Consider the following 57,591-nt stretch of genomic DNA (forward strand, 5'->3'; position numbering starts at 1 on the left):
TGCAATGGATGTTATTAGTGATGATATCAAGCGCGCAATGCAAAAAGCAGGTTATAAAGCTGAAGTAGATTTGATTTTACATCCAGCTTGGACAACCGATTGGATTACACCAAGAGGTCGAAAAGCACTCGAAGATTACGGTATCGCAGCACCATTAGATGAAGAAGCCGACAAGTCCGTGTTGCTGGAAGGAAAACAATTAGTAAAATGTCCGCAATGCGGAAGCACAAATACAAAAATGATAAGTCAATTTGGTTCAACAGCTTGTAAAGCACAATTTCAGTGCAACGACTGCCAAGAACCATTTGATTATTTTAAATGTTTGAAGTGACAACTTGTTGTCATCCTGAACTCGTTTCAGGATCTCATTAAGATTAATAATTATAAAAAATATGAGTTCAATAGAACTAAAAATAGAAAACAACATAGCCTACATCACACTAAACCGACCAGAAGTTTTTAACAGCTTCAACCGTGAAATGGCATTAAACCTACAGCAAGTTTTTGACGATTGCGAAAGTAATTCTGAAGTAAGAGCAATCGTGCTAACCGGAAACGGAAAAGCATTTTGCGCAGGTCAAGATTTAAAAGAAGTAACAAGTCCGGAACTAAATCCAGGATTCAAGAAAATTCTAGAAGAGCATTATAACCCAATTATCACCAGAATTAGAAATATTAAAAAACCAATCATTGGTGCGATAAATGGTGTGGCGGCTGGTGCAGGAGCTAACATTGCATTGGCTTGTGATATCGTTGTGGCTCACGAAAAAGTAAGTTTTATTCAAGCATTTAGTTTAATAGGGTTAATTCCTGATAGCGCAGGAACGTTCTTTTTGCCACGCTTAATAGGTTTTCAAAAAGCATCAGCATTAGCGATGTTAGGTGATAAAGTGTCTGCCGATGAAGCCGAAACAATGGGAATGATTTACAAAGTGTTGCCATTAGAAAGTTTTGAAGAAGAAGTGAATAAATTAGCATTGAAACTCGCTAATATGCCAACATTAGCTTTAGGGAAAATCAAGGAAGCGTTTAATCAATCTTTAACCAATAATTTAGAGGAGCAATTAGCATTAGAATCAAAATTACAAATCGAAGCAGCTCAAACTAAAGATTACGAAGAAGGCGTTTCAGCTTTTGTAGAAAAACGTAAACCAATTTTTAAAGGAAAATAATGAACGTAGGAATAATAGGTTCAGGAACAATGGGAAGCGGTATCGCTCAAGTAGCGGCAACTGCTGGTTGTTCTGTGAAATTATACGATACAAATCAAGCGGCTTTAGACAAAGCTAAAGCAAGCCTTGAAAAAATATTAAATAGACTCATTGAAAAAGGTCGAATAGATGCTGAAGAAAAAAACAGAATTCAGTCAAATATCAGGTATGTCGATAGTCTAAAAGCATTAGCAGATTCAAATCTTACGATTGAAGCTATCGTAGAAAATATCGATATCAAGAAGAAAGTCTTTTCAGAATTGGAAAGCTATGTGGCGGAAGATTGTATTATCGCTTCAAACACGTCGAGTTTATCCATAGCATCCATAGCATCATCATTGCAAAAACCAGAACGCTGCATCGGAATTCACTTTTTCAACCCAGCACCATTAATGAAATTGGTTGAGGTCATTCCAGCAGTGCAAACCTCAAAAGCGGTTTTAGACAAATCTGTTGAAACTATAAAAAGTTGGAAAAAAACAGTAGCTGTTGCCAAGGATACACCTGGTTTTATCGTAAACCGTGTAGCGCGACCATTTTACGGAGAAGCCTTAAGAATTTACGAAGAAGGTATTGCTGATTTTGAAACCATTGACCATAGCTTGAAAACATTGGGTGGTTTCAGAATGGGACCATTCGAATTAATGGATTTCATTGGTAACGACGTTAATTACACAGTCACAGAAACCGTATTTACAGCCTTTTATTTCGATCCAAGATACAAGCCAAGTTTCACACAAAAACGTTTAAGTGAAGCAGGTTATTTTGGAAGAAAATCTGGAAAAGGATATTATGATTATTCTGAAGGAGCTGTAAAGCAAGAGCCAAAACAAGATAGCGAATTATCACAAACCATTTTCGACCGTGTTTTAGTAATGTTAATCAACGAAGCAGCAGACGCCTTGTTTTTAAACATCGCATCAGCAGAAGATATAGACAACGCTATGACCAAAGGGGTTAATTACCCAAAAGGATTATTAGCTTGGGCAGATGAAAAAGGCATTGATTGGTGTGTAACCAAACTAGATGAATTATACAACGAGTACCACGAAGACCGTTACCGTTGCAGTCCGTTGTTGCGTAAAATGAATAAAGAAAATAAAACATTCTTTTAATGCAAGGAGAACAAATTCCACATAAAATGTTAAGTCAAGATGCATTTAGCAGTTGGCTAGGCATCGAAATTTTAGAATGCGAAATCGGTCGTTGTCGCGTGGCAATGACGGTTCGCAAGGAAATGCTTAATAGTATGGGAAAAGCACATGGAGGAATCAGTTATGCATTAGCAGATACAGCTTTTGGTTTTGCGGCAAATACACACGGAAAATTTGCTGTGTCCATAGAAACTAGTATCAATCATATTGAAGCATTAAATGAAGGAGATTATTTAGTCGCTGAATCTGTGATAGAAAACGTAAAAAACAGACTCGGGTTTAATATCGTAGAAGTAAAACGAGGAGATGAACTGGTAGCACTCTTTAAAGGTGTTGTTTATCGCACTCAAAAAGATTGGGAGTAAAATTCCTGCGAAGGCAGTAATCTCACAACAAAAAATATTTAAAAAAGATAATTCAATTTATTGAGCGATGAATAGCTCAAAATATTAAAATTAATAACTAAAACAAGTTCCCTTTCCTTTGGAAAGGGCTAGGGAAAGGCTTATGGAAGCATACATAATAGACGGCATAAGAACACCAATAGGAAATTACAAAGGCACATTATCGGCTGTACGTACAGACGATTTAGCAGCTTTAGTAATTAAAGAAATCGTAAAACGAAACCCAAGCATTCCAAAAGAAGCATACGACGATGTTATTCTGGGTTGTGCTAATCAAGCTGGAGAAGACAATCGTAATGTCGCTAGAATGGCGTCACTTTTAGCAGGATTGCCATTTACAGTTCCAGGAGAAACCGTGAATAGACTATGTAGTTCAGGTTTGTCAGCAATTATTCACGCAAACAGAGCGATAAAAGCAGGAGATGGCGATGTATTCATTTCCGGTGGTGTTGAGAATATGACACGCGGACCATACGTTATGGCAAAACCATCAAGCGCTTTTGGAGGCGATTCAAAACTGTACGATTCTACATTTGGATGGCGGTTTGTAAACCCAAAAATGCACGAAATGTATGGCACAGACGGAATGGGAATTACAGCCGAAAATCTAGTAGAGAAATATAATATCTCTCGAGAAGACCAAGATACATTCGCATACTGGAGTCAGATGAAAGCATCACAAGCACAAGAAAACGGACGATTAGAAAAAGAAATTCTACCTGTTGAAATTCCACAACGCAAAAAAGATCCAATCGTTTTTGCAAAAGATGAGTTTGTAAAACCAACAACGTCAAAAGAGATTTTAGCCAAATTACGACCAGCCTTTAAAAAAGAAGGCGGAAGCGTAACCGCAGGAAACGCATCAGGTTTAAACGACGGAGCTGCTGCAACTATTATCGCTAGTGAAGAGGCAGTAAAAAAATACAATCTAAAACCTTTAGCGCGCATCGTGAGTTCCGCTGTCGTAGGTGTAGAACCGCGAATTATGGGCATTGGTCCAGTCGAGGCGTCCAACAAAGCTTTGGCAAAAGCCGGATTGACAATGGACGATATCGACATCATAGAGCTCAACGAAGCCTTTGCTGCACAAGCATTGGCGTGTACCAGAGCTTGGGGATTGGAAGACAATGACCCAAGAATCAACCCAAATGGAGGCTCTATCGCAATAGGCCATCCGCTTGGTGTTACAGGCACCAGAATCGCCTATTCAGCGGCTTTAGAGCTCAAAGAGCAAAACAAACGTTACGCATTGGTAACGATGTGTATTGGCGTGGGTCAAGGCTATGCCGCTGTGATTGAACGAATTCCTGCGTAGGCAGGAATCTCTTAGCAAAAAGAAAACAAACTTTGGTTAAGAAAAAACATAGCAAGTAAGTGCGTTAGGGATTGAAGTGACATCCTTTTTTACCTCAGGTCGAGTGTCCCGACAATAAAGATCGGGATGTATCGAGAACAAGTAAAAAAGATATAACGGAAAGCCCGACCTTTAGGTAGCGCCAACACGAAAAGAAGTTTAATTTAAATAGATACCCACTTTCGTGGGCATTAAGATGAACAAAATTCAACACTACGTCCAAGGACAATGGACCACTGGAAAAGAAGAAGGAGCACCAATTTACGATGCCATAACAGGCGAACACTTCATAAATTGGGCTGTTGAAGGATTAGATATTCCTGAAGTTCTTAACTACGGACGCACAAAAGGAGGCGAAGTACTTCGTAAAATGACCTTTCAAGAACGAGGTAATATGCTTAAAAAGTTGGCACTTTACCTTACAAAACGCAAAGAACAATTTTACGATTTAAGTTATAGAACAGGCGCAACTCGTGTAGATAGTTGGATAGATATAGAAGGTGGTTTTGGTAATCTGTTTGCCAATGCATCATTACGAAAATTGTTTCCAAATAAACCGTTTCACGTAGAAGGCGATCCAATCGATTTGTCTCGTGGTGGGCGTTTTATGGCGCATCATATAATGGTACCAAAAAAAGGTGTTGCAGTACATATCAACGCATTTAACTTCCCAGTTTGGGGAATGTTAGAAAAGTGTGCTGTCAACTGGATGGCTGGTGTGCCAGCAGTGGTTTTACCAGCACCATCATCGGCTTATTTGGCAGAAGCTGTAGCGAGAGAAATTATCAATTCGGGTATTTTACCAGAAGGCGCACTTCAAATCATAAACGGAACCGTAAAAACTGTTTTAGATACCGTTGAATCTCAAGATGTCGTAACCTTTACAGGTTCGGCAGCAACAGGTCGTTTGTTAAAAGCACACCCGAGATTAATTGAAGAATCTGTGCCTTTTACTATGGAAGCCGATTCACTTAACGCATCTATTTTGGGCGAAGATGCAGTTCCGGGAACACCAGAGTTCAACTTATTTGTTAAGGAAGTTCGAAAGGAAATGACCGTAAAAGCCGGACAAAAATGTACAGCCATCCGACGCATTATTGTACCAGAAAATTTAGTTGAAGATGTTCAAATTGCATTAGCAAAAGAACTCGATAAAGTTACCATTGGAGACCCAAGACTTAAGGAAGTGAGAATGGGCTCATTGGTGAGTAAACAACAAGTTGAAGCCGTAAAAAGTTCTATTGCAGATATCAGCAAAGAAGCTGAAATGGTTTATGGCAATCTCGATAATATCGAAACCATTGGTGCGAATGCTAATAAAGGTGCGTTCATAAGTCCAGTGGTATTTAGAACAGATAATCCTTTCCAGAATAATGTTGTTCACGAGCGCGAAGCATTTGGACCAGTAAGTACCATTATGCCATACAAGTCAATGGACGAAGCTGTGCAATTAGCGCAAATGGGTAAAGGATCGTTAGTGTCTTCTATTGCAACTTACGATGATACCATCGCGACTGATTATGTTGTAAATGCAGCAAGTCATCACGGAAGAATTTTAGTGATTAATCGCGAAATGGCAAAACAAAGTACAGGTCACGGTTCGCCGTTACCGTACTTGGTTCACGGAGGTCCAGGACGTGCTGGTGGTGGAGAAGAAATGGGTGGAATGCGTGGTATTAAACACTATTTGCAACGAACAGCCATTCAAGGAACACCATCAACAATTACCGAAATCACTGGCATATATCAGCAAAATGCAAAATACAAGGAAGCCGAAGATCATCCGTTTAAGTACCATTGGGAAGATATTCAACCAGGAATGTCTTTAAAAACACACAAGCGTACACTTACGGATACTGATATTCAGAATTTTGCCAATTTAACTTGGGACCATTTTTACGCACACACAGATATTACCTCTTTAGATGGAAGTATTTTTGAAAAACGAACAGCTCACGGTTATTTTATAATTTCGGCTGCGGCTGGATTGTTTGTGTATCCTAATAAAGGTCCTGTAGCTGCAAATTACGGTTTGGATTCTATCCGATTTTTAAGACCATTATACCACAATGATACCATTTATGTGCGTTTAACCTGTAAGGAAAAAGTGGATAGAGATGTCTCATCAACCGAGCATCCAAGTGGTATTGTAAAATGGCACGTTGAGGTTTTTGATGCTAATTTTGAAAACCGACCAGAAAGTCAAAAAACAGACAAAGATAGTCCGTTGGTTGCCGTGGCTACCATCTTAACAATGGTTCAGAAAAAACAAGAAACATTTGTTGAAATGACCGAAGGGAAAATCAACGAGTGCTTATCAAAATTAAAAGCAAACGCTAAACCAAAATGGGGAATTATGACGCCTCAACATATGATAGAGCATTTAGAATACACTTATAAAATTGCATCAGGCGAAATTCAAAATTTTGAAATAGCTACACCAGAAAAGATTTTAGACAAGGTGCACGCAAGTTTGTATAACTATAGAAAGTTTCCACAAAACTCTCAATTTCCACAGTTAGAAAAAGATACGCTAGACGATTTAAAACATCAAGATTTAGAAACAGCGATTGAGAAGTTTAAAGAACAACGTAAAAAATACATCGAGTTTTTCAAGGAAAATCCAGATGCTAGATTGAAGAATTTAGTGTTTGGCGAGTTGAATCGTTATGAGTCATACTTACTCGAAAGAAAACATTTAAACCATCATTTTGAACAATTTGGATTAATATAATTATGTCAGAACAACAACCATACGTAAAACAAACCATAGAAAACCAAGTAGGATATATTGAATTTTTTCATCCTGCGCATAATTCATTACCAGGAAATATTCTAGCAGAATTAGCACAAACCATTACTGATGCTGGCAATAATGACGACATTAAAGTCATCGTTCTTAAAAGTGGAGGAGATAGAACGTTTTGTGCTGGCGCAAGTTTTAACGAACTAATCAATATCAATGATGAAGCCACAGGAAAAGTCTTCTTTTCAGGATTTGCCAACGTGATTAATGCAATGCGTAAATGTCCAAAATTTATCATTGGTCGCGTGCAAGGAAAAACCGTTGGTGGTGGAGTAGGAGTGGCATCGGCAACCGATTATTGTATGGCAACAAAATTTGCAGCCATAAAGTTAAGCGAGCTAAACGTTGGTATCGGTCCGTTTGTGGTTGGTCCTGCTGTAGAACGTAAGTTAGGATTAAGCGGAATGTCACAAATCGCCATTGATGCCAATACATTTTATCCAGCAGAATGGGCAAAACAAAAAGGCTTATTTACACAAGTGTTTGATACTACAGAAGCATTAGACGAAGCCGTTAAAACTTTTGCCGAAAATCTTTGCAATTACAATCCAGAAGCAATGAAAGAAATGAAGAAAATCTTTTGGCAAGGTACCGAAGATTGGGACACGCTTCTAGCCGAAAGAGCAGCTATTAGTGGTCGCTTGGTATTAAGTGATTTTACAAAAGAAACATTAAAACGATTTAAATAGTGATTTACGCATTCCAAGGATACACACCAGTCGTACACGAAAGTAGTTTCGTGCATCCGTTGGCAGCAGTCACAGGTAATGTCATCATTGGCAAAAACTGTTACATCGGTCCAGGTGCAGCCATTCGAGGAGATTGGGGACAAATCATTTTAGAGGATGGCGTTAACGTGCAAGAAAACTGTACAGTGCATATGTTTCCGGGTAAATCTATTACCCTAAAAGAAAGTGCGCACGTTGGTCACGGAGCCATCATTCACGGAGCCAATTTAGGTCGTAACTGTCTCATTGGTATGAATACCGTAATTATGGATGATGCCGAAATTGGAGATGAAAGTATCGTTGGCGCAATGACATTTGTTAAGGCCGAAACTAAAATTCCACCACGTAGTTTGGTGGTTGGTAATCCAGCAAAAGTCATCAAGCAGGTAAGCGACGAGATGATTGCTTGGAAAACTAAAGGAACGCAGTTATATCAGCAGTTGCCGCAAGATTGTCACAACAGTCTAGAAGCCGTTGAGCCATTACGTGAAGTTCCCGAAAATATGAAAATCCAAGAAGGTGCTTATGACACTTTGAGGGATTTTATGAAAAAGTAAAATAATTTGGGCGTTACCACAAGGGTCGCGCTTTACACTATATCTTTTTTGCTTTTAATAGCAAAAAAGGATGCCGTTTCAATCGCTAACGCGTAAGAAATAAAAACTAACAAACGCTAGTTAATGCGTTTAGTCATTCCGCACTTGATGTGGAATCTAAATTGAAGATAAAGACTATGTCTAAATTTGAACTAAAAATGCCCAAAATGGGCGAGAGCATCACAGAAGGAACCATAATTAATTGGTTAATCAATGAAGGCGATTCTTTTGATGAAGGCGATATCATATTAGAAGTAGCCACAGATAAGGTGGATAACGAAGTGCCTGCACCAGCAGCAGGAACGTTGCTAGAAACCAAATACCAAGCAAAAGATGTGGTAAAAGTTGGTGAGGTTATCGCTATTTTAGAAGTTTCTGAAGAAGTAAAATCAACAAAGAAAAATGATGTCATTCAGAACGATAGCGAAGCATCTAAAAAAGATAAAAAGCAACAAAAAAAGAAGCGTTCTATCACATCGAGCACAGTTGAGGTATCCACTTCAAATTCATTTTCAGTAAATAATACAAATACATTCTTCTCACCACTAATTATTTCCATAGCCAAAGAGCATCACATTAGTTTTGAAGAATTAGCAAGAATCCCAGCAACCGGAAACGAAGGACGATTAAGAAAAAGCGATGTATTCAATTATATCGAAGATGGCAGACCTTATAAGTTTGCACAATCAGTGGTTCAAGATCCAACAGCTTATCGCATTCCTCAATTAACGTTTGATAAAGGCAAAGGAAAGATTGTAGAAATGGATCGTATGCGTCAAATGATTGCCGATCATATGGTGTATTCCAAACACACGTCACCGCACGTAACAGCTTATGTTGAAGCCGACTTAACCAATATGGTAAATTGGCGAAATGAAAATAAAGTTGCTTTTCAGGAAAAATATGGCGAAAAACTAACCTTTACACCATTGTTTGTAGAAGCAGTAGCTAAAGCGGTCAAGGATTTTCCAAATATCAATGCGTCTGTTGATGGCAGTAATATCATCGTAAAAGAAGATATTAATATTGGTATGGCAACAGCATTACCAAGTGGAAACTTAATTGTGCCAGTAGTTAGAAATGCCGATATCAAAGACTTAAAAACGTTAGCCGAAAACGTAAACGAGCTCGCTGGAAAAGCAAGAGAAAACAAGTTGAGTGGCGACGATATTAAAGGTAGTACGTTCACTATTTCTAACGTTGGGACGTTTGGAAGCGTTATGGGAACACCAATAATCAATCAACCAGAAGTTGCCATTTTAGCATTAGGAATTATTAAAAAGCGCGCCGAAGTCATCGAAACTGAAAAAGGCGATGAAATCGCTATCAGAAGTATGATGTACTTATCGCTGTCTTTCGACCATCGTGTTGTGGATGGTTTCCTGGGTGGAAGCTTTGTGCGAAGAGTTGCTGATTATTTAGAGCAATTTGACACGAATAGAACAATTTAAAAAAGACGTCACTTCGAGTGATTTGTGAGGAACGAGCAAATTGTATCGAGAAGCAGTTAAATCATTATCGATACAAAATTGCTAAAGTCAATTTCACTCGAACTGACGAAAAAACATAAATATGAATATTTCAATCAAAAAAATAGAAAAATCAAAAGTCGATACTATCGACTTCAACAACATACCATTAGGAACCTCTTTCACAGATCATATGTTTATCTGCGATTATAAAGATGGCGAATGGCAAAACCCAAGAATTGAACCTTTAGCTTTAATTCCAACGCATCCAGCAGCAATGGCGTTGCATTACGGACAAGCCATTTTTGAAGGCATGAAAGCTAATGTAGATGAAGACGGAACACCAATGCTATTCCGTGCCGATAAAAATGCAGCGCGTTTAAACTTTAGTGCTGACCGAATGGGAATGCCAAATGTTCCAGAAGAATTATTCGTAGAAGGTTTAAAACAGCTCGTGGCTATGGACAAAGCGTGGATTCCACCACAAGATGGTAGTGCATTGTACTTACGTCCATTTATGTATGCCGATGAAGCCTTTATCGGTATGCGTGCAGCCACAAGTTACAAGTTTATCATTATGGCATCGCCAGCAGGACCATTTTTCAGCAAGCGTATAAAATTGTGGGCCGAAAAGAAATTCGTTCGTGCCGTAGATGGTGGTACAGGCGAAGCAAAAGCAGCTGGAAATTATGCAGCAGCAATTCGTCCAACGGAATTGGCAAAAGCAAAAGGCTACGACCAAGTATTGTGGTTAGATGCTGTTGAGCACGAGTACATTCAAGAGGTGGGAACAATGAATATTTTCTTTAAAATCGATGGAAAATTCATCACACCACGTCGCGATGGCGCCATTCTCGATGGCATTACCAGAATGAGCGTTATCGATATTCTAAAAGATAAAGGTTTTGAAGTTATTGAGCGTCCAATCACGCTTACCGAAATCCGAGAAGCATCAGAAAAAGGCCTTTTAGAGGAAGCTTTCGGAACAGGAACAGCCGTTGGTATTGCTTACATTCAGAGTATTGGCACAGAAAATGGCGACATTCACGTCTCTGACGAAAGTCCGGTAGGATTAGAGGTTAACGACATGCTAAATGCCATAAAAACAGGAAAAATTGAAGATAAATTCAACTGGATGATAAAGGTTGAAAAGGAATTAGTGTAAAGATTACGTTACTTCGAGTGATTTGTGAGGAACGAGCAAATTGTATCGAGAAGTAAGTATAAAGTTCTCGATACAAAATTGCTTAAGGCAATTCCACTCGAACTGACGAATAGATATAATGATGAATAAAGACATATTAAAAAAAGGGTTTACCAATTTAGTAACCGCCAAAACAATGGCAGAATTGTATGAAGCCAACTTCAAAGTAGTTTCAAAATACGTGCACGCCACATCACGTGGTCACGAAGCCATTCAGACGGCTTTAGGAATGCAATTGTTACCTCAAGATTATGCATTTCCGTATTACAGAGACGATGCAATGTTGTTAGCTTTTGGTATGACACCTTACGATTTAATGCTTCAGGTATTAGCTAAAAAAGATGATCCATTTTCTGGTGGAAGAACCTATTATTCGCATCCAAGTTTAAAAGATGCTGATAAGCCTAAAATTCCACATCAATCATCAGCAACAGGTATGCAAGCGATTCCTGCAACTGGTGTTGCAATGGGAATGCAATATTTGGAAAAGCAAGGACTTCAAAATTCAAATGTTGTTCAGAATGATAGCAAAGAATCGCAATTAAATCCAATTACGGTTTGTAGTTTAGGCGACGCATCAGTAACCGAAGGTGAAATTGCAGAAGCCTTTCAAATGGCTGCTTTAAAGCAAATGCCAATTCTATATTTGGTGCAAGACAATGGTTGGGATATTTCAGCCAATGAAGCCGAAACCAGAGCGCAAAATGCTGCAGAATATGCAAAAGGTTTCCACGGATTAGAGGCTATTTCTATAGATGGTGCTAACTTTATTGAAAGCTACGAAGCATTGGAAAAAGTTATAAAAACCATACGAGAAGAGCGTCGACCATTTTTGGTGCACGCTAAAGTACCGTTATTAAATCATCATACGTCTGGTGTTCGTATGGAATGGTATCGTGATGACTTGGAGGAAGCAAAATCTCGTGATCCATATCCTGTTTTAAAACAGCAAATGTTAGATAATGGTTTCAACCAAAAGGATATTGATACCATTGAAGCGGAAATAAAAACGTTGGTTGAAAATGATTTTCAAAACGCCTTAAAAGCAGAAGATCCAACACCAGAAGATTTATTTACGCACGATTTTGCGCCAACACCAATTACCGAGGAAAAAGGCGAGCGTTCGCCAGAAGGTGCAGAAAAAGTAGTGATGGTAGATTGTGCCTTATTCGCTGTAGAAGAATTGATGCGAAAGCATCCTGAATGCCTGCTTTATGGACAAGATGTTGGTGGACGACTTGGTGGTGTATTTAGAGAAGCGGCTACATTAGCACAGAAATTTGGTGACGACCGTGTTTTTAATACACCAATTCAAGAAGCTTTTATCGTGGGTTCTACGGTTGGTATGAGTGCGGTTGGTTTAAGGCCCATTGTTGAGGTTCAGTTTGCTGATTATATTTGGCCAGGACTCAATCAATTATTTACCGAAGTGAGTCGTAGCTGTTATTTAAGTAACGGTAAATGGCCTGTGAGTATGATTTTGCGTGTGCCAATAGGTGCTTATGGTAGTGGTGGACCTTACCATTCATCTTCTGTGGAAAGTGTGGTCACAAACATTAGAGGTGTAAAAATTGCATACCCAAGTAATGGTGCTGATTTAAAAGGTTTAATGAAAGCCGCATATCACGATCCAAATCCTGTGGTTATTTTTGAGCATAAAGGTTTGTACTGGTCTAAAGTGCCAGGAACACAAGGTGCAACCTCTGTAGAACCTGCTGAAGACTATGTGTTACCTTTTGGAAAAGCTTGGGTGTTACAAGAAATTTGGAAGCAAGACGATGTAGAAACCTGCACGATTGTAACCTACGGAATGGGTGTGCATTGGGCAATGAATGCTTCAGAAGAATTGGGTTTAAAAGACCAAGTAGAAGTTATCGATTTAAGAACATTATATCCTCTAGATGAAGAAACGATAATGAAATCGGTTAAGAAAACAGGTAAGTGTTTAGTGGTGACTGAAGAGCCAAGTAATAACAGTTTTGCAAGAGCATTATCTGGGAAAATTCAAGAAGAATGCTTCAAATATTTAGATGCACCAGTAATGACTATTGGTAGTGAAAATATGCCTGCAATTCCACTGAATTCAACATTAGAGCAAACAATGATTCCTTCAACTGAAAAGGTGAAAGCTAAGATTGAGGTTTTACTGAATTATTAAAATAAAAAAGCGACTCAATAGAGTCGCTTTTCTTTTATAAATCGTATTCCGAAAGTGGTTTTGTAAATTCTTCAGGATTAGCAGCCAAATAATAACGAGGATCATTAATGTCTTCGACAATAACCTCTTTAAATTTAGGACTTGCTTTATACATTAAAGATTTACAATCTTCACTAAGGTGTTTCAATTTTAAACTTTTACCTGCTGTCTCGTACTTTTTAATTAAATTGAATATCGCTTCCATAGCAGAATGGTCACTGACGCGAGATTCAACAAAATCTATTTCAACGTTTTCAGGGTCATTTTTTACATCAAACTTAGAGTTAAAACTCTGAATAGATCCGAAGAATAAAGGTCCCCAAATTTCATAAGTTTTAGTGCCATTTGGTTGTATACGTTTACGTGCTCTAATCATTGTTGCGTTTTTCCAAGCAAATACTAATGCAGAAATTATTACACCAGCGATAACAGCTACTGCTAAATCTTTCCAAACTGTAATTGCTGAAACAGCAATAAGCACAACAGCATCAGCAATAGGTATTTTACGAATGATTCTAAAACTAGACCAGGCAAAAGTTCCGATAACCACCATAAACATAACACCTACCAATGCAGCGATAGGAATTTGCTCAATTAATGGTGCAGCAAAAAGAATAAATCCTAACAAGGCTAATGCAGCAAAAGCTCCAGATAAACGACCACGACCACCAGAGTCTACGTTTATGATGGATTGACCAATCATAGCGCAACCACCCATTCCACCGAAAAGACCATTTAGCATATTAGCACTTCCTTGAGCAATACATTCGCGATTTCCGTTACCTCTAGTTTCTGTGATTTCATCAACAAGGTTTAAGGTCATTAAAGATTCAATCAGTCCAACAGCGGCTAAAATAAATGCAGTTGAAATAATGATATCCCAATGTCCTGCAAGTGTTCCGAATAATCCAAAAATTTGATCTTGAAATGTTGGTAATCCACCTTCTAAACCTTTTCCGCCACCTTCAGCAATAAAGGAACCAACAGTACTCATTTCAATACCTCCAAAAATAGTGATACAAGCTACAACAATAATAGCCACTAAAGCCGCTGGAATTTTCTTGGTAAGTTTAGGAAGTCCAAACATAATTCCCATAGTCAATCCGATAAAGCCCATCATTTTCCAGAAGGCAGCATTAGAAAATAGAGCCGAAAACCATTTAGAAGTGTTATCAAAAAATGAAATATCCTGCGGCACAGCATTAGGAAATAATTTTAATTGTGATAAGAAAATGACGATGGCCAAACCGTTTACAAATCCCATCATTACTGGATGTGGAATAAGTCTAACGAACTTTCCGAGTTTAAAAACACCTGCCAAAATTTGAATGCCACCAACAAATAGTAAGGTAATAAAAAGCCATTGAAGCCCAAGGTTTTCAATAGGTGTATCTAAATTAATACCAACTTCATTTCCTTTTTGAATAAGGTGTACCATAACCACAGCCATTGCACCAGTAGCACCAGAAATCATTCCTGGTCGACCACCAAACAAAGCGGTAACGATTCCCATCATAAAAGCACCATATAATCCAACTAAAGGATCTACGCCAGCAACAAAGGCAAAAGCAACAGCTTCAGGCACTAATGCTAATGCAACTGTAAGGCCTGATAAAATATCGTCTTTAGGGTTTTGGGTAAAATTCTTTCTTGTAGTTTGACCTAAAATCATAATTTACTTTTTGAAGCCGCAAATATAAGTTTTTATAGGTTAAGCCTAAAATGGGTATTATTGAAGAATTAATAAAAAAGCATCAAACGTTAGTTTGATGCTTTATAAAATTATATAAAAAGATTTTACTGATTTAGCTCAGGAGGATATTTTTCCATGATTTTAGCAACAAACTCATTGATTCGTTCTTCTTTTTTATCAATATTTTTAGTCAAATATCCAGTTCCCATACCTTGCCAAACTAATTCTTTTTTGTTGGCATCAATTAAATCGATGTATAGTGTTCCTTCTGTTGAAGTTGAAACAGAAGTGTTGTTGTAAGGTCCCCAATACCATGGGTTCCAACCCCAACCATATCCGTATGGTCCCCAACCATTGTTGTAAACATTTACTTTTTCTCTTGATTTGGTAAAGATACTTACTAGGATATCAGGGTTTTCAGATTTTGTGTATCCTTTGGCCAAAAGTTCACTTTCAATAGCTCGTAGAATACGTTTTTTGTCAATGTCATTAATCTCTGCTTTATCAATACCTGTTTTAAAAAAGGCAAACGTTTTATAGTTGTCAAAACTTGCTCTTTTATCATAGTCGGATGCAACTCTCACTGAGCTACATGATGTGAAGATTGTAGTAATAACTACAAAGCTTAATAGTTTTAATGTGTTTTTCATATTCTTCTTTATTTGAGTTTATAACGAGTCCATTAGTTTGTCGTCAACTATATTAGGAACCGTAACTTTTAAATTAGGTTCTTGTTCCATAGCGCGTTTTATAGCAAAAACAGCACCTTCGTTTCTTGCCCAACTTCTTCTGGAGATACCATTGTTTACATCCCAGAAAAGCATTGATTTTAAGCGTGTTTCGGCTTCATTAGTACCATCAAGAACCATACCAAATCCACCATTAATAACTTCTCCCCAGCCAACGCCACCACCATTGTGGATACTTACCCAAGTCGCGCCTCTAAAACTATCACCTATAACATTGTGTATAGCCATATCTGAAGTGAAACGAGAACCATCGTAAATATTGCTGGTTTCACGATAAGGTGAATCTGTACCTGATACATCATGGTGATCACGACCTAGAACAACGTAGCCTATTTCGTCTTTAGCAATGGCATCGTTGAATGCTTTAGCGATTTTCATTCGACCTTCGGCATCTGCATAAAGAATTCTGGCTTGTGAGCCTACAACTAATTTGTTTTCTTGAGCACCTTTAATCCACTGAATATTATCAGCCATTTGCTGTTGGATTTCTTCAGGTGAGTTTTTCATGATTTCTTCTAAAACTTCACAAGCAATAGCGTCTGTTTTTGCAAGGTCTTCAGGTTTTCCAGAGGTACATACCCAACGGAATGGCCCAAATCCGTAATCAAAACACATTGGTCCCATAATATCTTGCACGTAGCTTGGATACTTAAATTCGCGACCTATAGTTGGATTTTCAGACATAACATCCGCACCAGCACGAGAAGCTTCGAGCAAGAAGGCATTTCCGTAATCAAAGAAATAAGTACCTTTCTTTGTGTGTTTGTTAATAGCAGTTGCATGACGACGTAAACTTTCCTGAACTTTAGTCTTGAAAAGGTCTGGATTATTTGCCATCATATTGTTAGCATCTTCAAAAGATATTCCAACAGGGTAATAACCACCAGCCCAAGGGTTATGCAATGAGGTTTGGTCACTTCCTAAATCGATATGAATATTAGATTCATCAAATTTTTCCCATACTTCAACAACATTTCCTAGGTATGCAATTGATATTGTTTCTTTATTAGTCTGTGCTTTTTGTACTCGTGCTACTAATTCATCTAAATCTGAAATTTTTTCATCAATCCAACCTTGATCTAATCGAATTTGGGTGATTTTAGGATTCACTTCTGCACAAATCGTAATACAGCCTGCAATGTTACCTGCTTTTGGTTGCGCACCAGACATTCCGCCTAAACCAGAGGTGACAAAAATATGTCCTTTAGGTGATTTGTTTATTTTTCTAAATCCGTTTAAAACGGTAATTGTTGTGCCATGTACAATACCTTGAGGTCCAATATACATATAGCTTCCGGCTGTCATTTGTCCGTATTGTGTAACGCCAAGAGCGTTGAATTTTTCCCAATCATCTGGTTTGGAGTAATTAGGAATCATCATGCCGTTTGTAACAACTACACGAGGCGCGTTTTTATGTGATGGAAATAAACCCATAGGATGACCAGAATACATAACAAGCGTTTGCTCATCTGTCATGGTTGCTAAATATTGCATGGTTAATAAATACTGCGCCCAGTTAGAAAACACAGCGCCATTGCCGCCATACGTAATTAATTCATGTGGATGTTGTGCAACAGCATAATCCAAATTGTTTTGAATCATTAACATGATAGCTGCAGCTTGCTTTGATTTGGCAGGATATTCATCAATTGGACGTGCATACATTTTATAATCAGGTCTAAAACGATACATGTAAATGCGTCCATAAGTCTCTAATTCTTCTTTGAATTCAGGAAGAAGTGTTGCGTGGTGTTGCGGATCAAAGTAGCGCAACGCATTTTGAAGCGCTAATTTTTTTTCTTCATCAGAAAGAATCTCCTTACGTTTAGGTGCATGATTAATAGAAGCTTCATAAGGTTTAGGATTAGGTAATGTGTTTGGTATTCCTTGTAGTATTTGTTCTTTAAAAGATATGTTAGTTGTTGTTGACATTAGTTTCTTTTTAATTGCTTTTTATTGAATCCGTATGGGCAGTGTCTGCATCCGCTTTCGCAGCAATAGCCGCGTTTTAGGTGGTATTGCTCTGTGAAACAGCGATAGCCTTCAGGAGTTAAGTAATAATCTCCTTCTTCAATAGGAATGATTTTTTTCATAATCTAACAAAGATAATGTAATTTGGATTGATTTTTGAAGTTTCAAGACTATGATATTGGTTTCGAAATATATAGTGCCTAAAGGTTATGTTGGGGTTACAATTTTCCCTTTTGTATTCTTAAAGTATAAAGCTTTGAAAGAAGATGTTGTGCTTTTAAATCATGAAAAAATTCATTTAAAGCAGCAGTTGGAGCTGTTGATTATTCCGTTTTATTTATTGTATCTAATTGAGTTTTTTATAAGATTAGTTCAATATAAGAATATGTATGCTGCGTATAAAAATATCTCTTTTGAGCGTGAGGCTTACTTTCAGGAAGCTCAGCTTGATTATTTAAAGTATCGTAGGTTGTATAGTTTTTTAAAGTATTTATAGTTTTATTCAAGTTAGATACAAAAAAAGACCTAACGTAATTGGATAGGCCTTTTTGTAGTGAAGTGCTATATATTAATTTTTTACTGTTTTAAAATGATTCTTTGGATTTTTTGTTTTTTAGATTGAGTAAGAGTAGCTTTTACAATATATGTGGCATCCGAAAGATTACTGTCTTGTATGATAAATTCTAATTGGTTAATATTCTTTTGCTCAAATAATTTTCTGCCTAATAGGTCGTAGATAATTACAGAATCTATAGTGTTTGTTTCGGATTTTACTTTAATATAATCACCGTTAGGAGCAGAGATACTTAATTGACCTCTAACGTCATCTTTGTCGATGTCAAGTGTTTCATTGGTGTATCTTAAGATAAAACGGTCGTCAAATGTTGTTGGTTGACTAACGCTAAAGATATAAGGCGAAATTTTTAAATCATGTATTGTATTGGTGTAAGTGTCTTCTAGATATATGTTTTGGTCTTCATTAGTGAATAGGCCATCTACATTGCTAATAGCTATAGTGTGAATCCCTGGTTCAGTTAAAACTGTACCTAGATGTACTTGGTCATTTTGGTCGAAAGGTAAAGCTCTTCCTTGTATGATCATTCCTTTGTCATCAATTTTAGAATACAAGTTTAATGCATTGGACTCTTTATTGTATGCGTCATAAAGGCGGTCTTTTTGATTTGTAGCTCCTTCAATGTAACCTACTAATATGCTAGAGGATAATTGACTTGGAGATACTAAGTTTAACCAAATACGATGCTTTTCTAGGCTAGATTGTGAGTTGTGGTTTACATTATCACTTGATGGTGTTCGATAAAACTGACTGTTGTCATAGCTTGCTGACAGTTGCCTCATGCTATTGTTGAATGTAACGCTACCAGTTTCACTATCATTAAGTGCTAAAACAAAAAATCCTTGACCAGAGGCTATTTGTCCACTAAATGATTCGTCTTGATAGGGGTTGGTTCCAGAGAAATTGTATGTTACATAATCTGAGATATTATAGTTTAATACATAGTCTTCATAAAATGAATCGGTATAAGTTCCTAGAATGCTGCCATGAGTCCATATATGAACTGCTCCTTCAATAATGGTATTATTAGGATGGGTTAAAAATGCTTGAGCATCAAGGGCTGAAGGGTAAGGGTTTCCTAGTAAATTCCAATTGTCATCAAATGGAGTTACGGTTAATAAATCATTGCCATACGGATTGTATGTGAAATTACTATTTGTGTTTGTGTTGGTTCCGCTATTAATGGTTTTGGTAATGATGCCATTATTAGCTACACCATTGAATGTTGCAGTAAAAGTTGTAGGAGTGTTGGTAAAAGCATCTGGACCTCTTACAATATATCCTTTCCCATTTTGCATTAAGGATCCTGCTGAGTTTGACCAGTTTCCAAAACAAATAGGAATAACAGGAGGAGGTGTAAAACCATTAGGTATAGTTGTAATCCATTCGTAAATATAATTTGTTGAGGTGCCTGGGGAAACATTATTTACATTAAAATTATTGACTGGAGATGACCAATATACGTAATCAGTACCTCTTATATTAGCATCCCTGTTCATTGTGATGTTGCCTGTATTTGGAATAGTTGGAGCATCATTAACTTGAATTAAACTACCACTACTATTGATTTGAATTGTTCCTACACCTTGTATGTCTACAAAGTCAACAATTGTGACAGAGGCGTCAGATTGTACTGTTAAAGTTGCTCCATCGTGTACTGTAAGATTTAATCCATCTCCATCGTCATTGGTGTAAAGTACTGGGTCATTTCCTGTGATAGGAATTACTACACAGTCTGCTGAAGTAGGAATAGTGTCATCAGACCAATTGAGAGGTTCCATCCAATCGTTAGTAGCTTCAGAGCCATCCCATATTTTTACACCATTAACAGTAACGATGAAATTATCTGTTTCAACAATTGTAGAGCTGTTGCAAAGATTATAGGTTACTTCGGCTATGTAAGTTGTTGTAGATGTAGGTGAAACGGTAATGATACCATCATCATCTGGGTCAATAATTTCATTAGCAGGTGAAATTGAATTAGCATACCATTTTAAATCAGTGATAGAGCTTCCAGATGGAACAAAACGCCATGCCTCGTTAGTTGCAGTCCAGTTAGTATTGATGTCATTTCTTCCAGGAGCAGCTGAGGCTAAAGTACCTGTATTGTTTTGGAGACCTACTTGAGCGCGACCATTATTCCAAATAGGAGGAACAAAAGGGCTATCGTCTAATTGTTTTTCTTCAATATAAATTTCAATGACATTAGTGTTTTCGTAAAAAACAATCATTCCTGAGTAAAGCACACTACCATCTCCCCAATTGGCGCTATCATACATTGGTACATCACTCCAAGCTGCAACAAGAGCTCTGCAGCCAGTGTTAAGAGTTATAAGTTCCCAAGCTATTTCTCCGCCAGCGCTAGGGTCAATATCGTGATGTACTCCGAAAATTGATGGGCCGTAAAAGTAATCGGTAGTGCCATTTGAGGCATTAGCTACATTGTTTGGTAAGTTGTTGTCGATTCTCCATCCAGTAGGGCCTCCAGCAAGTGAACTGTCGAAAGAGATCACTCCATTTGAACCAATTACACACGAATTATATGTTTGTCCGTAGAAGCAGAAATCAAAAGGAAGATTAACTGTAGGAGACCATACGTCGTCAGTATTTACACTTACAGGGTTTGCTAAACAATCAAATTGATAAGGTGGGTTGTAAGCTATGCTTTCAACGTTATAGCTTGTGGTTTCTCCTAGTTCTAGATAGTTAGCTTCTAAGTCTACGGAGGAAGGTGAAGTACAATTAATAGTTACAGTGTCATTTCCTCCACTATCCATAACATCAACACTTGGGCAAGCTAAAGCTGTGGTGCCTGTGCCATTACCAGGAAGGCAAGGGTGTGTAATGCATATATCAAAAGTTCCAGGGTTGTTACCATAACTATGTACTCTTATATAGTAAGTGTTTCCTGGTGTGAAGCCAGTTATTTCTGCTGATTCATTAGTGTAATAATCATCTACACAGAGTTCACTAGTCAAAGAGCCGCAAGTGCCGGAAAATATTTCAAAAACAGCATCGTCTAGAGTTCCTTCGGTTACAGTGATGGTATGAGTGTCAGTCAAAGCAGTAAAATTATACCATACATCATCATTTGCATTGCTAAAATAACATGATGTTAAACCAGATGGAGTTGCATCTACTGTGGTGCCGCTTGTGTTGTTGCAGGTGAGTAAATTTGATGTGAGATTGATACCTCCACAATTGTCGTTTGATGGAGGGGTTGAAGAATATACGCAAATGGTGCCATTCATATTAGAATTACTATTCCAGTCTTGAATTCTTACTCTGTATGTTACTCCTGGTGTTGTTGCGTAATTAATAGTTTCAGAATCGCCATCTAATCCATCATCCGCACATGCTATACTTGTCATATTTGTATTGCATCCACCTGTAAAAAGAGTTAAAATAGGGTCTCGGTTATTGTCGCTAGTGTTATATATTATTGTTGTTGAGTTGCTGGTGGCAACAAACCAGCCCCATGCATCATCAAAGTCACCTGCATTACAGCCTGTTGCGCCATCCCAATAATTAGTATTGTTGTTGCTATTGAATGATACTGGGTTGCAACTTGTGCTTACAGTAATTTCTCCTGAAGCTAAATTATTGCAATTATTAGTTTGACTAAAACTATATATGCAAAAAGAAAATATTAACAGAGATGAGAGGGGTAATTTTCTTATCATAAACCTAAACATTAAATTAGCCATAACATTACTTGTTGTAAATGTTAGATTAGCTATTTAAATGATAGATTTGGAGTGAGTTATAATGTTAAATTTATGAAAAATAATTATAGTTTTAACGTTTGTTTTTGAAATTTTACTGAAAAACTGTTTAAATGCAAAAAAAACCTATTAAAAATACTTTAAATATTGATAATCGTTTGTTTGTGAGAGCTGAGTATCTCAATCATAAATTTGTATCTGGAAATAAACTAAGAAAGCTAAAATACAATCTAGAGTTTGCAAAACACCAAAATATTGATACACTACTGACTTTTGGTGGTGCTTTTTCAAATCATATTTCAGCAACTGCAGCAGCAGGTAAAGAATTTGGGTTTAAAACTATAGGGATTATAAGAGGAGAGGAGCTTAAAACTAATTTTAAGGCTAACCCTACTTTGTCTTTTGCTTACGCTTGTGGCATGCAGTTTAAGTTTGTTACAAGACAGCAGTATAGAGAGAAGACCAATGAGGATTTCATAAAAAACTTAAAAGAAGAGTTTGGGGAGTTTTATCTTCTTCCTGAAGGAGGTACTAATGAACTTGCTGTAAAAGGTTGTGAAGAAATTTTGACTGAAGCAGACAGCGTTTTTGACTATGTCTGTTGTCCTGTTGGAACAGGAGGTACTATTTCTGGGGTTATTAATTCTAGCAATTCACATCAAAAGATTCTAGGATTTCCTGCGTTAAAAGGTGATTTTTTACAAGAAGAAATTGCTAAATTTGCAACACAAAATAATTGGGAGTTAATAACCGATTACCATTTTGGAGGTTACGCAAAGACTAATGATGATTTAATAAAATTCATCAATAACTTTAAGAGTAAACATAATGTACCTTTAGATCCTATTTATACAGGTAAAATGGTGTTTGGTATTTACGATTTAATTGAAAAAGGCTATTTTCCTAAAGGTTCCAAAATATTAGCAATTCATACTGGAGGTTTACAAGGAATTGAAGGAATGAACCAAAAGTTAAAGCAACAAAATAGGCCTTTAATCGTTTAAGAATTTATGAGAAAACTACTTGCTGTACTATTATTATGTTCCATTGCTTTAAGCTGTGGTTCAAAAAAGAAAATTGTTACAAAAAAGAAGCGAAATACTACAAGAACAGAACAAGTTTCAAGACCAACGGAAAAAGAGCCTGCTGTAGTTAATCCGTCTGAAAATGAAGACATTTCTCCAAAAACTTATGCTAGTCCTACTGATGCATATATTGCAACTTATAGTGGAATAGCAATGGAGGAGATGCGAAAATATAAAATACCAGCAAGTATTACTTTAGCTCAGGGAATACTGGAGTCAGCATCAGGAAAAGGACGTTTGGCAGTTGAAGCAAATAATCATTTTGGTATTAAATGTCACGGATGGACAGGTGCTAAAATTTACCATGATGACGATGCTTCCCAGGAATGTTTTAGAAAATACAATCATGCAAATTCTTCGTTTGAAGATCATTCTACATTTTTAACTTCTAGAAGTCGTTATTCAAAATTATTTCAGTTAAAGATTGATGATTACAAAGGTTGGGCTAAAGGGTTAAGAGCTGCTGGATATGCAACCGATAGAAAATACCCTGAAAAACTGATAAGTTTAATTGAGCGCTATCAGCTTTATCGTTATGACGAAGAAGTGCTTGGTAGGCCTTCAAATAAATATGATGATGTTGTTGAAGAAGGACATCTTACACATCAAGTTGTAAAAGGAGATACGCTTTATTCGCTTTCTAGAAAATACAATACAACTGTTGAAACTCTTAAGCGGTTGAATAATATGAGTAATAATGACCTTGCGATAGGTCAGGTGCTTATTATAAAATCTGAATAATTTATGTTATATAAAAGAAGTAGTGCTTTATTTAAAGAAGCTCAAGACGTAATTCCTGGAGGAGTAAACTCACCTGTTAGAGCATTTAAAGCTGTTGGAGGAACTCCAATTTTTGCAAAATCAGCAAAAGGCGCTTATGTTTTTGATGAAGATGACAATCAATATATAGATTACATTAATTCTTGGGGACCGATGATTTTAGGTCATGCACATAAACCAGTTGTAGATGCTGTGGTTGAAAAAGCGAAACTAGGAACGTCGTTTGGTATGCCTACTGAGATTGAAACTAAAATTGCTGAATTGGCAATTAGTATGGTCCCAAATATTGATAAAATTAGATTTGTAAACTCAGGTACCGAAGCTTGTATGAGTGCGGTAAGACTTGCAAGAGGGTTTACAGGAAAAGAAAAAATAATAAAGTTTGCAGGATGCTATCATGGACATAGCGATGCGTTTTTAATACAGGCAGGAAGTGGAGCAGTAACTTTTGGTAGTCCTAATAGTCCTGGAGTAACTGAAGGCACAGCAAAAGATACCTTGTTGGCTAGGTATAATGATATTGATAATGTTGAAGCGCTTATAAAAGCAAATGCAGATGAAATAGCGTGTATTATATTAGAGCCTGTTGCAGGGAATATGGGTTGTATTCCACCAAAAGATAACTTCTTACAGAAACTAAGAACATTATGTGATGCTCATAATATTCTATTGATTTTTGATGAAGTTATGACAGGTTTTAGACTTGCTAAAGGTGGTGCTCAAGAGTTGTTTAATGTGGATGCAGATATTGTTTGCTTTGGAAAAGTTATTGGAGGCGGATTACCAGTGGGCGCTTTTGCTGCGCGTAATGAGATTATGAATCACCTTGCACCTTTAGGAGCTGTTTATCAAGCAGGAACATTGAGTGGAAATCCACTAGCTATGGCTGCTGGTTTAGCAATGTTAACCGAAATTAATTTAGATGATGAGCTGTTTACACGTTTAGCTGAAAAAACAGAATACCTTCATAAAGGTATGACAAAAATACTCCAAGAGCATAACATAGATCATGTAATCAATAGAGTGGGTTCAATGATTTCGGTTCATTTTTGTGAAGATGAGGTTTATGATTTTGAAACTTCGGCTAAAGGAAATAACGCTAGTTTTAAAGCCTTTTTTCATGGTATGTTAAACGAAGGTGTTTATATTGCCCCAAGTGCTTTTGAAACTTGGTTTTTATGCGATGCTTTATCGTATGAAGATTTAGATAAAACTATTCAGGCTGTTAGTAGAGTAGCTAAAACATTATAAAATAAAAAAAGCGGTTTAAAAACCGCTTTTTTTTATTCTTCGTCTTCTACGTTGTAGAGTTCTTTGTATCTCGTGTATTGTTCTTCGTTTAGTATTTTTTTCATTTTTTGAGCCAATACTAAGTCAATCTTTTGCTTAAGCTCTTTATTGTTTTCCATGTCAGAGCTTATTCTTTGATATACTTTTTCGTACTCTTGAAATGCTTGATACACTTCTTCTTGTTGAATGTTATCAAATTTGAGGGTTTTTTTCAGTTCCTTTGCTTTTTCAGAAGCTGCTTGATTTATTTGAAGTTTGTTTTGTGCACTTAGTTGAGGTGCTCCAAGTAACATTGCAAAAGCAAATAAGCAAAGCGTAATTATTTTTTTCATTATAGATAAGATTAAAGTATTTAAAAAAATAGATTGACTAAATTAATGATTTTTGTGATATAATCACAAACAAAAAGCACCGAGTTTTATCTCGATGCTTCAATTAACAAAAAAACTATACTCAACCAATCAAAAATGTTAATCTCTATTGTGTTCTTTTTTCATCATTTTACGCTTTCCTCTTTTGTCTTTATGCTTAGCTTTTGACTCCTCCCATTTCTCAAACTGTTCAGCGTTTAAAATGTTTTTTACTTTTTGTTTTACTTCTATTTGATGATCTAATCTGTCGTTCATTCGTTTTACCATTTCATCTTTAGAAGGCTTTTCGGCATCATCACTATCTTTTAGTTTTTGACGTTCTTCCATTTGTGCTTTTCTAAGTTGTGCTTCTTCTAGATGAATAGCTTGCATTTGCTCTTGCTGTTTTTCGGTTAAATCCAACTCAAGTGTCATGCGTTTAGTTTGTAATGTTGCAAATTCTTCAGGAGTCAAATCCTTCATCATTTCCATTCGTTCTTTTCTTTCTCCTTTTTTAAAATCTTTTTTTCTTTCCTGTGCATTGGCTTGAAAAGCTACTAGTGCCAACGCAATGATTATTGCTTTTTTCATCGTGTCTATTTTTAAAGTTATTTGTTCTTTTGACTTCTGTTGTTTTAAAAGGTTTAATATTGAGATGAAATTTAACTACTAATTAACAGTTTGAGCCTTAGCGATTAAGTTAAGTGTTGTGGTGTATAGTGGCTGGTTTTCCATCTTGCTTTTTAACCAAGAATAGAAGCTCATAACAAAGATGTCTTCCTGCTTTGCATCTAGCCAAACAAATGAGTTTTCTACTTTGTTTTTAAACGTTGTTGTGGTGACTTGCTCTGGGTTTTTATAGTAATACTCCACAAGATTTAAGTATGTGATTACACGTTCTTGGTTGATGTTTTTTAGGTAATTACGATACGTTCTTTTAAAACTTAATAAACGCGATTCTACTAGGTCGATATTTTTGAGTTCAATATGTAAAATAATTTCAATTAAATTCTTTTTAATAACCCATTCCTTTCCTGCTTTTTGCATATACCAATTGTCAGTATGGTAGAATTTTGAAAAGATATTTAAAGCGTTTTTTAACTCATTTTTTTGAATGTAAAACATCACTAAACTTAAATAGATGTCTAATAAAGATTCTATATCAGGATGTTTTGGTACTCTAAAACCTTCTAGTAATGCTATGGCTTTGTCTTGTTGGTTGGTGTAATTATAGTTTAAAGCAGTAAGCAAATTGTATTTCAGTTTAAAATTATTGTAGTGTTTCTTTTTATGCTGTAACATTTGTTCATGCATCAGGTTTAAATACTCTAATGAGCTATTAAATTTTTTGTTTCTGAACAGTGTGTTGGCTATTAAATAAAGTACTTCAATATGATAAAACGGTTGTTTGTTTTTGGTTTTGTGCGATTTAATGCTTTGGTAAGTATTGATGATAAACGGTTCAATTTTTAGATAGTCGTTAGTGACAAAAGCTGAAATACTTACAATGGTCATGAGCTGATATAACGATTTAAACGACATAGATTCTGAAACGCTTATGTTGTGTTCGTTTAGCGTTGAATTTAATAAGGTTTGAAAATCGACAATCTCACCTTTGTAGGTCATGTTGTGTAGTGTTTGTCTAATTTTTGCATACACAATATTGAGTTCTTCTTCTAAAAAGTGATTTTTCTGGTTGATTTTAAACTTGGTTATGAGTGTATTGATATCTACCGTAGGGTTGGTGTAAGCATACTGTATTTTGGTATGGTAAATTTCATTAAGAATAGGGAATAGATAATGCTCTTGCGCTAATAGTTCGGCTTTGTCTAATAGTTTGTAAGCAACTTTAGGGTTGTTGTGTAGTAGGAATGTTCTAGAAGCTAAAATGTATTTTATAATTTGCATATCTACAGAGTTTTCTTCTTCTAGATTTGCATTTGCAATAAAATCGATTAAAGATTGAAACAAACGCTTGCGCAACGCATGATAGGCATCTGCTTTGTTGCTCTTATAAAGTTTTGTGCAGATGTCTTTAGATGTTAAATCGTCTTTAGTTAATAGCTTAAATAACTGAATGTTTTTAGTGTCGTTGCGTTTGTTCTTTTTTTCTAAATACAATACAAAACGTTGTTGGTCTTCGCTTGAAAATGTAGAAATAATAGATTTTAAGTCAGTCATTTAATCGTCAGTAAATAATTATTTATAATACTAAATATAGTAATTTTTAACTGTAAATTATAAAATATATCGTCAGTAATATTTTAAAAACGTGTTTTGATATTTTGTGATGTGTCGCAGATTTGCTGTGTAATCAACAAAACAAAATATTATGAAATCATTCTTAAAAGTAAGCGTATTTGTAATCGTATTCGGTACAATTACAATCTTTTCAAAATCTATTTCAAAAGAAGTTGTAACCCAATACAATAACTGTGTCACCTTTATGGCAAATAATACTGTTGCGAGTATTAACCAATAATGGCTGTAATGAAACTCAAAAATTTAAATACAGCTTTTATTGTTACTACAGGAATTTCGGTAGTGGTGTTTATTTATTTGGTGTTTTTAGGATACGACGAAATAAAAACCTTAAAAGATGTTATTAAAATTATAGCATCAATACTATTTCCAATTCCAATGTTGTTTTTTGTGCGTTTTATTTTAATAGAACATTTTTTACCACAAAACACAGACGAATACAAAGCAAAAAACCAAAAACCAGCAACAGTGTTGCTTATTGCTACAATTATTATAGGTGTACTGTTTATGCAGTTTGTAGAATTAATATCAAGTCAAAAACTTGAAGATAATTTAATTTTTGCGCACTTAATAAACTCTACAACCATTAGTAGCTATGTGCTTAATTACATTCTGTATAACAACTTAAGAGCTAACGGTATTTTAAGTGGTGTGTTGTTATCATTAGCGATACACATATTCTTTTTATCAGCTTAAATCAAAACAAAGTTTAATCATCAAAATTTAATATTATGAATCCAATTATGAATACTCCAAAACCAACAAGTAACTCAGGAAAAAGAGAACTACTATTCACATTTCAATCTATAATTGTTACAGGTCTCTTAGCGTTTACCGCAATTGCGTTTTTCTTTTACAACGATTTGTCTATAGTAAAAGGCATCAAAGTTGTTTTTGCACCATTTTTATCAGTAGTGCCATTGCTTTTTATACTCTCAATATTAAGAGATTTACGCAAAGGATTTATTGAAGGTAATTATAGCAAACAGGAAATAATAAAGTTTTGCATCATTACAGTAGCAATTACTGCGGCTTTTACTGGTATTACATTTTTACTGTCTAAAATAGGTGCTTTAGAAATTTTATTGGCAGCTATTATAGCGATACTAAGTACAGTATTCTTTTTAAAAACCAAGATTAAGGACATTTTAGGAATGAGCATCGTAACAGGAATTGCCGAAGGTATCATTGTATATATGATTTTTTTGTTTTGATGATTGGTTAGTTAACCTCAAACCTCGTAGCTAAATTTTCGGTTGCGAGGTTTTAAAAAAGTTCAATAATGAAAGATTTCTCAAAAGTCATTTTACTTATTTTAAGCGGTTTCATTACTTTTATTTTGATTCCTATCATTCCAATGGCAGATGGTGGAGGTTCATTAATTATAGTATTGACAATTCCGTTTTTAATAGCTTTAGGAATAATTTTAAGTATAGTCTATTACTTTATTTATATAAAGAAAAATAAATCAAATAGAAATCATGTTTTTATATTATTGATGGTTTTTATGATTTTCCTGACTCTTTTGCTTTTTCCTTTTCAATAAAAATTAACTTAGTATTTATAACTATAATAAGATGAATTCAAAACTCATAAAAGAATTACCACAATTGGTGAAAGATCAAGTCATTTCAGAAGACGTGGCTCGTAATATTGAGGTCTATTACCAATCGAAACAAGACGATAAACCAAATAAACTATTTACAGTATTTGGTGTGTTGGGATCCATTTTGGTTGGCTTAGGTATTATTCTCATTTTAGCACATAACTGGGACAATTTTACTAGAGCCACAAAAACCATTTTTGCATTTTTACCTTTGGTAATAGGTCAGTTGTTTGTAGGCTATTCCATTTTAAAAAATAAGAGTGCCACTTGGAAAGAAGCCTCAGGAACATTTTTGTTTTTTGCAGTAGGTTCTAGCATAGCTTTGGTAAGTCAAATTTATAATATACCAGGTGATTTAAGTTCTTTTTTACTCACTTGGATTGTGCTATGCTTACCACTAATTTATTTGCTCAAATCCAATGCGTTGGCAATGCTTCACATAGTATTTGCAACATATTATGCATGCAACTATGGTTACGGTTATTTTACAATGCAACAAACACCTTGGTTGTATTTAGGGTTAATGGTTTTGGTGTTGCCACATTACTGGCAACTATTAAAAAACCACCCAAAAGCCAACGTTACTTCAATATTTAACTGGATATTACCCTTAAGCTGCATTATCACTTTAGGTGCTTTTGTAAACAATCAAGGCGATTATGGGTATTTAATGTATGTTATCTTGTTTGGTTTGTTTTATAACATTGGTAAGATTCCGTTTTTTGATCATCAAAAATTAAGACGTAATGGATACTTGATTTTTGGTTCTGTAGGAACAGTAATTTTATTGTTATGGACAAGCTTTAACTGGATTTGGGAATTCAACGAAAACAATTCAACGTTTGCCTCTCAAGAGTTTTTTATTGCTTTGTTTTTGTTTGTAGTGACAGCAATAGTTTTAGGGTATTCGTATTCAAAAAAATGGATTAAAGGTTTCAATTTGTTTCACGTCGTGTTTGTTGTCTTCACAGTTTTGTTTTTTATAGGAACAAGCAACAGTATTATACCAACAATTGCCATTAACTGTATCATTTTTGCTTTAGGATTAATAACCGTAAAAATAGGAACAGATAAATTTCACTTCGGAATTTTAAACTACGGCTTGCTCATTATAACAGCCTTGGTTGTCTGTCGCTTTTTTGACACAGATATGAGCTATGTTATAAGAGGTTTGCTTTTTGTGAGTGTTGGTGCTGGATTTTTTATAACCAATTATGTGATGCTCAAAAAGCAAAAGTCTAAACTTAATTCTAAACATTAAATCATGAAAACAATACATATATTCATCGTATTTATTTTGGTTGCTGCTGCGCAATTGATACTGCCAGCTCAAATGATTTTTAACCAAGAAGATATTTTAAAAACAGGAACAGCTTTTAAATTTAAAACCCAACCTGTAGATCCTTCAAACCCATTTAAAGGTAAGTATATTTACCTTAATTTTGAAGCTAATACTATAAAAACTACTGATTCTACTTGGTTAAGGCATGAGCCGGTTTTCGTAGCTATTGTTGAGGATAGTTTAGGGTTTGCTATGGTTGATAAAGTAACTAGAACTAAACCTAGTAAGGGGAACTTTATAAGCGCAAAAGTGAGTTATTATAGCAGTTATGATAAAACACTTCGTTTAGACTATCCGTTTAACGAGTTTTATATGAACGAAAACAAAGCCTATGACGCTGAAATTGCTCATGCCAATGCACAAAATGATTCAATACCCAATAACACTTACGCTTTAGTGTTTGTAAAAGAAGGCGAAACAGTGTTGGATAATGTGTTTATTGATGAGATTCCTATTGCTGATTATGTTGAATAGTATATTTGAAATGACTAACTTTGAAACAATCAAAATTAACTCATTAAATTTTATGAAGAATATACTCGCAATGCTTTCACTTATGGTGATTGTATCGTCTTGTAAAGAAGACAAAAAAGAAGTAGTAAGTGAAGAACCAACGCAAACCGAAATGCAAAAAAACTTAGGTAAATACGTAAGCGTTAAACTAACTTCAGATGTAAATAAGCTTTCCGAAAAAGAACAACAAATGTTGCCTTTGCTTATTAAAGCTGCTGAAAAAATGAACGACTTATTTTGGTATGAAGCCTATGGAGACAAAACAGAGTTGTTGAATTCAATTGAAGACGAAGACACTAAAACCTTTGTGAAAATCAATTATGGTCCTTGGGATAGATTAGATGGTAATAAACCATTTGTTGAAGGTGTAGGAGAGAAGCCTTTAGGTGCAAATTTCTATCCAAAGGATATGACCAAAAAAGAATTTGAAGCTGCTGATATTGAAGATAAATCAAGTATCTACAATTTTGTGCGTAGAGACGAAAATGGAAAACTATATTCAATTCCTTATCACAAGCAATTTGAAAATGAAGTTAAGGAGGTTTCTGAGTTATTAAAAGAAGCAGCTAAACTAGCAGAAGATGAAGGTTTAAAAACATACTTAGAGCTAAGAGCACAAGCGTTATTAGATGATAACTATCAACCAAGTGATTTAGCTTGGATGGATATGAAAACCAATACGCTTGATATTGTTATTGGTCCAATTGAAACTTATGAAGACCAAATGTTTGGTAATAAAGCAGCACACGAAGGTTATGTGTTAATTAAAGACCAAGAGTGGAGTGCTAAATTAGCGCGTTTTGCTAGCTTTTTACCAGAACTTCAAAAAGGAATTCCTGTAGCTGATGCCTACAAACAAGAAACTCCAGGAACAGATAGTGATTTGAATGCTTACGATGTAGTGTATTATGCTGGAGATTGTAACTCTGGTAGTAAAACAATTGCTATTAACTTACCTAACGATGAGGAAGTACAGTTGCAAAAAGGAACTAGACGTCTTCAGCTTAAAAATGCTATGCGTGCTAAGTTTGATAAAATTTTAGTGCCAATTTCAGATGTGTTAATAGATGAAAGTCAAAGACAACACATCACTTTTGATGCCTTTTTTGCTAATACAATGTTTCATGAGGTGGCACATGGTCTTGGTATAAAAAATACTATAAACGGTAAAGGAACAGTTAGAACGTCGTTAAAAGAGCTTGCAAGTGCTTTAGAAGAAGGAAAAGCAGACGTGTTAGGACTTTATATGGTACAACAGTTACATGAAAAAGGTGAAATTGATGGCGATATGAAAGACTACATGACTACGTTTATGGCTAGTATTTTCCGTTCTGTTCGTTTTGGAGCATCATCTGCACATGGAAAAGCAAACATGATTCGTTTTAATTTCTTTAAAGACAAAGGTGCGTTTACGAGAAATGCTGACGGAACTTATAAAATTGACTATGCAAATATGATTGTTGCAATGAAAGATTTATCTAGTCTTATTTTAACACTTCAAGGAAATGGCGACTATGATGGTGTAGCAAAACTTGTTGCTGAAAAAGGTAAAATCTCAGAGGAATTACAATCAGATTTAGATCGTTTAAGTTCTGCTAATATTCCTGTAGATGTTATTTACGAACAAGGAACAGATGTATTAGGGTTGTAATTTAAACTCATTAACATAAAAGAAAGCTTTAGGGAAACCTAGAGCTTTTTTTGTTTCAATACTTAAGTTTTATTTATTGGTATGATGCAACTAATAAAGCGTGGTCAGATGAATTTTGAAAGTAGTGTTTGTTTAGCTTTATAGGGTTGAATTTTTTTGAAATCCAAATTTGATCTAACTCCAATAAAGGAATACCAAAAGGCCATGTAGCTGTAAAACCGTTGCTTTTTGAGTGGAAACTAGTAAAGTTGTTTTTAAGCTGTTCAAAATGAATGCTTTCATAAGGCGTATTGAAATCACCTAGAATAAAATCAAATGAGTGTGTTTCGTTGTAAAGTGCTATTTGTTCAAACGCTTCTGTTTTGTCTTTTAACGGACTTGCATAAAGATCAGTCATTAAAATAGAAAGTTCTTTGTTTTTAACTAAAGCTTTAATAAAGTTGAATCTGTAGTTATCACTTTTAGAAAGGTAATTGGTTTCAATGATTGAACCTTTAATTCCTATGAGCATGTTTCCTTCCAAAACTTTAAATTCAAACTCAGAATGTAATTTGTTAAGAGTGTTTAAGTCCTCGTTTGAAACATCTACAGCTTCAACAAATGATAGAATATTTGGGTTATGTTTGTGGATGATATTAGAAATTATTTCAATAGGAAAATGTTCTTTTTTAGCTACATTCCAAAATACTAAGGATGTTGTGTTTTTAACGCTTGCTTTATTGTTGAAGTAGTAGTTGTTGAAAAAATAGAAAGTTAATAGAGTTAATAAAGCTGAAAGAAGCAGAGCTAGTTTTCTTTTTCTATAAAAAATAAAGCATAAAATAATCCCTGAAAAGATAATGGTTATAAGAGGTGTGCTGTAAAATACAGTGCTGATTAAAGGGAAATTGTCTTTTAAAACAAAATGAATTAAAAGCAGTATAACAAAGACTATTATAAGGAAGTTACGATACTTTTTGATAAGCTTCATCATTACTATTTAACTGTTGATTTATGCTATTATTGTATAAAAAAAGCTCCAGATAATTCTGGAGCTTTTTCAGTTATTAATTACTAATGTAAATTATCCATTCGGATTTAAAATTGCATCAATACGCTCTAAGGCATCAGCAATATGAATTCTACTCATTTCATCAGCACCACGAGCCGAACGTAATTGGCTACGAAGTGATTTTAACTCAGCTCTTACAACTGCTCTAATATCTGATTGACTTGTGTTAACAGCAGTAGACTTTTGGTACCCTCCAAAATCAGGAGCTTTTCTTTGACTATCAGCAGTCATTAAATAGCCTAGTCTATCAATATGAGCACGTTGTAAATTACGTCTGTAAGTATCTATTTTTCTACCTGTACGTAATTCACTCCAAATACCTGAACGCATATCTTTCATCATGTCTGTTAACGAATATGCATTGTTACCATTGTATGTTTCAGCTTCGGTTAAACGTTGCATTTTACCTAAGCTCATAATGTTGTTTAATGTTCTTACCTGTATTCCTCTAACACGATCAACAGAACCTGAATACTCAATACGATCAAAAATGTTTTTGTCAATTAACCAGTCTGGAGTGTCAAATAATTGTTCTTGTATAAACTTCATTGCACGTTTTTGGTGGTCTTTAGGTACTGCAGTGTAAACAACACCATCTTGTTCAGCAGTTTTGTAATGCTCATATACACCACCAATATTGTTAGATACGTGTCCCATGTAGCGGTTAAACTGAGACACTACATGACCGTACATTTCTTGTAAGTCATCATAACCTTCACCAGCTTCAGTTGTCCATGTGATTAAGTTTGGTACAATACGCTTTAAGTTTTTAATACCATATTCACTTGCTAACATAGCGTCGTCACCTAAATCTTCTGTTTGAGAGCTTGGGTCGTGAATATCACCTACTTGTTGGTGTCCAAATCTGTACATTGGGTCACCAGCATGCTTTGTAATCCAACTGTTTAAGATTGGTTTTTCTTCTTCAGCAGTTTTATCTAAAATAGGTCTGTAACCCCATTCAATAGCATATTTATCATAAACACCAATGTTTGGCATTAATGCAACACCTTCATCTCCTGGTTGCGCAACGTAGTTAAAACGAGCATAATCCATAATAGAAGGAGCTGTACCATACTTTTGAGTAAATTCAGCGTCTCTTAATTTTTCAACTGGGTAAGCAACACTACTTCCCATGTTGTGTGGTAATCCTAATGTATGACCAACCTCATGAGCAGATACGAAACGAATTAAACGTCCCATAACTTCATCTCTAAACTCTGGGCTTTGAGCGTCTGGGTTGATAGCTGCAGTTTGTACAAAGAACCAACCACGTAATAAAGACATAACGTTGTGGTACCAGTTAATATCACTTTCTAAAATTTCTCCTGTTCTTGGGTCACTTACGTGAGGTCCATTCGCATTTGGGATTGGAGATGCTAAATAACGTACTACAGAATATCTAACGTCTTCAGGACTCCATTCTGGGTCTTCCTCAACAGATGGAGGATCTTTTGCTATAATAGCTTCTTTAAAACCGGCTGCTTCAAAAGCTACTTGCCAATCTTCGATTCCTTGTTTAATATATTTTCTCCACTTTACAGGAGTTGCTCTATCGATGTAGTATACAATTTGTTTTTTAGGAACAACTAATTCTCCTCTTTTAAACTTTTCAATGTCTTCGTCTTTTACTTCTAGTCTCCAACGGTCTAAGTATTCAAGAGTTTTACTTCTTTGGTCACCAAGTCCGTAATCTGTTTGAGTGCTTGTAAACCATCCAACACGCTCGTCAAAATAACGACGCTTCATTGGGTTGTCTGGTAACAAAATCATTGAGTTGTTGATTTCTAATGAAATAGTTCCTGTGCTAGAGTTTGAAGGCGGATTTCCAGCTGCATACGTTTTTACGTGTCTAGCTTCAATGTTGTGAGGGTAACTTTTAATAGATTCAATAAAAGATTTGTCGCTTTCCATTCTAGAAACTTTATAACCGCTTCTTCTAAACTGTGGTAGTCCTAGAGCTTTTACATCTTTTTCAAATAAAGGAGACGCGTCAATTACTGTACTTGTAGAGTCTTTTCCAATAGCTTTTACAGGAAACGTAAATAATATAGGCTCAAAGTTTGAGTTTACTACAGCTTCATGCACTGGAAGTGAGTCAGCAGCAACAACATTGTAAGATACTACTCTTAAAATTACTTTGTTACCTTTCTTTTGCCAACGTAATACTTGTTCGTTTTGTTTTCCACCACCAAAACCTAGTCCACTAGCAGTTTTAGCTATTCTTGTTACCATTAACATTTCACGCTCAAACAGAGAATCTGGGATTTCATAAAAGAAACTTTCATCAACTTGATGAACTGTAAATAGACCAGCATCACTTTTAGCATCTTTTGTGATTACTTTACTGTAAGGTTGTGGGTCGTTTTTTCCTGGTTTTTTAGAAGGTGCTTTGGCTGAAGCACTTGCTGAGGTTTTTGATTTGCTTGCTTTTTTTGTTGTTGAACAAGAGAACGCTAGGAACGCTGTTGCAACAAAAAGCAATTTAATAGAAAATCGTTTCAAAATATGTTGGTTTTAAATTAAGATGCGTGAAAATACGGAATACTTGAAAATTTTTAGAGGTCTTTTAGAGTTTTTTAGTATTTTTTTAACGTTAAATTAGTGTTATATAAAAAAAGCAGCTATTGATTTATAGCTGCTTTTTTATTTGTGAAGTTTATTCTTATTCTAGGGTTTCTAGGTATGGTATAATTAAATCTAACGCTTCTTGATGAGGTGTTGTGACACCTATAAAAGGCATGCTGTAACCTTCAATTGAAGTTTGAATTCTTGCCATTATGCTATAACGTCTTTCGTAAATAAAAGTATCTTCAAAATCTGATTCGTAGTCTAAGTTTAATGCTTCATAATAACTTTCGTTATGGAAACCACCAGCTGAATGACAATGCGCGCAGTTTACATCAAAGTAAGCTCTAACACGCTTTTGAGTTGATAAAGAAGTGTCTTCCCAATTAGGTAATGTGCTTACTGTACTAGGGTCAGAAAGACCTGCAAGAAACATTCTGTCTTTTAATGCTTGAAGTTGGTTAACATCATCAACGCTAAAATTAAGTGTTCTTAATTTTGGTCCTATTGGAGTCATTGCTCCATAAGTTTGGTGACAAGTAAAGCAATCATCATAAGATGGTACTTTATAATTAACATTTTTAGTGTCTCCGTTATTGTCAATCCAACTTACAGGAAGTTCTAAACCATCGTTATCTAGATAAGCTTCTGTTTGTGCTTCATTCCAAACATAATTACCAGCTTCCCATTCGCCATTTAACTTTATAAGAATTCTAGTTTCAATAATGTTTCTTCCTAGCGACTCGTCTCTGTCGTCAACATTGTAATAAAAGGTTTTTGCAATAACAGTATTGTCAGGGAAAAGCGGTAAGCCATCTCCATTGTATATCATTTCTTCACCAAGCGGTAAAGCTATTAGCCTTTGTTTATGAGCGTAATCAGTGTAAAGTGCTGAATGTAATTCGTACTCAAAAGTATAAGTGCTAGGTTGTAAATTGGATAAATTTCCACTAAAAAGATTTAATTCAGAAAGTGTAGGTTTAAGCTCAGGAATCACAGGATTAGGTAGCGTAGTAAAGCTTTTTACACTAGATAAAATACTCTCGTTACTGATGTCGCAAATGGTTTTTACGTAGTAATCATAAGTTGTATTAGCTGATAAGCCTGTAAATAAGTAGGAGTTATCATAAATTGTAAATGATTGTCCTGTGCCTAATTGAAATCCACTAACACCAAATTCAATTTTATAAACAGCATCTACATTGTCGTCTTCCCAATGCGCTATAGCTGATTGATATGTAATATTGGTTTCGGTTAAGTTGTAGGGAGTTATACACTCAGGAACTGTAATTTGGTCATCGTCATTATTACACGAAAAAAATAATGACATAAGCATTAAAGCTAGACTAAGTTTTTTCATTGTTTGGGTTAAAAATTGATTAATAGCTGAACGAATGTAATAAAAAAAGTTGTTAATGAGTGGTTTAAATCGGTGTTGTGCTAGTTTTTTTCCTCAAAAAGAGCTGTTAAAATGTTTTCTTTTAGTTTATATATAAAAAAAGAACCGCTAATAAACGGTTCTTTTTAATAAATTATAGTGTTAGTTTTTTAAGCTAATTCAACCAATAGGCTGTCATCAGTTTTATTAACTTTAGCTAACTTTTTGCCAGTTAATCCTTTAATGGTTTTGTCCCATTTTTTGTTGCTAAGTGCAGACTGAGTTTTTAACTCATTAAGGTCAATTGGAGAGTTAGACTTTAGAATATTGAATACTAGTTTTTCTTCCTCAGTCATTTCTACCTGTTTTTTTTCAGGTTTCATTTGAGGGAAGAATAATACTTCTTGAATACTTTGATTGTTGGTTAAAAACATGATTAAACGATCCATACCAATTCCCATTCCTGAAGTTGGTGGCATACCATATTCTAACGCACGTAAAAAGTCGTAATCTATAAACTCAGTAGCTTCGTCATCTCCTTTTTGAGCTAGCTTTAATTGATGCTCAAAACGTTCTTTTTGGTCAATTGGGTCGTTTAACTCAGAGTAAGCATTTGCAATTTCTTTACCGCAAACCATAAGTTCAAAACGCTCAGTTAACTCAGGGTTTTCTCTATGTTCTTTACATAATGGGCTCATCTCTTTTGGATAGTCTGTAATGAAGGTTGGTTGTATGTAGTTGCCTTCACACTTTTCACCAAAAATTTCATCAATCAACTTACCTTTACCCATGGTGTCATCAACTTCAATTCCCATGTCTTTTGCAGCAGTTCGAATCTCGTCTTCAGTCTTATTATAAATATCAAAACCTGTAAATTCTAAGATAGAATCGCGCATTGTAATACGCTTGTAAGGTGCTTTAAAGCTTATGTTATGCTCTCCAAAGGTAGCTTCAGGAGTTCCGTTTACTGCAACAGCACAATGCTCTAGTAATTGCTCACAGAAATCCATCATCCAGTTGTAGTCTTTGTAAGACACATAAATCTCCATAGCTGTAAACTCAGGATTATGAGTACGATCCATACCTTCGTTACGGAAGTTTTTAGAAAACTCATATACACCTTCAAAACCACCAACAATTAAACGCTTTAAGTATAACTCGTTAGCAATACGCATGTATAGCGGAATGTCTAAACTATTATGATGTGTTACAAAAGGTCTTGCAGCTGCACCACCAGGAATAGGTTGTAAAATAGGAGTTTCAACCTCAAAATAACCAGCGTTATTAAAAAACTGACGCATAGCGTTAAACAATTTTGTACGCTTAACGAATACTTCTTTTACATGAGGATTTACCACTAAATCAGCATAACGTTGTCTGTAACGTTGTTCAGGATCGGTAAATGCGTCATGAACTTTACCGTCAGCATCTACACGTGGTTGTGGTAATGGTTTAAGCGCTTTACTAAGTAAGGTAAAGTCGTTTACCATTACAGTTTTTTCGCCTACTTTGGTTTTAAAAAGTGTGCCTTCAACACCAATAAAGTCTCCTATATCTAGAAGCTTTTTGTAAACGTCGTTATATTTTGATTTGTCGTCACCAGAGCAAATTTCATCTCTGTTAAAATAAACTTGGATGCGACCTTCGCTATCTTGTAATTCAGCAAAACTAGCACTTCCTTGTATACGACGAGACATTAAGCGACCAGCAATAATTACTTTTTTACCTTCTTCAAAATCAGATTTTATTTGTTTTGAGGTATGGTTTACTGGATATAAATCTGCTGGATATGGGTTGATTTCCAAATCGCGAAGTTTGTTGAGTTTCTCTCTTCTTACTAATTCTTGTTCTGAAAGCTGCATGCTATTTGATTTTGAAATGCAAAATTACATTTTTTAACACAACTAGCACGCAACTTTTTAGGTTGATTTAACATTTTGACTCTAAAAAGTGTCAAACGGTTTTTAATAATTATCCTTCAGTATCACTCTTTAGAACTTCACCTTTAATTTTAAGGACTTTAGTAGGTTGATTTGCGTTAGACATTACTGTAATTGTTTTTTTGAATACTCCTAGTCTGTTAGTAGCGTATTTTACCGTAATTTCACTTGTTTCACCAGGTAAAATAGGAGTTCTTGAATACTCAGGAACTGTGCAACCACAAGAGGTTTTTACATTTGAAATTACTATTGGAGCTTCACCTGTATTGGTAAACTTAAACGTGCGTTCTCCATCAGCATGTTGTGCAATTGTTCCGTAGTCGATTTCTTCTGTTTCAAAAGTAAGTTGACCAGCTTTTGCTGTCTCTTGTGCAAAACCGAATCCTGAGATAAGTAAGCAAACAACTAATGATAATTTTAAAATTAAACTGTTGTTCTTGTTTTGTAATGTTGAATAATTCATAATGTTTGTTTTTGATTAATACTTTCGCAAACATCAACATTACAATTAAAAAAAGAACATTTTTAGGGTTTGAAATGAGTACTAGTACCTGGTTTGAATTTCATTAACTATTTGTTAAATAGCGATTTAGCTTCGTCTCTAGATTGTACGTTTAGCTTTCGGTAAATGTTGTTTATATGTGTTTTTACTGTACTTAAACTCACAAAAAGGCTTTCAGCAATCTCTTTATTAGTGTTATCGTTAAGCAATAAGTCTAATATTTTTTGCTCTTGATTGGTAAGTTGTTCTTTAGTTGTTTTATTGAATTGACTTTTACTGGCTTTCAGTTTTAACCAAAACCATAAGTTCCCAAGGATAGAAATCGCTAATAAAAGATAGAGCAAATAGGTCCAATTAAAGTTAGAATTTTCGCTGGTGTTGGATAGTATGTATTCATCTGAAGTTAACTCGCTCCTATATTGTTTGGTATAAGGCGAGTTTGGATAACGCGCTTCTAAACGAGTCAATAAATCGTCGTAGTAGTTGTTGTTTTTTAAATCTTCAAGATAGTAACTATGTACACTATTACTTCTTTCTGAGAGGAATGCATAAATGTAAAGCTCAGCAATTGGCTCGTTAAGTTGTTTGCCATAATCCTGTAGTGTTTTAAACCACTTTTTGTTGTTCAGTTTACGGTTGGCTTCACTTCTAAATTCACCAAAAGCAAAACGCATGTCTTCTTTAAGCGAGTCAATTTTTATAAACGCATTAGCTTGTTCGTTGTCAGATTTTACATCGCAAAACATTTGTTTATTAAAAGAAAACGGAAAATTAATGGTGTCGTTGTGTTTAGCGATAAATACAATTTCTTTGCTATCATCGCAATGTCCGCTAAAATGGTTGGCGTCTTGCTCGTTTTCAATGCAATTGTCAACATGAATTCTGTAAATGCGATGTTCGTTTTCTAGCTGATTTCCTGTAAACTGAAAATAACCTAAAGAATCTGCTGTAACCTTAGCTATAATTTGTTCAGGATATACACCTGAAATTTTTCTGTAGTCTTCAATAACAGATAAGTACACATTTTCGTGCCAATGAGCTTTATCAATTTGACCAGAAAATAAATGCTGCGCTTTACCATAAAACGACATCAAAACGAAGGCTACAAAAAGTGCTTTAAACCTCATGTCACGAATCTACTATAAAAAAATTAAACCTTATTGCGCTTAAGGGCAAATTTGTCAATTCGAGTGAATTTTGCAATAATAAATTGTAAAATTTGTATCGAGAATTAGAATTTGTACTAATAAATAGTTCTCGATACAATTTTTATAAACTAAAAATTACTCGAACTGACACTTCTTTATATTTTATTAAAATTAAGAATGAAGGATAACTGATTTGTAACAAATGCTGAAATAGCACGTCAAATAAGTACATCAATCATTAAAACTAATCATCAATGAGTATTTGGAGAGTAATTTTATCCATAATCTGTCCACCTTTGGCAGTTTTAGACAAAGGTTGTGGCTCAATAATTATCGTGTTTTTATTATGGCTTTGTGGTTGGGTTCCTGGAGTTATAGCAGCTTTAGTTATCTTAAATAATCCTGATCGATAAGCCTTTTTTCTAAAGCAGAATAAACCGTATCTTTGTACCACTAATCATAATCTAAATTCAATACAATGAATAGAATTTTCCTACTAGTGGTATCTCTGGCAATGGTTTGCCTTACAAGTTGTCAATTTTCTGAAAACATTTACATTAATGAAGACGGAAGCGGTAAAATGGAGTTTTCCATGGATGCTTCAGAGTTAATGCAAATGGCTGGTGAAAAAATGAAAGAAGATGGTACTGAACGAATGGATTCTACCATTGTGTTTAAAGACTTTTTAGACGAAAAAAGAGATAGTATTTCTAAGCTTCCGCAAGAAGACCAAGATAAGCTTAAGGCTCTAGAGAACTTTAAAATGCACATGCTTATGGATACTGAAACTAGCGTTATGAAGTTTGATTTACTAACCGATTTTAAAGATGCTGGTGAGCTGCAAGATATGTTTCAAGCTATGAACAGTGTTGGCAATATGCAAGGTGAAGGTGGAATGAAACCTGCCGATGCTTCAAATCCGTTTTCTAGCTTAGGAAGCAATAGTGCTACAGATATTAAATATACTTTCAATAAAGGTGTTTTTAAGCGTTCTGCTAAAATTATTGATACAGAACTACACCAACAAGCTATGGATAGTTTAAGCTCAATGGAAATGATGTTTGCAACTTCAAACTATACATTGAATTATCATTTCCCTAAACCTATAAAATCAGTATCAAACGAAGCAGCCTTGTTTAGTGAAGACCGTAAAAGTTTTACTCTAGAAGTTAACTTTATGGAGTCGTTAAAAAACCCTGCACTTTTAGATGTTGAAGTAATTTTAGAAGACTAATTTTTTGAACAAAACAATAGACATACAAGACTTAGGTTTAAAAGACTACAAAGACACTTGGGATTACCAAGAAGAGCTTTTTAAAAGCATTTTAGACCTAAAGATTCGCAATAGAAGAGAAGCTACTAACGAGCCTACAAGCAATTATTTTTTGTTTGTAGAGCATCCTCATGTGTACACCTTAGGGAAAAGTGGTGATATGTCTAACCTTCTTTTAAACGAGGAGCAGCTAAAAGACAAAGGAGCTACGTTTTATAAAATAAACAGAGGAGGAGATATTACCTATCATGGACCAGGTCAAATTGTTGGCTATCCTATTTTGGATTTAGATAACTTTTTTACCGATATTCATAAATACCTGAGGTTACTAGAAGAAATGATTATTCTTACGCTTGCCGAATACGGTTTAAAAGCAGAGCGTAGTCCTGGTGAAACAGGTGTTTGGTTGGGTGTAGGTACGCCATTTGCAAGAAAAATTTGCGCAATGGGAGTAAGAGCGAGTCGTTGGGTAACTATGCATGGTTTTGCACTTAACGTCAATGCCGATTTAGGCTATTTTGATAACATTATACCATGTGGTATAAGAGGAAAGGCTGTAACGTCGCTTAATGTAGAGTTGGGCGTAGAGCGTATAAGTATGCCTCAAGTAAAGGAAAAATTATTAAAACATTTTTCAACTCTATTTGAGGCAGAACTAAATACGGTTACAGTTTAATATGCGGCTTGCTTAAGCTCGCCTGAAGCTATAGCTTTATCATAATCGGCAGAAACTGAGTTTAAGTAGTTAAAAAACTTCTTTCCGCTTTTTAATTTCAAAGTGATTTTTACAGTGTTGTCTTTGTTTTTAGTTACAGATTCCACTACTGCCAATTCACCAACTACATTTTTGTAAGACGCTACACTACCTCTTTTTACTAAAGTGTTTAAACGTGGAAAATCTACATGTAAGTAGTTTTCGCCACTAGCCTTACCAATACGTAAAACGTCTCCTTCTTTAACAGTGTCTTGAGCTTGAATACTAAACGAAAAAAGTGCTAAAACTAAAATAAGAATTGATTTCATAATGTAAAGTATTGAATTAGTGTTATTTATTGATTTCTTAAAATATGCAAATTGAAATACGAATATACTAAAAAACGCTATTGTTTTTTGTTAATATAACACTAATATTTTCAGGGAAATAGTGGTTTTTAGGGTTGAAATAGAAGTTAAAAAGGGTACTTGTTTATTTTTAATGAAGAAGACAATAAAAAGGTGTTTTTAGAAGTGTAGGCGAGTAGAAGCAATGAATTATACACGTTGTTGTGAGCAGTATTTTATTGAGCAATAATTTCAAAATCTACTCGTCTATTTTCTTTATTTCCACTTTCCATTTTTGGCCCAAAAGGTCTGTCGTACTTTGCATCGAGTATTTCTATCCGATTTTTTTCAATTCCATTTTTTATAAATATAGCTTTTATAAATTCAGCACGTTCGAGTGATAAATTCGGCTTGTTTTCAATCTCAACAGAATCTGAATTTCCAATTATTCGGACTTTTATTTTTTCGTGTTTTATCATTGAACCTATAATATGATAAGTTTCTTTTAATTCAGATTTCGAGTTACAGTTTTGTTCAAAAAACACTGGATTTTCAAAACTAAAATCTATCATAATTCCTTTCTTTTCCATTTCCTCTTTTTCTTTCCACACAAGATTCCGTAATTCAGAAATTGAGTCAGCAGTTTTAATAAGAGTTTCGGTTGGTATTTTTTCTATTGATTTTAATTCCGCACAATTGTATTTTGTTCCTCTGCAAGAAGCGAGGAATAGAAGTGAAATTATCAAGTACAATGCGTTTCTCATATTACTTACAACTTCATAAAGATATGGATTGTTTTAATAAACTACATCGACTGTTAGACGAAGTTAATTGAAAATTTTTATAAAGTCAAGCTTAGCCTTCTTCGTTAAAAAACACTTTGTAATAGTGCATTTTTTTAGCTTCATCATAGCCTCTTTCTAAATATTCGGCAGAAGCATCAGGAGCATCAACATCTAGTTTTATTTGTATGTTGGTGTCTAGCTTTATTTCGGTTTTTATTTTTTGTTTTTGCTTTTTAAGTACGACCTCAGAGACATCAAACTGGTTTCTCAGCAATAGGTTATGGTCGCTTTCATAGGTTTTCTTGTAGTCTTCAAAAAGCTGTATTCTATCTTCGTCATCAAAGACGTCTTCTTTAAAGGTTTCAACGTTTATAATTTCGTTTTCCTTAAAAAAATCAACCGTTTTAGCTAAAAAGTTACTTTGCTCTTGACCTCCGAACTGTGGTTGCATTACATCTTTAGAGAACTCTCGGCACATTTCGATATAGTTTTTAGTGTGCTGGTTAGAGTCGTCAGGATATTTAACGTTTAAAAAGCTTTTAATCCAGTATTGTGTGTCGTAGTTGTTGTTGTCCACACTTAGCACAATTTTACCTTCGGTATCAGCGGTATTAAGTATTATGCAGCCTTTATCAACTTTTTTGGTGGCAATGCCTTTTTGTACAATAATATCGTAGCTATTGTTTTCTAAATAGGTTTGAAAAAAATGCGCTTTGTTTTCAATTTTAAAAATACCAACAGCGTCACACACATAGTCTTCATACTGTATATCATGAAGCATGCACACAATAACATCTCCTGTTTTTATTTGCGCAGAATTACTTTGCTCAAACAAATGTGTAACAATGTGTTTTGACACTTCAATAAAGTTGCTATCATCGTTAAGTAATTGAGACGAGTAGGTGTTGATTTCGTTAAGCTCAATATTAGAATGATGATTGAACCTGTAGGTTTCGGCTATGCTAGTAAAAGGTCTTAAAAGATAAGGTACAATAAGGTCGTAGCTAACTTCGTCAAAATCTATAAGTTGCTCAGAAAACGCGTTTTTTGTGCTGTTGAACTTATTACCGACTTTATGTAAGATGCATTTTGAAATAGATGCTTTGTTGCGCTTTATCATAGTATTTTTTTAAGGATACAATAGTACTAAAATTAGAGTTATTTTAAACAAAAAGCGCCAAAGTTTCCTTTGGCGCAATGAAGACTCAGGGACTTGAGATTTGGTTGCTATAATCTCATAACAAACCATCACCTACATGAGGATTGTCCGCTGTATAGTTAATAAAAGGTGTTTGAAAAAATTGTATTGTAATTGATTGATTAATAGCGTTTTTAAAAGTACAAAATTGATTTTTATATACAAAGAAAATGACGCTAATTAATTGATTTGATACAAAATAATGCTGTTGGTGTCGCCTTTGGTTACCACTTCAAGATTTCGGTCTTTATCAATATTATCCAATACAATAGCTGAATTACCATAAATAGGGAAATTGGCTATGGACTTTGCTTGACTGTCAAACAAGTAAATTTTCTTGGATTGAAGATCGGTAGTGGTGACATAAATCTTATCGTAAATGTAGAAAATTTGTGGTTCAGTGTATTCGCCATAATCTAGCTCAACCGTTTTAGATTTTATGTCTAGTTTATTTTCAGACAAAGTAACTAAGGTCTTACTGGTTGTGGTAAGCTTATGGTTTTCCTTTAAGTTAAGATTAGCACTACTAAATTTACCGTTTTGGTCAATTTGTATTAAAACACCATTGTTTGTTGTAGTGGTAAACTTGTTGTTGTATAGGTAAATATTGTTGTTTGAAAAATCGATATCAGTACTTGCTTTAACTCTTGTTTTTCCTGTTCTGTCTAGGATTTCGAGTTTTTTACCTTGTGAAAACACAATATAATCTTTGTTTCCAATTCTAAAATGTTGCGGTTGTGTATTGATAGTGCTTGGTGCTTTTTTATACGTAAAGCCTTTAACTATTTTTCCGTCTTTATCATACATTAAAAGCGATTTGCCTTGTGTAACCAGCAAACGGTAGTTTTTCTTTTTATCATAGTCAAATACTGAAAGCGGTTGCGTTATTTGGTCATTAAACTTCAACGGAAAACCAGAAACGTCTTTACCATTTCTATCTAAAACATAAACTCTGTTTGAAGTAGCAAATACCAGTTGAAGTCTACCGTTTTTATAGCTATCAATTTGCTCAATAGTACCAAGTATTTTTCCTTCAAGCTGCTTTTTCCAATAAATTTTACCATCGTTAGAAATGAGGTAAAGATTGTTTTTTACATCTTGTACAACAATGTCTTTTTGATTGTTGGTATGGTTGGTAACTAGTTGCGGATTGGTAAGTAAATCATCTTCTAAAGTAATCGTGGTTTCTTCAGAAATACTATTGGAAATACGCTTTGCTTTGTGCTTTTTAATAATAGCGTTTACATGCGCAAAATCGGTGTCATAAATATATTGAATTGCAGACGATTGATAACCTGATAAGTCAAGGGTTTTTTCTTCTGAAAAATTGGTGTTTAAAACAGTGTTAAGTCTTGAAGCATTTCCGTAAATTAAAATAGAAGCTTCGTCACTTAAATTTTGCATAATACGACTGTAATGATCTTGTTCAAAAAGCGTAGTGTTATTTTGATAATTTGAAATGATTTCTTTTAAAAAATCAATGTCATTTGAAAATACAAAAAAGTCCTCAATTTTCACAAAATTTGAAGCCGAAGAATTGGTGATTAAAGGCGAGAAATAATTGCTGATTAATTCAGGTGATTTAAACTCGTAAACATCAATGTCTCTATAGGTTTCAATAGGGTTGGATGTGTCTAAATTAGAAGCAGTTGTTGTTGGGTCTAATGAGTTGAAAAACACTGCTGTTTTATTGTTAGAATATAGTGTGCCAACCTCTATAATATTGTCAAAAATTTCGGTTTCAATTTCAGTAGAATCTTTAGGGTAGAACTTATCTAAATTTTCTTTAAAAATTTTAATGTCATTAAACGTGTAACTTACAAATGCATCAGTATCTTTTGGACTAATTTTACTAATCAAATTTTCTTGCGGAAATGTACCTTTAAAACTGTTTATTAAGCTTTGTGATGAGTCGGTTGCTTTTGTAATTCCGTTGCTAAAAATATCGTCTTGCAACACATCAACATCCAGCATTAAATAATTGCTAAACTGTAAATTGTTTAAAGAATCAGAAACAAAAGCTTTTGGGAAGTAGTTTTGACCTTTAGATTTTGAAATTATTGAAAAGGTTTTAGAGTTGTCGGTTGTTGAGTAAATTTTTCTAAACTCGTCATCAACAGTATTGTTGTTCTCAATAGAGGACTCTAAAATCTTAAGCCTGTTGGATGCAATAAAAATACTATCAACAATTGCGCTGTAAATAATCTTATTGTTAATAGTAGACTTAGTTATAGATTTAGTTTTTGAAGAAACCGTTTCTGAAATTATATTCGGAATAGAGTCGGTTTTAAAAATATCTTTATGAAATCTGCTAATAACAGAAAATTCTAAACTATCGTTAGCATCTTTATTAAGGCAAATTAAAACATCGCTGTTTGGATTGAAATAATCCAGCGGTTTGAAGTTTTGCTCTAAATTTTTGAATTCAGAATAACTTGAGAGCTTATCAATTAACGTATTGCTTTTTAGTCCGCTTTTTAAACCTTCAATGTTTTTTGATTTTATAACAAGAGTAGCATTGCTTGGAATAAGATCAACAAGTTTCTTTGCTTTATTACTGTTGTTGTCACAACTTGAAAATAATACAGCAAACATAAAAAATGCAAATAGGTGTTTCATTAAGAGGGTTTTTGCAAATATAAAAAGTTATAAGTCTAATTTTAATTGTTCGGGTAATAATCTAAACGAAGTTCTATGATGTTTTGTTATACCATAATTTTCAATGGCTTTTCTGTGTTCTTTCGTAGGATAGCCCTTGTTTTGAGCCCAATTGTATTCAGGGAAATCTTCATGTATTTGCTCCATGTACAAGTCCCGTTCGGTTTTAGCGATTATGGATGCAGCAGCAATGCTAAGGTATTTACTATCTCCTTTTATAATTGTTTCGTGCGGAATACTATTATAAGGTTTAAACTTGTTACCATCAACAATTATAAATTCTGGTTCAATGCTTAGGCCTTCAATAGATTTGTGCATTGCTAAAATAGACGCATTTAATATATTGATTTTATCAATCTCATCTTGCCAAACATGAGTATAGCATAAAGCAAGAGCTTCTTGTTCTATAATAGACTTAAGTTTAAAACGATTTTTGTGAGATAGCTGTTTAGAATCGTTAAGTAATGAGTTTTTAAATGATTTAGGAAGTATGACAGCAGCAGCTGTAACAGGGCCAGCTAGACAGCCTCTGCCTGCTTCGTCAGTTCCACATTCAAGAGTATGTTTTGAAAAGGTGTGTATAAGACTCAAAAGTAAATTTTTGTTAAAAATAAAACATTAGAAAGAAATCAAATAAAAATTAAAAATGCTAAAAACTTAATGTAAATGTTAAAATTGCTAAAACATTAAGTTTCATGGTGGTTTTGTTAACATTTTTTTATGAGAAACACTTGGATATTTAATATATTATTAAGATGTTTGCGCTAGACTAACTCAAATAATTGTTTTATGAAATTAAAGTTAACATGGTTAATGACGCTATTTATGGCGTTTGTGATGCAGTTTTCTTTTGCACAAGAGAAGACTATCACTGGAACAGTTACATCAGCAGCAGATGGTTTACCATTGCCTGGTGTAAATGTAATTGTAAAAGGAACTACTAGAGGAGTTCAAACAGATTTTGATGGAAATTATTCTATTCAAGCTAATGTTGGAGAAACTTTAGTCTTTTCTTTTGTAAGTATGAAAACTACCGAATTAAAAGTAGGAGCAAGTAATACTATTAATTTATCAATGGAAGAAGATGTTGCGGTATTACAAGAAGTTGTTGTTGTAGGTTTCAATACGAAATCTAGAGATCAATTAACTTCAGCAGTATCAAACGTAACTTCTGAAGACCTTGAAAGAATTGCACCTTCTGTAAGTATTGATAATATGCTTCAGGGTCAGGCATCTGGTGTTCAAGTAACAGCTCAGAACGGTAAGCCTGGTCAAACGGCATTTATACGTGTTCGTGGTATTGGATCAATTAACGCTGGTAACCAACCATTATATATTGTGGATGGTGCTCAGATTAACGAAGAAGATGTAAATGCTATTAACCCTAACGAGATTGAAAGTATCAGTGTTCTTAAAGATGCTGCTTCTACATCTATTTATGGTGCTCGTGGTGGTAATGGTGTTGTACTTATCACAACTAAAAGAGGTGGTAAAGACAAAGATGCTGTTTTTAGAATTAACTCAAGAATTGGATTTAACAGAAGACTTAAAGACAATTTTGAAATGATGAATGCAGCTCAAAAACTTCAGTATGAAAGAGAATTAGGAGCTTACGGTTTAAACGTAGGTGAAGGTTCTTCTATTAGTTCTGATGCAGAGTATAATCGTTTAGTTGCTTTAGGGCACAACTGGGAAGATGATTTATTACAAGATGGTGTTGTACAATCTATTAGTTTTTCTGCACAAGGTGGAGAAGATAAAACTAGATATTTCTTCTCATTAGGATATGATGAAGATACTGGTATTATTGAAACTTTAGACGCTTACAACAGACTTTCTGGTCGTTTAAACGTTGACTATGATGCTAAAGAGTGGGCAACAATTGGAACAAGTTTATCTTTCTCATCTATTGAGACTACAGATCCAAGAGATAGAAATAACGTTCAAAACCCATTTAGAGCTATTTATGATTACAATCCTTATGAAACTGTATATGTACAGGATGATGCAGGTAATTTAATTTTAGATGCTAACGGTCAGCCACAGTTTAACGCAACTTCTGCAGGTTATCCTGTTCTTGCTGAGCTTACTCAAAATATATCTTCAAGATTCTACAATCGTGTGATTGGTAACTTATTCTTAGATTTAAGATTACATGATAACTTAACATTTAGAACTCAAGGTTCAGGTGTTTACGAACAATATAGAAGAGAAAACTACTTACAACCAGGATCTGTTTTAGATTTAATTGTTAACGGAGGAGTTCCTACAGGTAGTAAAACTGATAATGGAAGCTTTGACTTCACATATACTTGGTTAAACAAGTTAACGTATAACAATACATTTAATGAAGTACACAATTTAGAAGTTACTGCATTAACTGAATATATTGCTAATAACTTCAGATCTTATTCTGCTAATGGACAAGGGTTCACTGTAGGAGGACCATCTGTTTTAGATGCAGCAGCAACTCCTTTTGCAGTAGCTGGAGCACGTTCAGAGTACTCAATATTCTCTGTTGCAGGAAACGTTGATTATAACTACGATGATAGATATATCGTTACAGGTACTATTAGACGAGATGGTTCATCTCGATTTGGTAAGAATACAAAATACGGTACATTCTTCAGTGGTAGTGTTGCTTGGAATATCTCAAACGAAGAGTTTTTAGCAAATAACGATATAATAAGCAACTTAAAGTTAAGAGCATCAGCTGGTACTTCTGGTAACGACCAAATTGGACGTTATGCTTCAATTACCACTTATGGTCCTGTAGCTTATAACAATGGACTTAATGGTATCGTTCCTTTTAACATTGGTGATCCTAACTTAAGTTGGGAGGAGAACTTTAACTACGGTGTAGGTGTTGAGTTTGGTTTATTTAAAAACAGAGTAAGAGGTTTAATCGATTATTATAACAGAACGACTTCTGAATTATTACTTAACGAGCAATTACCGTTTACAACTGGTGGATATGCAGTTACAGGTAACCTTGGTGAAATGGTTAATAAAGGTTGGGAATTTGAATTATCAGCTGATATTATCCGTAACCAAGACTTTAGATGGACAGTATCTGGTAACTTAAACCTTTATGATAATGAAGTTACTAAGTTAACTAACACAGGTGAGGATTTATTTACTACTTCTAACTATTACACAATTCTTAGAGTTGGAGAAGAAGTTAACACATTCTACATTCCTAGATATGCAGGAGTGAATCCAGCAAATGGTGATGCTTTATATTATGATACTGATGGTAATATTACTAATGAAGCTGCAGGTAATGAAGTAGCATTGTCTGGTAAGTCTCCATTTGCAGAATTAGACGGAAGCATTAGCACAACATTAGATTATAAAGGATGGGATTTATCAGCTAACTTTTATTTCAAGCAAGGTAACTATATTTATAACTTGATGGAAATGAACATGTTAAGTGATGGTGATAATGCTAATTCAAACCAAAGAGTAGATGCATTTAACTATTGGACAACTCCTGGTGACACTAACGTACTTCCTAGACCAAATAATGACACTAATCAAACATCTGATAGATTTTTACAAAAAGGTGATTACATTAGATTAAGAAGTTTACAGTTAGGATATAATCTTCCTAGTAAGTTCACAGAAAAAATGTCAATCGATGCTTTAAGAATTTATGTTTCTGGAACTAACTTATGGACATATGCACCTCACTATAAAGGTGATCCAGAAGTTGGTATTGGTTCAGGTGAAACACAAGGAACTAATGTAATTCCTGGGGAGTTCTCACTTTACAGTTACCCTACAACAAGAAACCTATCTTTAGGAATCGATTTAAAATTTTAAAAAATATTTGATATGAAAAAATATATTTATTTGTTAACATTAAGTTTAATCTTTTTCTCTTGCGATGAAAGATTAGATTTGAATCCTTATGGTTCTACAGGTGCAGAGGTTGCTCTTGTAACACCAGCTGATTTTGAGAACGCCATTAATGGTATGTATACTCAAATGGAGTCAGCAAACTATTATGGAGCTAACTTTATGTCTTTTCCAGACGTATTAACAGACAATTTGATTTATAACCCAGATGGGAGACAAACTCAAAGAGTAACATACGAGTGGAGATATAATGCAAATGCTACACAAGGAGCTTTTATGGCTCAAGCATACAGAGTGATTCAACAAGCTAACTTTATTTTAGAAAATATTGACAGACTTGAAGAAGGAAGTCAAAAAGATAATATTAGAGCACAGGCTTTAGCTGGTAGAGCATTATCTCATTTTAACTTATGTAATTTGTTTGGTAAAATACCAACACAATCTGCTGATGCAGGGAGTGCTTTAGGTATGCCTTACTTAACTAGTTCTGATATTCGTCAAACACCGGCTAGAAATACAGTTAGCGAAGTTTATGATAATATCATAACTGATTTACAAACAGCAGCTAGTCAAATTAGCTCTGAAAATGGTATTGAAAGATTTAACAGAAATGCTGTATATGGATTATTATCTAGAGTTCATTTATATGCAGGAAATATGCCAGATGTTGTAACTGCAGCTAATCAAGTTACTGCAAGTGTTAGTACAACTGCAAACTTTCCAAGTATTTGGGATGATTCAAGTGATGACGGTGTGCTTTTTGAATTAAAAAACTTCGATGCTGATACTAATGTATCAACAGGAGTACCATACAGTCAAACATTAACTGACGGAATTTATTCTGAGTACGTTGTTGAATTTGGATTAAACAACTTATATCAGCCATCTGACATCCGTAGATTTGCTTATATTGATACTAGTCCATTTGGTTCTACTGGAATTTACAACCACGTAGCAAAGTATTTATCTAGCTCTGTTAACACTGGTTCAGGTGTAGTAGACTCTAAGGTAATTAGAGCTGCTGAAGTTCAATTAAACAAAGCAGAAGCTTTAGCGTCAATGACAGGACAAGATGGTGCTGCTTTGGCTGCATTAGATTTAGTAAGATCTAACAGATATGCTGGTTTTGTTAGTGGTGGAGAAACTGGACAAGCACTTAAAGATGCTATTCAGTTAGAAAGAAGACTTGAGTTAGCTTTTGAAGGTCACCGTTTCTTTGACGTTAAGAGACAAGGTTTACCTATCAACAGAACTAATGCTGGTGAGTTTTTTGATGGAACAGGAACACCTCCATTATTCTTAACACTTACTGCTTCTGATCACAGATTTCAATTACCTATTCCAAAAAGTGAAATTGATGTAAATCCTAACATGGAGCAAAACCCAGGATACTAATTATAAAAATCAAAGCAATGAAAAAAATATTTTATTTATCAGTCATTCTTTTGTCAATGGTATTAGTATCATGTGATGAAGATGATAACGTACACCAATATACTGGTAACAGTGTTGTATATTTTGATGGAGCAACTACTTCTTCATTATTAGTTCCAACTGCTGGAGCGACTAAAGAAGTTGTATTAGTTGCAACTAATTTGAGTGATGCTGCACGATCTTTCTCTGTGTCTGTTGATGCAGAATCAACTGCACAAGAAGGTGTTGATTTTAATTTAATGACTAACTCAATTACTATTGCTGCTGGTGAGTACTCTGGTTCATTAGTTATAGAAGGTCTTTACGATGGTGCAGATCCTGACGGAACACGTTTAATATTAAACTTAGATTCTGAAAATGCTGAAGTAGCAGGTTTTAGTAATTCTTATAGCTTAGATATCTTTAAGCAATGTGAGTCTGATTTATCAGGTTCTTATTCTGTAACTACTACTTACGGTTATCATGACTTTTTACCAGATTATAATCCAAGTACAATAGATGCTGATATTACTGAAGTTGATGCTGGTGTTTATTCTGTATCTGATTTCTCTGGTGGATTGTATAGCGAAGGTCCTTATGCTGGTGCATATGGAACAGATGCGGCAGATAACACATTAGTTTTTACAGATTTCTGTGGAAATATAAGTTGGGAAGGTCAAACAGATCCATGGGGTGATATTATTCCATTAGATGGTGGAACTAATTCTGTTGATTCAGGAACAGGTGTGATTACATTATCTTGGTATTGTACAGGTTATGGAGAAAATGGAGTTTCAGTTTATACTCCTCAATAACATTTAATTTAACACTATTATTATGAAGAAAATATTAAAAATAAGTTTAGTTCTATTAACATTTATTGGGTTTGTATCTTGTGATAGTACAGATGATGATACAAGCTATTTAGATAATAGAACTCCTGTAGCATATTTTGTGCCAGGAAATAGTGGAACACTTTTAGTTGAAGAAGAGGCACCTGCAGTATACACAGTTACAGTAGGTATATCTGAAGCTCAAGCAACAGATAGATCATATGTAGTTTCTGTAGATCCTTCATCAACAGCTCAAAGTGGTGTAGACTATAGCATTAATCTTAGTAACCTAGTAATTCCAGCAGGTTCTGTAGTAGGAACTTTTACTGTAACAGGTATTTATGCAGGAACTACTTTAGCAGGTAGCTCATTAAAGCTTAATTTAGACAGTGTTGAGGAAACTAGTGTTTTAGCTAGAAGTCAATTCAATTTGTCAATTTTTAGATCATGTCCAGTAGATTCTGATTTCTTAACTGGTTCTTACATGATGCAACAAATATCAGGAACGGCTCCTTTTGGTATCGGTTCTGCTTTTGGAGGTAATCAAATTGTTGACATAACTGCAGATGCTAACACGCGTACATTTAATTATGTATACGCTCCAGGATCTTTCGATTCTCCTTATTTCATGACATTAGACTTAATATGTGGTAATGTATTTGTTTCTGGAACTATTCAACCAGGTAATGGTACATTAGGTTGTGGTAATGGTAGTATTGGTCAATCTACAGGTTCTACACCAGGAACATATGATTCTGAAGACGATTCTGAAGTAACTGTAAATATTTTAGATTTTGAACCAGATTCTGGTTGTGCTACTAATTATGAAGCTGTAATCAAGCTTATTAAGCAGTAAATACAAATCATATTTTAAAAAAACCCACTTTTAAAGTGGGTTTTTTTATACATAATATTCACCTATAATTCTCGTTTTAAATATTTACTTTTGCATCAAGTATATCAAAAGCATATGAAAAACCTTCTTTGTATTGTATTATTTTTTTTTAGTTTAAAAGGATTAGCTCAAGAAATTTCTGTTGATAAAGCTGCATTAAAGAGAAATCAAGTTGTCAATGATACAATGCGAAGTTCAAATAAGAGTACTTCAAATAAAAATATAAAGAACCAAGATGCTACAATTGACTTATATAAAATAATATCTTTTGAAAACGATACCACTATTGTTGATACTACTTTAACAATAAAAAAGGAGTATAAGTTTAACTATTTAAGAAAGGATAATTTTGAACTACTAAACTTTTCTAATCTTGGACAGACATATAATACATTAAGTTCTAATTTTTACTCCGAGAGAACAATGCCTCTTTTTGGAGCAAGAGCAAGACATTTTAATTATATGGAAATTGAAGATATTAATTATTATCACGTTCCAACCCCCTTTACAGAACTTCTTTATAAATCTGCTTTTGAACAAGGTCAACTATTAGACGCCTTCTTTACTGTTAATACTTCTGAACAACTAAATTTTTCTATTGCATACAAAGGACTTCGTTCGTTAGGAAAATACCAGCACATATTAACAAGTACTGGTAATTTTAGGTTTACTACCAATTACACTACAAAAAATAGAAGATACAAGGTTAGAGCTCACATTGTCATGCAAGATTTAATGAACCAAGAAAATGGAGGTTTGCAAGATGAAGACTTAGTAAATTTTGAAACTGGAGATGAAGAGTTTTTAGACCGTTCTGTATTTGACCCAAATTTTGAAAATGCTGAAAGCATACTAGAAGGTAAGAGGTTTCATCTAGAGCACCAATACCAAATCACCAAAGCTCAAGACTCAATAGCAAATAATACCCTAATAATCGGTAACAATATTTCTTTTGAAGATAAATACTATCAATTTACGCAAACTACACAAAACGATTATTTTGGTGACGCTTTTTTAAGCAGTAGTATTAATGACAAAGTAACTTTAGAAGATTTCTACAATAGGTTTTATGCAAGTTATCATAATAAAGATATTGGTCATTTAAGATTAAATCTCGATTACAATAATTTTAACTATGGATATGATACAGTTGTGTTTTTAGATGACAATAGTATCACTAATAGAATAAAAGGAGATGTTTTATCTGTAGGAGGAGCATATAATAAATCTTTCAACAAGTTTAGTATAGAAGGAGAACTAGGGGTTAACGTTTCTGGAGATTTTGAGGGAAACTTTTTTAAAGCTAAAGCCTCCTATAAAATTAATGACAATACTAAAGCTTTAGCAACATTCAATTCAAGTTCTAGAGCACCAAATTATAACTTTCAATTATACCAAAGCGACTATTTAAACTATAATTGGGATAACACTAGCTTATTTAAAAATATTAATACACAACAAATAGCTTTTCAATTACAGTCTAAAAAAATTGCAAACCTTTCTTTTGATTATACTATAATTGATAATTACACCTATTTTCAAAAAGAAACTGACACTACGTTTGTAAAACCATATCAAGCTAATTCCTCAATTAATTATTTTAGATTAAAACTTAATAAAGAAATTAAGTATGGGAAATTTGCATTAGACAACACCATCATGTATCAAGAAGTACTAAATGGAGAAAACATATTAAATGTACCAAAAATAATAACTAGGAATACATTATACTATTCTAATCACTTCTTTAAAAAAGCACTCTATTTACAAACAGGAGTCATATTTAATTATTTCTCCGAATATAATATGAATGCTTACGATCCAATACTTGCTGAATTTTACGTTCAAAACAATACTAAAATAGGAAACTTTCCAAGGCTAGACTTTTTTATCAATGCAAAAGTTCGTCAAACAAGAATCTATTTAAAAGCAGAACATTTTAACTCAGCTTGGACAGGTTATAATTATTACTCGGCTCCCAACTATCCATACCGAGACTTCACAGTAAGATTTGGTATTGTATGGAACTTCTTTCTATAAACTTTTATTACACCTATACTATACATAAAGATAATAGAGATTAATAGTGTAGAGTTATTTTGTGTGTTTTAAGTTTATGTATATATGTGTTTAAAGTGTGTATTTTAGTTTAATGTAGTTTTCCAGGAAGTATAAATGATAAGAATATTACATGTAAAGTATTGGTTTATAGAGTGGGCGAAATTTTTCGAGAAAAACATTAAAAAAAAGTAAAAAAAAGTTTGCGATAAAGAAAAAATAGGTTGTATATTTGCAGCCGCTAAAAACGGGAACGTTGAGGCAAAAAGTTCACA

At 34.4% G+C, this 57,591-nt stretch carries 48 protein-coding genes and 1 pseudogene (1 of these 49 only partly in view); 30 read left to right on the top strand and 19 right to left on the bottom strand.

The window, feature by feature from the left end; genetic code table 11:
* The 11 genes from paaD to DMZ43_RS14060 all read left to right on the top strand — a co-directional run.
* Positions 1 to 331, top strand: the 3' portion of a protein-coding gene (gene paaD / locus DMZ43_RS14010; protein ID WP_131509004.1) for a 1,2-phenylacetyl-CoA epoxidase subunit PaaD. It extends 170 nt beyond the left edge of the window; only the last 331 of its 501 coding nucleotides appear in the window; its start codon lies off the left edge, out of view; its stop codon occupies positions 329 to 331.
* Positions 332 to 392: 61 nt separating this feature from the next.
* Positions 393 to 1,172 carry an enoyl-CoA hydratase-related protein gene (locus DMZ43_RS14015; protein WP_131508956.1) on the top strand — a complete coding sequence of 260 codons (780 nt, stop codon included), beginning with the start codon at positions 393 to 395 and terminating at the stop codon, positions 1,170 to 1,172.
* Positions 1,172 to 2,326 carry a 3-hydroxyacyl-CoA dehydrogenase NAD-binding domain-containing protein gene (locus tag DMZ43_RS14020; protein ID WP_131508957.1) on the top strand — a complete coding sequence of 385 codons (1,155 nt, stop codon included), beginning with the start codon at positions 1,172 to 1,174 and terminating at the stop codon, positions 2,324 to 2,326. The genes DMZ43_RS14015 and DMZ43_RS14020 overlap by 1 nt, the downstream gene beginning before the upstream one ends.
* Complete coding sequence (locus DMZ43_RS14025; RefSeq protein ID WP_131508958.1) at positions 2,326 to 2,730, top strand: PaaI family thioesterase; 405 nt, start codon at positions 2,326 to 2,328, stop codon at positions 2,728 to 2,730. Before DMZ43_RS14020 ends, DMZ43_RS14025 begins: the two co-directional genes overlap by 1 nt.
* 142 nt (positions 2,731 to 2,872) lie before the next feature.
* The gene (pcaF, locus tag DMZ43_RS14030; RefSeq protein ID WP_131508959.1) at positions 2,873 to 4,084 is read left to right on the top strand and encodes a 3-oxoadipyl-CoA thiolase; all 1,212 of its coding nucleotides are present in this window, start codon (positions 2,873 to 2,875) and stop codon (positions 4,082 to 4,084) included.
* Positions 4,085 to 4,319: 235 nt separating this feature from the next.
* On the top strand, positions 4,320 to 6,857 hold the full coding sequence (gene paaZ / locus DMZ43_RS14035) for a phenylacetic acid degradation bifunctional protein PaaZ (RefSeq protein WP_131508960.1): 2,538 nt from the start codon (positions 4,320 to 4,322) through the stop codon (positions 6,855 to 6,857).
* A gap of 2 nt (positions 6,858 to 6,859) precedes the next feature.
* A complete protein-coding gene (locus tag DMZ43_RS14040) occupies positions 6,860 to 7,618 on the top strand; it encodes an enoyl-CoA hydratase/isomerase family protein (RefSeq protein WP_131508961.1) in 759 nt (252 codons plus the stop codon).
* A complete protein-coding gene (locus DMZ43_RS14045; RefSeq protein ID WP_131508962.1) occupies positions 7,618 to 8,214 on the top strand; it encodes a transferase hexapeptide repeat family protein in 597 nt (198 codons plus the stop codon). The genes DMZ43_RS14040 and DMZ43_RS14045 overlap by 1 nt, the downstream gene beginning before the upstream one ends.
* Before the next feature lie 206 nt (positions 8,215 to 8,420).
* A complete protein-coding gene (locus tag DMZ43_RS14050; RefSeq protein ID WP_238155827.1) occupies positions 8,421 to 9,704 on the top strand; it encodes a dihydrolipoamide acetyltransferase family protein in 1,284 nt (427 codons plus the stop codon).
* Between the two features lie 115 nt (positions 9,705 to 9,819).
* Positions 9,820 to 10,887 carry a branched-chain amino acid aminotransferase gene (locus tag DMZ43_RS14055; RefSeq protein WP_370450278.1) on the top strand — a complete coding sequence of 356 codons (1,068 nt, stop codon included), beginning with the start codon at positions 9,820 to 9,822 and terminating at the stop codon, positions 10,885 to 10,887.
* 121 nt (positions 10,888 to 11,008) lie between these two features.
* Positions 11,009 to 13,084, top strand: coding sequence for a thiamine pyrophosphate-dependent enzyme (locus DMZ43_RS14060; protein ID WP_187347869.1), 2,076 nt, complete (start codon positions 11,009 to 11,011; stop codon positions 13,082 to 13,084).
* 34 nt (positions 13,085 to 13,118) lie between these two features.
* On the opposite strand, the gene DMZ43_RS14065 is transcribed toward DMZ43_RS14060, so the two are convergent.
* The 4 genes and pseudogenes from DMZ43_RS14065 to DMZ43_RS14870 form a co-directional block, all read right to left on the bottom strand.
* Positions 13,119 to 14,795, bottom strand: coding sequence for a SulP family inorganic anion transporter (locus DMZ43_RS14065; RefSeq protein ID WP_131508966.1), 1,677 nt, complete (start codon positions 14,793 to 14,795; stop codon positions 13,119 to 13,121).
* A gap of 125 nt (positions 14,796 to 14,920) precedes the next feature.
* Entirely contained in the window at positions 14,921 to 15,466 is a 546-nt protein-coding gene (locus DMZ43_RS14070; RefSeq protein ID WP_131508967.1) for a DUF4136 domain-containing protein, read from the bottom strand.
* Between the two features lie 156 nt (positions 15,467 to 15,622).
* Positions 15,623 to 17,497 (bottom strand): annotated as a pseudogene (locus tag DMZ43_RS14075) (urocanate hydratase); the annotation flags it as partial.
* Entirely contained in the window at positions 17,497 to 17,658 is a 162-nt protein-coding gene (locus DMZ43_RS14870; RefSeq protein WP_161566758.1) for a DUF5522 domain-containing protein, read from the bottom strand. The pseudogene DMZ43_RS14075 and the gene DMZ43_RS14870, both read right to left, overlap by 1 nt.
* A gap of 50 nt (positions 17,659 to 17,708) precedes the next feature.
* Between DMZ43_RS14870 and DMZ43_RS14080 the strand changes: the two genes are divergently transcribed.
* Positions 17,709 to 18,032, top strand: a complete 324-nt coding sequence (locus tag DMZ43_RS14080) for a hypothetical protein (protein ID WP_131508968.1) — start codon at positions 17,709 to 17,711, stop codon at positions 18,030 to 18,032.
* Positions 18,033 to 18,112: 80 nt separating this feature from the next.
* Here the strand turns inward: DMZ43_RS14080 and DMZ43_RS14085 are convergent, their stop codons facing one another.
* Positions 18,113 to 21,793 carry a T9SS type A sorting domain-containing protein gene (locus DMZ43_RS14085; protein WP_238155828.1) on the bottom strand — a complete coding sequence of 1,227 codons (3,681 nt, stop codon included), beginning with the start codon at positions 21,791 to 21,793 and terminating at the stop codon, positions 18,113 to 18,115.
* 155 nt (positions 21,794 to 21,948) lie between these two features.
* Here DMZ43_RS14085 and DMZ43_RS14090 point away from each other — a divergent pair, with 155 nt between their 5' ends.
* Genes DMZ43_RS14090 through hemL form a run of 3 tightly spaced genes read left to right on the top strand, consistent with a single transcriptional unit; the run spans position 21,949 to position 24,951 of the window.
* On the top strand, positions 21,949 to 22,839 hold the full coding sequence (locus DMZ43_RS14090; protein WP_131508970.1) for a 1-aminocyclopropane-1-carboxylate deaminase/D-cysteine desulfhydrase: 891 nt from the start codon (positions 21,949 to 21,951) through the stop codon (positions 22,837 to 22,839).
* Between the two features lie 6 nt (positions 22,840 to 22,845).
* Positions 22,846 to 23,661 (top strand): glucosaminidase domain-containing protein, encoded by an 816-nt coding sequence (locus DMZ43_RS14095; RefSeq protein WP_131508971.1) that lies wholly within the window; start codon positions 22,846 to 22,848, stop codon positions 23,659 to 23,661.
* 3 nt (positions 23,662 to 23,664) lie between these two features.
* Positions 23,665 to 24,951 carry a glutamate-1-semialdehyde 2,1-aminomutase gene (gene hemL / locus DMZ43_RS14100; RefSeq protein WP_131508972.1) on the top strand — a complete coding sequence of 429 codons (1,287 nt, stop codon included), beginning with the start codon at positions 23,665 to 23,667 and terminating at the stop codon, positions 24,949 to 24,951.
* 32 nt (positions 24,952 to 24,983) lie between these two features.
* On the opposite strand, the gene DMZ43_RS14105 is transcribed toward hemL, so the two are convergent.
* The 3 genes from DMZ43_RS14105 to DMZ43_RS14115 form a co-directional block, all read right to left on the bottom strand.
* Entirely contained in the window at positions 24,984 to 25,322 is a 339-nt protein-coding gene (locus tag DMZ43_RS14105; RefSeq protein WP_131508973.1) for a hypothetical protein, read from the bottom strand.
* Between the two features lie 138 nt (positions 25,323 to 25,460).
* Positions 25,461 to 25,931 (bottom strand): hypothetical protein, encoded by a 471-nt coding sequence (locus DMZ43_RS14110; protein ID WP_131508974.1) that lies wholly within the window; start codon positions 25,929 to 25,931, stop codon positions 25,461 to 25,463.
* 78 nt (positions 25,932 to 26,009) lie between these two features.
* Positions 26,010 to 27,521, bottom strand: a complete 1,512-nt coding sequence (locus tag DMZ43_RS14115; protein WP_131508975.1) for a hypothetical protein — start codon at positions 27,519 to 27,521, stop codon at positions 26,010 to 26,012.
* Positions 27,522 to 27,672: 151 nt separating this feature from the next.
* Between DMZ43_RS14115 and DMZ43_RS14875 the strand changes: the two genes are divergently transcribed.
* The 7 genes from DMZ43_RS14875 (at position 27,673) to DMZ43_RS14145 (ending at position 32,714) form a co-directional block, all read left to right on the top strand.
* Positions 27,673 to 27,822: a hypothetical protein gene (locus DMZ43_RS14875; RefSeq protein ID WP_161566759.1), complete on the top strand. Its 150-nt coding sequence runs from the start codon at positions 27,673 to 27,675 to the stop codon at positions 27,820 to 27,822.
* A gap of 8 nt (positions 27,823 to 27,830) precedes the next feature.
* Positions 27,831 to 28,298, top strand: a complete 468-nt coding sequence (locus DMZ43_RS14120) for a hypothetical protein (RefSeq protein WP_131508976.1) — start codon at positions 27,831 to 27,833, stop codon at positions 28,296 to 28,298.
* Between the two features lie 35 nt (positions 28,299 to 28,333).
* The gene (locus tag DMZ43_RS14125; protein ID WP_131508977.1) at positions 28,334 to 28,816 is read left to right on the top strand and encodes a hypothetical protein; all 483 of its coding nucleotides are present in this window, start codon (positions 28,334 to 28,336) and stop codon (positions 28,814 to 28,816) included.
* Between the two features lie 68 nt (positions 28,817 to 28,884).
* A complete protein-coding gene (locus DMZ43_RS14130) occupies positions 28,885 to 29,148 on the top strand; it encodes a hypothetical protein (protein WP_131508978.1) in 264 nt (87 codons plus the stop codon).
* 31 nt (positions 29,149 to 29,179) lie between these two features.
* Complete coding sequence (locus DMZ43_RS14135) at positions 29,180 to 30,469, top strand: DUF2157 domain-containing protein (protein WP_131508979.1); 1,290 nt, start codon at positions 29,180 to 29,182, stop codon at positions 30,467 to 30,469.
* 3 nt (positions 30,470 to 30,472) lie between these two features.
* Entirely contained in the window at positions 30,473 to 31,024 is a 552-nt protein-coding gene (locus tag DMZ43_RS14140; RefSeq protein ID WP_131508980.1) for a GDYXXLXY domain-containing protein, read from the top strand.
* A gap of 52 nt (positions 31,025 to 31,076) precedes the next feature.
* The gene (locus tag DMZ43_RS14145; RefSeq protein WP_131508981.1) at positions 31,077 to 32,714 is read left to right on the top strand and encodes a Zn-dependent hydrolase; all 1,638 of its coding nucleotides are present in this window, start codon (positions 31,077 to 31,079) and stop codon (positions 32,712 to 32,714) included.
* 73 nt (positions 32,715 to 32,787) lie between these two features.
* Here DMZ43_RS14145 and DMZ43_RS14150 read toward each other — a convergent pair whose 3' ends face one another.
* From DMZ43_RS14150 to DMZ43_RS14175, 6 genes are all read right to left on the bottom strand, one after another.
* Positions 32,788 to 33,687, bottom strand: a complete 900-nt coding sequence (locus tag DMZ43_RS14150) for an endonuclease/exonuclease/phosphatase family protein (RefSeq protein ID WP_131508982.1) — start codon at positions 33,685 to 33,687, stop codon at positions 32,788 to 32,790.
* Between the two features lie 90 nt (positions 33,688 to 33,777).
* The gene (locus tag DMZ43_RS14155; RefSeq protein ID WP_131508983.1) at positions 33,778 to 36,273 is read right to left on the bottom strand and encodes a zinc-dependent metalloprotease; all 2,496 of its coding nucleotides are present in this window, start codon (positions 36,271 to 36,273) and stop codon (positions 33,778 to 33,780) included.
* Between the two features lie 157 nt (positions 36,274 to 36,430).
* A complete protein-coding gene (locus DMZ43_RS14160) occupies positions 36,431 to 37,693 on the bottom strand; it encodes a hypothetical protein (protein WP_238155829.1) in 1,263 nt (420 codons plus the stop codon).
* A gap of 188 nt (positions 37,694 to 37,881) precedes the next feature.
* Positions 37,882 to 39,573 carry a lysine--tRNA ligase gene (lysS, locus tag DMZ43_RS14165; protein WP_131508984.1) on the bottom strand — a complete coding sequence of 564 codons (1,692 nt, stop codon included), beginning with the start codon at positions 39,571 to 39,573 and terminating at the stop codon, positions 37,882 to 37,884.
* A 109-nt stretch (positions 39,574 to 39,682) separates the two neighbouring features.
* Positions 39,683 to 40,114 (bottom strand): DUF1573 domain-containing protein, encoded by a 432-nt coding sequence (locus DMZ43_RS14170; RefSeq protein ID WP_131508985.1) that lies wholly within the window; start codon positions 40,112 to 40,114, stop codon positions 39,683 to 39,685.
* Between the two features lie 107 nt (positions 40,115 to 40,221).
* Positions 40,222 to 41,280 (bottom strand): helix-turn-helix transcriptional regulator, encoded by a 1,059-nt coding sequence (locus DMZ43_RS14175; protein WP_131508986.1) that lies wholly within the window; start codon positions 41,278 to 41,280, stop codon positions 40,222 to 40,224.
* A 275-nt stretch (positions 41,281 to 41,555) separates the two neighbouring features.
* Between DMZ43_RS14175 and DMZ43_RS14180 the strand changes: the two genes are divergently transcribed.
* From DMZ43_RS14180 to lipB, 3 genes are all read left to right on the top strand, one after another.
* Positions 41,556 to 41,714 (top strand): YqaE/Pmp3 family membrane protein, encoded by a 159-nt coding sequence (locus DMZ43_RS14180; protein WP_129761015.1) that lies wholly within the window; start codon positions 41,556 to 41,558, stop codon positions 41,712 to 41,714.
* A 65-nt stretch (positions 41,715 to 41,779) separates the two neighbouring features.
* On the top strand, positions 41,780 to 42,535 hold the full coding sequence (locus DMZ43_RS14185) for a hypothetical protein (RefSeq protein ID WP_131508987.1): 756 nt from the start codon (positions 41,780 to 41,782) through the stop codon (positions 42,533 to 42,535).
* 4 nt (positions 42,536 to 42,539) lie between these two features.
* On the top strand, positions 42,540 to 43,250 hold the full coding sequence (lipB, locus tag DMZ43_RS14190) for a lipoyl(octanoyl) transferase LipB (protein WP_131508988.1): 711 nt from the start codon (positions 42,540 to 42,542) through the stop codon (positions 43,248 to 43,250).
* Here the strand turns inward: lipB and DMZ43_RS14195 are convergent.
* The 5 genes from DMZ43_RS14195 to DMZ43_RS14215 all read right to left on the bottom strand — a co-directional run bounded on the left by DMZ43_RS14195 (position 43,247) and on the right by DMZ43_RS14215 (position 48,847).
* Entirely contained in the window at positions 43,247 to 43,597 is a 351-nt protein-coding gene (locus DMZ43_RS14195; RefSeq protein WP_131508989.1) for a hypothetical protein, read from the bottom strand. The genes lipB and DMZ43_RS14195 overlap by 4 nt on opposite strands.
* A gap of 254 nt (positions 43,598 to 43,851) precedes the next feature.
* The gene (locus DMZ43_RS14200) at positions 43,852 to 44,379 is read right to left on the bottom strand and encodes an OmpA family protein (protein ID WP_131508990.1); all 528 of its coding nucleotides are present in this window, start codon (positions 44,377 to 44,379) and stop codon (positions 43,852 to 43,854) included.
* A gap of 91 nt (positions 44,380 to 44,470) precedes the next feature.
* Positions 44,471 to 45,520 carry a nucleoid-associated protein gene (locus DMZ43_RS14205; protein ID WP_131508991.1) on the bottom strand — a complete coding sequence of 350 codons (1,050 nt, stop codon included), beginning with the start codon at positions 45,518 to 45,520 and terminating at the stop codon, positions 44,471 to 44,473.
* A 258-nt stretch (positions 45,521 to 45,778) separates the two neighbouring features.
* Positions 45,779 to 48,217 carry a DUF3352 domain-containing protein gene (locus DMZ43_RS14210; RefSeq protein ID WP_131508992.1) on the bottom strand — a complete coding sequence of 813 codons (2,439 nt, stop codon included), beginning with the start codon at positions 48,215 to 48,217 and terminating at the stop codon, positions 45,779 to 45,781.
* Positions 48,218 to 48,244: 27 nt separating this feature from the next.
* Positions 48,245 to 48,847, bottom strand: a complete 603-nt coding sequence (locus tag DMZ43_RS14215) for a ribonuclease HII (protein ID WP_187347870.1) — start codon at positions 48,845 to 48,847, stop codon at positions 48,245 to 48,247.
* Between the two features lie 198 nt (positions 48,848 to 49,045).
* On the opposite strand from DMZ43_RS14215, the gene DMZ43_RS14220 reads away from it, so the two are divergent.
* From DMZ43_RS14220 to DMZ43_RS14240, 5 genes are all read left to right on the top strand, one after another.
* On the top strand, positions 49,046 to 52,081 hold the full coding sequence (locus DMZ43_RS14220) for a TonB-dependent receptor (protein ID WP_129761004.1): 3,036 nt from the start codon (positions 49,046 to 49,048) through the stop codon (positions 52,079 to 52,081).
* A 12-nt stretch (positions 52,082 to 52,093) separates the two neighbouring features.
* The gene (locus DMZ43_RS14225; protein ID WP_131508994.1) at positions 52,094 to 53,512 is read left to right on the top strand and encodes a RagB/SusD family nutrient uptake outer membrane protein; all 1,419 of its coding nucleotides are present in this window, start codon (positions 52,094 to 52,096) and stop codon (positions 53,510 to 53,512) included.
* A 17-nt stretch (positions 53,513 to 53,529) separates the two neighbouring features.
* Positions 53,530 to 54,345, top strand: coding sequence for a hypothetical protein (locus DMZ43_RS14230; RefSeq protein WP_131508995.1), 816 nt, complete (start codon positions 53,530 to 53,532; stop codon positions 54,343 to 54,345).
* A gap of 22 nt (positions 54,346 to 54,367) precedes the next feature.
* Complete coding sequence (locus DMZ43_RS14235; protein ID WP_131508996.1) at positions 54,368 to 55,219, top strand: hypothetical protein; 852 nt, start codon at positions 54,368 to 54,370, stop codon at positions 55,217 to 55,219.
* Between the two features lie 114 nt (positions 55,220 to 55,333).
* A complete protein-coding gene (locus DMZ43_RS14240; protein ID WP_131508997.1) occupies positions 55,334 to 57,298 on the top strand; it encodes a putative porin in 1,965 nt (654 codons plus the stop codon).
* The last annotated feature ends 293 nt before the right edge of the window (positions 57,299 to 57,591 follow it).

Origin of the sequence: Meridianimaribacter sp. CL38 (assembly GCF_004328055.1) — a bacterium.
Classification (GTDB): Bacteria; Bacteroidota; Bacteroidia; order Flavobacteriales; family Flavobacteriaceae; genus Gaetbulibacter_B; species Gaetbulibacter_B jejuensis.

Excerpts from the sequence above, each read along its gene's own strand:
- DMZ43_RS14160 (WP_238155829.1), bottom strand. The coding sequence starts at position 37,693 with ATGAAAAAACTTAGTCTAGCTTTAATGCTTATGTCATTATTTTTTTCG.
- DMZ43_RS14025 (WP_131508958.1), top strand. The coding sequence starts at position 2,326 with ATGCAAGGAGAACAAATTCCACATAAAATGTTAAGTCAAGATGCATTT.
- DMZ43_RS14185 (WP_131508987.1), top strand. The coding sequence starts at position 41,780 with ATGAATAGAATTTTCCTACTAGTGGTATCTCTGGCAATGGTTTGCCTT.
- DMZ43_RS14020 (WP_131508957.1), top strand. The coding sequence starts at position 1,172 with ATGAACGTAGGAATAATAGGTTCAGGAACAATGGGAAGCGGTATCGCT.
- hemL (WP_131508972.1), top strand. The coding sequence starts at position 23,665 with ATGTTATATAAAAGAAGTAGTGCTTTATTTAAAGAAGCTCAAGACGTA.
- DMZ43_RS14230 (WP_131508995.1), top strand. The coding sequence starts at position 53,530 with ATGAAAAAAATATTTTATTTATCAGTCATTCTTTTGTCAATGGTATTA.
- DMZ43_RS14175 (WP_131508986.1), bottom strand. The coding sequence starts at position 41,280 with ATGAGGTTTAAAGCACTTTTTGTAGCCTTCGTTTTGATGTCGTTTTAT.
- DMZ43_RS14050 (WP_238155827.1), top strand. The coding sequence starts at position 8,421 with ATGGGCGAGAGCATCACAGAAGGAACCATAATTAATTGGTTAATCAAT.
- DMZ43_RS14200 (WP_131508990.1), bottom strand. The coding sequence starts at position 44,379 with ATGAGAAACGCATTGTACTTGATAATTTCACTTCTATTCCTCGCTTCT.
- DMZ43_RS14225 (WP_131508994.1), top strand. The coding sequence starts at position 52,094 with ATGAAAAAATATATTTATTTGTTAACATTAAGTTTAATCTTTTTCTCT.
- DMZ43_RS14875 (WP_161566759.1), top strand. The coding sequence starts at position 27,673 with ATGAAATCATTCTTAAAAGTAAGCGTATTTGTAATCGTATTCGGTACA.
- DMZ43_RS14220 (WP_129761004.1), top strand. The coding sequence starts at position 49,046 with ATGAAATTAAAGTTAACATGGTTAATGACGCTATTTATGGCGTTTGTG.
- pcaF (WP_131508959.1), top strand. The coding sequence starts at position 2,873 with ATGGAAGCATACATAATAGACGGCATAAGAACACCAATAGGAAATTAC.
- DMZ43_RS14115 (WP_131508975.1), bottom strand. The coding sequence starts at position 27,521 with ATGACTGACTTAAAATCTATTATTTCTACATTTTCAAGCGAAGACCAA.
- DMZ43_RS14235 (WP_131508996.1), top strand. The coding sequence starts at position 54,368 with ATGAAGAAAATATTAAAAATAAGTTTAGTTCTATTAACATTTATTGGG.
- DMZ43_RS14060 (WP_187347869.1), top strand. The coding sequence starts at position 11,009 with ATGAATAAAGACATATTAAAAAAAGGGTTTACCAATTTAGTAACCGCC.
- paaZ (WP_131508960.1), top strand. The coding sequence starts at position 4,320 with ATGAACAAAATTCAACACTACGTCCAAGGACAATGGACCACTGGAAAA.
- DMZ43_RS14135 (WP_131508979.1), top strand. The coding sequence starts at position 29,180 with ATGAATTCAAAACTCATAAAAGAATTACCACAATTGGTGAAAGATCAA.
- lysS (WP_131508984.1), bottom strand. The coding sequence starts at position 39,573 with ATGCAGCTTTCAGAACAAGAATTAGTAAGAAGAGAGAAACTCAACAAA.
- DMZ43_RS14150 (WP_131508982.1), bottom strand. The coding sequence starts at position 33,687 with ATGATGAAGCTTATCAAAAAGTATCGTAACTTCCTTATAATAGTCTTT.
- DMZ43_RS14095 (WP_131508971.1), top strand. The coding sequence starts at position 22,846 with ATGAGAAAACTACTTGCTGTACTATTATTATGTTCCATTGCTTTAAGC.
- DMZ43_RS14170 (WP_131508985.1), bottom strand. The coding sequence starts at position 40,114 with ATGAATTATTCAACATTACAAAACAAGAACAACAGTTTAATTTTAAAA.
- DMZ43_RS14085 (WP_238155828.1), bottom strand. The coding sequence starts at position 21,793 with ATGATAAGAAAATTACCCCTCTCATCTCTGTTAATATTTTCTTTTTGC.
- DMZ43_RS14195 (WP_131508989.1), bottom strand. The coding sequence starts at position 43,597 with ATGAAATCAATTCTTATTTTAGTTTTAGCACTTTTTTCGTTTAGTATT.
- DMZ43_RS14210 (WP_131508992.1), bottom strand. The coding sequence starts at position 48,217 with ATGAAACACCTATTTGCATTTTTTATGTTTGCTGTATTATTTTCAAGT.
- DMZ43_RS14120 (WP_131508976.1), top strand. The coding sequence starts at position 27,831 with ATGAAACTCAAAAATTTAAATACAGCTTTTATTGTTACTACAGGAATT.
- DMZ43_RS14180 (WP_129761015.1), top strand. The coding sequence starts at position 41,556 with ATGAGTATTTGGAGAGTAATTTTATCCATAATCTGTCCACCTTTGGCA.
- DMZ43_RS14065 (WP_131508966.1), bottom strand. The coding sequence starts at position 14,795 with ATGATTTTAGGTCAAACTACAAGAAAGAATTTTACCCAAAACCCTAAA.
- DMZ43_RS14125 (WP_131508977.1), top strand. The coding sequence starts at position 28,334 with ATGAATCCAATTATGAATACTCCAAAACCAACAAGTAACTCAGGAAAA.
- DMZ43_RS14070 (WP_131508967.1), bottom strand. The coding sequence starts at position 15,466 with ATGAAAAACACATTAAAACTATTAAGCTTTGTAGTTATTACTACAATC.
- DMZ43_RS14080 (WP_131508968.1), top strand. The coding sequence starts at position 17,709 with ATGATATTGGTTTCGAAATATATAGTGCCTAAAGGTTATGTTGGGGTT.
- DMZ43_RS14140 (WP_131508980.1), top strand. The coding sequence starts at position 30,473 with ATGAAAACAATACATATATTCATCGTATTTATTTTGGTTGCTGCTGCG.
- DMZ43_RS14110 (WP_131508974.1), bottom strand. The coding sequence starts at position 25,931 with ATGAAAAAAGCAATAATCATTGCGTTGGCACTAGTAGCTTTTCAAGCC.
- DMZ43_RS14015 (WP_131508956.1), top strand. The coding sequence starts at position 393 with ATGAGTTCAATAGAACTAAAAATAGAAAACAACATAGCCTACATCACA.
- DMZ43_RS14240 (WP_131508997.1), top strand. The coding sequence starts at position 55,334 with ATGAAAAACCTTCTTTGTATTGTATTATTTTTTTTTAGTTTAAAAGGA.
- DMZ43_RS14105 (WP_131508973.1), bottom strand. The coding sequence starts at position 25,322 with ATGAAAAAAATAATTACGCTTTGCTTATTTGCTTTTGCAATGTTACTT.
- DMZ43_RS14870 (WP_161566758.1), bottom strand. The coding sequence starts at position 17,658 with ATGAAAAAAATCATTCCTATTGAAGAAGGAGATTATTACTTAACTCCT.
- DMZ43_RS14040 (WP_131508961.1), top strand. The coding sequence starts at position 6,860 with ATGTCAGAACAACAACCATACGTAAAACAAACCATAGAAAACCAAGTA.
- DMZ43_RS14090 (WP_131508970.1), top strand. The coding sequence starts at position 21,949 with ATGCAAAAAAAACCTATTAAAAATACTTTAAATATTGATAATCGTTTG.
- DMZ43_RS14130 (WP_131508978.1), top strand. The coding sequence starts at position 28,885 with ATGAAAGATTTCTCAAAAGTCATTTTACTTATTTTAAGCGGTTTCATT.
- DMZ43_RS14205 (WP_131508991.1), bottom strand. The coding sequence starts at position 45,520 with ATGATAAAGCGCAACAAAGCATCTATTTCAAAATGCATCTTACATAAA.
- DMZ43_RS14145 (WP_131508981.1), top strand. The coding sequence starts at position 31,077 with ATGAAGAATATACTCGCAATGCTTTCACTTATGGTGATTGTATCGTCT.